Genomic DNA, 54,724 nt, shown 5'->3' with positions numbered 1-54,724 from the left:
ACGTGGAGCGGGCCCGGTATCCGAAGAAGGTTCGGGATCTGGCGAAGCTGGAGGACGAGGCGGTCGAGATGGGGGCCTACGCCAGCCATTACATCCATGGGCTGCTGCAAACTCCCCAGTACGCAAGGGCGTTGTACGTGATGCGACGACCTTCGTACACCGAGGAGGAGATCGACCAGTACGTCGCCGCCCGCATGGCGCGGAAGGCCGTCTTCGAACGCGTGCCCCTGGTGGCCCTCACTTTTGTCCTGGAAGAGGTAACGCTGCATCGGCCCCTCGGCGGGAGACTGGTCCGGCAGAGGCAGCTCGAACACCTTTTGGAGATGGGCGCGTTGCGGCACGTCGAGATCCAGGTCATGCCCACGGACCGTGAGGACCACGCGGGCATGGGCGGGCCGATCCGCCTGCTGAAGCTACGGGACGGCAAGACCGTGGCCCCCGAGGAGGGCCAGTCCTACAACCGCCTGGTCAGCGATCCCAGGGAAGTACAGCCCCTTGAGATGCGCTATGGGATCATCCGGTCCCAGGCCCTCCCGCCCCGGGAGTCGCTCGCCTTCATCGAGAAAGTGTTGGGGGAAGAGGAGACATGACCGCCCTGAAGTGGTTCAAGAGCAGCTATAGCAGCAACGAGGGCCCCGACTGCGTCGAGGTCGCGATAACCCCCGCCGCCACCACCGTCCACGTCCGCGACTCCAAGGACAAGGACAGGGCCGGGCTCACCTTCGCCGACGCCTCGTGGACCGACTTCGTGGCCTTCACAGCGGAGCGTTGAGCACGGTCCGCGGAGCGGCTGGTATGACTGGGGCATGCAGGAAGAGACCGCACAGTCCGCGATCGACACGTTCATCTCCGCGTTCAACGCCTCGGACGACGGTTACGTGACCGGGTTGCTCGCCCAGGCCCTGACCTCGGACGTGGTCTTCTGGGGGCCGCTGGGCCGCAGTGAGGGGATCGAGGCGGTCGAGCGGTTCGTGCTGGACATCCGGCGCCATCCGGCGGGGACCGGCACGATGGTGCGCTGCTCGGCGGTGGACATGCCCGACGAGTGGGCCCGGTACCAGTGGGTCTTCACCACGCCGGACGGCGGCCCACAGCTGGCCGGAACGGACGTCGTCCACCTGCGCCGGAGCCTCATCGACCAGGTCATCGTCTTCGCGGGGGAGATCGGGTCCGCCTCCTGAGTCAGCCCTCGCCGGCGCCCGCCATGCCGAGTCAGCCCTCGCCGGCGCCCGTCATGCGGTGCCGCACCGCGGTCCGCTGTTCCCGGGCCCAGGGGTAGTCCGGGGTGAGCGCGAGGGCGCGGTCCAGGTCGGCGAGGCCCTCCTCGTGGCGGCCCAGGCTGGACCGGGACACGCCTCGGCTCGCGTACGCGTACGCGTAACCGGGGTCGAGTTCGAGGGCGCGGTCGTAGTCGGCCAGGGCCTGCTCGTCGCGGCCGGTGACGCGCAGGGCTTCGCCGCGCTCGCAGCGGCCCCAGGCCCAGTCCGGCTGCAGGGCGAGGGCACGGTCCAGGTCGGCGAGGCGGCGGGCCGGGTCGCCGAGGCCGCGCCAGACACGGGAGCGGCGGGCGAGCGCCCAGGCGTAGTCCGGCTTGAGTGCCAGCGCCCGCTCGAAGTCGGCGAGGGCCGCGTCGAGGTCGCCGTGGCGTTCGTGGGCGGCGCCGCGGGAGGCCCAGGCGAACTCGCTGCCGGGGTCGCGCCGGATGCCCTCGCTCAGGTCGGCGACCGCTTCGTCGTGGTGCCGCGCCAGCCGGTGGTGCTCACCGCGCAGGATGACGTTCCACGGGTTGTCCGGCTCCAGTTCGAGCACCCGGTCGAGGTCGGCGAGCGCGCCTTCGTAGTCGCCGGTCCCGCCCCGGGTGACGGCCCGGCCGCGGTGGGCCCGGACCAGGGCGGGGTCCAGGGCGAGGGCGTGCTCGTACTCCTCGAGGGCCCGCTCGGGCGCGCCGTCCCGGGCGAGCGCGTCGGCCCGCAGCGCCCAGGCCGTGGCCCGCCACGGCTCGTCGCCCCGGGCGCGGCCGAGCAGCAGCCGGAGCAGTCCGGCGAGCCCGCCCCCGGCGAGCGCCGCGGAGAGGTCACCGCCCCAGGCCCGTACGGCCTCGGCCGCCGTGTCCTCGCCCGCCTCGGCCAGCAGCCGCACCCACAGCCGTACGGCATCGTCGCCGTGGGCACAGGCGGTGACGACATCGGCCAGGGCTCCGGCGAGCGCGGCGCGGGGCCGCGCGCACAGCAGGTGGTAGGACTCGCCGAGCCGGAGGTCCCGCCACCCGGCGTCCGCCCACAGTTCGTCGGGGCGCAGGCCGGCCTCGGCCTCGGCGCGCCGCCTGCCGTACGCCTGGGCGAGCCGGGTGTGCCGCTCGGTCCAGCCCTGGGGCGAGCGCAGTCGCTGGAGCCGGAGCATCGGCGCCCGTACGACGTCGTGGTACTGCAGCAGCCCGCCGCGCTCGCTGACGAACGGCATGCCTCCCAGCCAGCCGAAGAGCGCGTCCGCCTGGTCCCCGGGGCAGTCCACGGCGGAGCGGAAGACGTCCTCGTCGAGCCGCCGGGGCAGCGCGCCCGCCAGCGCGGCGGCCCTGCGCACCGGGTCCCGCTCCCATTTCAGGAACCGGTCGACCGCCGTGGCACTCGGGTCGCCGACGTCCCCGGGGCCGTCGGGCCCGGACTCGGCCAGGGTGGAGACGAGCACCGGAAGGCCGCCCGTCAGCCGCAGTACCTCGGCGACCACCGGTTCGTCCCGCACCCCCTTGTCCGCGAGCAGCCCCCGGGCCTCCTCCTCCGTGAACGGGCCGAGCGGCAGGTCCGTCCTGAAGTCCGCGAAGCTGCCCCAGCGGGCCGTGTCGAACGGGTGCTGGCCGGAGGTGACCGCGACGACGTTGGCGGGCAGGGCGCCATGGCGGTCGGTGGTCATGACGTCGTGCAGCCAGGGGTCGAGGAACGGGCCGGTGCGCTCGTAAGTGTCGAGGAGCAGGACGATCCAGGGCGCGGCGTCGGCCGCGGCGGCCAGCTCCGTCAGCAGTACGGGGGTGAGGACCCGCTCGGGGGACAGCACCAGCTGGGCGTCCTCCTGACTGCGGAAGCGGGCCCGGAGCCGGTCGGCGCCCTGGGCGAGCCGGTCGGTGTCCAGGGCGGCGGCGAAGGCGCCGGCCACCGGGACCATCCCGAGTCCCACCTGGGCCGCCCGCGCCACCGCCAGGCTCCCCGCCGACGGTCCTTCCCGTTCCTCCGGCCCGCCCATCGCCAGGGCGGCCTCCGCCTCGTGCCGCCGCTCCCGGTGGGCGGCCAGCATCCGTTCCAGTTCCCTGAACCGCCGCCCCTGGGCCGCGAACTGACGTGCCATCACCGTCAGCGCGTCGGGCACGCCGGCCACGCCCTCGTCGACGTACGCGGTCAGCGCCCCGGCCTCCCGCGCGATCTGCTCCAACTCCCGTACCAGGCGGGTCTTCCCGACGCCCGCGTCGCCGTGCACATGGAACAGGAACCGGTGCCGCTCGTCCTCGGGCGGCAGGTCGAGGTTCCGCCGGAACGCGGCCCGTTCCTCGGCCCGCCCGACGAACCCTGCCCTCCGGCGCCGCCCGATCAGCTCCTGCATCGACGGCCGTGTCGACCCCATCCACGCCTCCCCCGCAGTCGGCCCACCGTGAGTCTGGCAGAGACCACCGTGCCCGGAAGGTGCCGCCGGGGTCGATGACGTGACGGGATGTCGATCACTGGCTGGTTTCGGTCTCTTGCCCGGGGCTTCTGATGACTTCTACTTTTTGAGCGACCGCTCAAACGCAGGGAAGATCGCCTCTCTCCTGGACCACTGCGAACGAAGGAAAAAGGCATGACCAGCAACAGAGGTACCTGGCTGCTCTTCACGGGCTGGCTTCTGACCGGAGCCGGCTACCTGCTCGCCCTCCTCACCGTGCTGTCGATCGGGCTCTTCATCCTGCCGATCCCCGTGGCCGGCACCCTCGCGCTGGCCACCCGCCGAGACGCCTGGCGGGGTCTGCCCGGCCTGCTGTCCGGTGCGAGCCTGCCGCTGTTCCTGCTCGCCTACCTCAACCGGCACGGTCCCGGTACGTACTGCACCGCCTCGGCCGGCGGCAGCAGTTGCACCGAGGGCCTGCTCAACCCGTGGCTCCTGCTCGCGATCGGGCTGCTCGTCCTCGCCGCCGGACCCGCACTGCTCCTCAAGATCCAGCAGCGGCCCGTGAACAGCTCCGCGCCGAGCCCCTCCCGGTAGTCCGCCCGCCCGGTCCGTCGATGCCGACGACGCCGGGGGCCGCAGCCGGAAGACGGGCGCTGAAGTCGGCGCGATCCCACGGAGGTTGAGGCCCCGTCGGGGGACTCACCTGACATGCTGCCCCCATGTCCACACCGCCCCCGCGCCCTCCCGCGTCCGTCGAGGCTCCCGTCCCCTCCGTCACCGGCCTGCACCTGCGGGCGCGCCGGGTGAGCCGGAAGGTCCGTGGAGGCGGGCGGATACTGGACGACATATCCGTTGAGGTCGCTCCGGGGCAGCTCACGGTGATCGCCGGAAGCAGCGGCGCGGGCAAGACCGTGCTGCTGCAGACGCTGGCGGGGCTGAGCGCGCCGACCGGCGGCGAGGTGCTGCACGACGGGGCGCGTCCCGGGCCGCCGGGGCCGGACTTCGGGTTCGTGCCGCAGGAGGACATCATCCACCGCGAACTGCCGCTGCGCCGCACGCTGGTGTACGCGGCGGCCCTGCGCATGCCTCCGGGGACGGCGGCCGGGACGGTGCGGGACACCGTCGACCGGGTGCTGGACACGCTCGGTCTGGCGGAGCGGGCGGAGACCCCCGTGCGCGCGCTGAGCGGCGGCGAACGCAAACGGGCCAGTATCGCGGTCGAGTTGCTCACCCGCCCCCGGGTGCTCTTCCTCGACGAGCCGACGTCCGGGCTCGACCCGGTCACCGGGGCGGCCCTGCTGCGCACCCTGCGGGCGCTCGCCGAGGACGGCACCACCGTCGTCCTGACCACGCACGTCCTCGCCGATCTGCACCGCGCCGACCAGGTCGTGTTCCTCTCCGGCGGCGGCGAGGTCGCGTACGCGGGCGCCCCGGCCGCCCTGTTCGAGGCCTTCGGGGCCGGCACCGTGGAGGAGGTGTACGAGGCGGTGGCGGGCGGCGCCCGCGCCGAACGGGCCGAGCCCGAGGACGCCGGTCCTCCTGATGTCACGTCATCCGCCGTTCCTCCGGCGCGGGTCGGCGCCCTGCGTCAGTGGTCGCTGCTGACCCGGCGCGGTACCGCCCTGCTGCTGCACAACCGGCTCTCGGTCGCCGTGCTGGCGGGCTCGCCGGTGATGATCGTGGCGATGTTCGCGGTGCTGTTCCGGGCCGGCGCCTTCGATCCGGCGGCACCGGATCCGGGGTCGTCGGCGATGATCATGTTCTGGATCGCGTTCGGCGCGTTCTTCTTCGGGCTGACGTACGGCCTGCTGCAGATCTGCACCGAGTTGCCGGTGCTGCGCCGGGAGTGGCTCGCGGGGCTGCGGCTCGGCCCGTACGTCGCCTCGAAGCTGACGACCATGCTGCCGGTGCTCGCGGTCGCGGACGGGCTGCTGCTGGTGGTGCTGCGCGCCCTCGACCGGCTGCCCGCGGCGGACTGGGACACCTACGGCTCGCTGTTCGCGTCGAGCGTGCTGGCCTCGGCCGCCGCCCTCGCGCTCGGGCTGCTCGCGTCGGCGGCCGTGTCGGAGCCGGGGCAGGCCACGCTGATGCTGCCGTTGCTCTGCTTCCCCCAGGTGCTGTTCTCGGGCGCCTTCGTGCCGGTGCCGCGGATGACGGCGGCCGGTAAGGCGATCAGCTGGGCGATGACCAATCGCTGGGCGTTCGAGGCGCTGGGCAGCGGGGTGGGCCTCGAGTCGTTGTGGCGGGCGGGCCGCTCGCCGCTCGGCCCGCCGCTGCTGGCGTCGTACGGGGACTCGTTCGGGCATCCGGCGAGCCGCGGCTGGGTGGTCCTGGCGGGCTTCACGCTGGTGTTCCTGGCCTGGACGTGGGTGGTCCTGCTGCGCAAGTGCCGGGACGGCGCGGAGCGGAGCCGGGCGGGACGGTGATCCCCCCGCGGGACGGCACCGGCTCAGCAGCTCTCCCGTGCGGCCAGCCCGGCCGCCGTCGGCACCCGGTCCCGGTAGGTCTCCGTCACGAACGCCAGGAACGTCTCGACGTCCCGGGGCTGGGACGCCACGCCCAGGGAGACCCGGACGGCACCCGCCGAGGGCAGCTCCAGGAGCTCCAAGTACGCGTCCAGTGAGGCGACTTGTGTGTCGGCCGCCGAGCGCAGCCGGGTCAGCGGCAGGTCGAACGCCTCCTCTCCGGCCCCCGGATTGCAGAAGCAGCCCGTGCGCAGGGATATGCCGCGGGCGGCGCTGTCGCGTGTGACGACGCGTTCGTCGACGATCCGGCCGTCCGCGCCGAGCACGTTCAAGGCGACCGTGCCGCCGCGGTCCGTGTCGGTACCGGCCACGGCGGCACGGTCGGTGCCGTACACGCGCACCAGCGGGGAGCCGTCGCGGTGCCGCAACGCCCGCAGGCCGGTGAGCAGTTGAGCGGTGAGTGCGGTGACGTGGGCGTGTACGCGGTCCATGCCGATGCCGTCGATCCAGGCGAGACCGGCGGTCACGTCCGGCAGGGAGAGGAAGTTGACGGTGCCGTCCTCGAAGGCGGCCTCGTCGGCGGCGAGGACGTGCCACTGCGCCTGGGCGCTGACGGCGTAGATGGTGCCGCCGGAGAACCACGGGCGGCGCAGTCTCGCGAGGGCCGACCGGCGGGCGACCAGGCTGCCGACGCCGGTGGGGTGGCCGAAGACCTTGTACCAGCTGACGGCGGTGAAGTCCGGGTGGTGGCGGCTCAGGTCCAGGACGTTGGCCGGCGCGAAGGCCGCCGCGTCCAGCAGGACGTCGTAGCCGTGCGCCTGGGCGGCGGCGATCCAGTCCAGTGAGTGCTGGACGCCGGTGAAGTTGCTCTGCGCCGGATAGGCGAACAGGCCGCCGGTGCCGGCCCGCGCGCCGGGTGCGGACAGGGCGGCGAACAGCCTTCTCTCGTCGATGCGCAGGCCCGGTACGTACACGGTCGCGGCGCCCCGCGCCCGCGCGTACTCCCGCAGCCCGTTGACCGAGTTGTGGTTGTCGAGCGACATCACGAGCCTGCTGCCGCGGGTGAACGGGTACGCCTCGCCGACCAGGCGCAGGGCGCCGGTGGCGTTGGGGGTGAAGATCACGGCGTATTCGTCGGGGTCGGCGTTGAAGTGGCGGAGCACCGCCCGCCGGGCCTCGGCCAGCAGGAGCCCGGAGGCGCGGGAGGCCGGGCTCTCGGAGTGCGGGTTGCCGAACAGTCCGCCGGTGATCCGCCGGGCGCTGCCCATGACCAGGGAGCGCGGCGGAAGTCCGGCGCCGGTGTGGTCCAGGTAGGTGTGCCCGCCCTCGTCGAGATAGCCGAACTCGCGCGTCCGCAACTCCGCGAAGTCGTCGTCCACGAGGCCCCCTCCGCACTTCACACTTCGCACGAAACACCGACCAAGGTACCCGTGTACGAGTGGTCGGCCACGGCGGCAGGCCGCGCGGCGACCGGTGAACAGGGGGTGTAAACAGCCGGGTTGGGGAAGGACGGTGACATGTCCACCTCCCACGCGCCTCGTGCGCTTTCGCTTGCCGCTGCCGTTCTGACCGGAACGGTCGCGCTCTACATCGCCCTCGTCGCTTTCGGGAACATCACCGACTTCGGCACCAACCAGGCCTTCGTCCAGCATGTGCTGGCCATGGACACGACGTTCAAGGACGACGACCTGATGTGGCGGGCCGTCACCAACAAGGGACTGGAGAACACCGCCTACATCCTCATCATCGCGTGGGAGACGCTGGCCGCGCTCGTGCTGATCGCCGGGACCGTGCTGTGGTTCCGGCGCGACAACGCACGGGCGCGTCGGCTGTCCACCTACGGTCTGCTGATGCTCGTGCTGCTCTTCGGCGCCGGGTTCATCGGGATCGGCGGCGAGTGGTTCTCCATGTGGCAGTCCAAGACCTGGAACGGGCTGGACGCCGCGACCCGGGTGCTGGTGCTGACCGGGGTCGCGCTCGTCGTCGTACAGCTGCCGGACCGGTCGGCCGCCGAGTGACCGGCGCGGAGTGACCGGCGCGGGCCGGGCCCGGTGGTCAGCCGAGATTGGCGCGGAGCATGGAGGCGCCGAGCGGGGTCAGGGTGTGCAGGACGCTCGCGGCCTGCCGCTGGCTGGTGATCAGGCCCGCCTCGCGCAGCACGCTGGTGTGCTGGCTGATCGAGGACGCGGAGACCCCGGCGACGCGGGCGAGTTCGCCGGTGGTCGCGCCGGCCGCGACCGCGCGCAGCACGGTGGCCCGGGTGCGGCCCAGCAGCGAGGTCAGCGAGGCGCCGGCGCCCTGACCGCGCCCCGCTGACGGCCTCGCGGGCGGCCGGGGTTCCGGCCCCGGCCGCCCGCCCGTTCCGGCACCTCCCGTCCCCGTCGCAGACCCAGTGGCAGGAGCACCTCCACGATGCCCACGGCCTCCACGCCCGTCGCCCCCACGCCCACGCACCTGTCCCGCGCGCCCCGGATCGGCGGCCTCCTCGCCTGCGCCGCGGCGGGTGCGCTCGCCCTCACCGGATGCGCGGGCCCCGCCCCGGCCCCGCAGGCCGCCCGGACCGCCGTGCTCACCCCGGCCGGGCTCGACCTGCTGACCGACTCCGGCACCTACGCGAACGCCGAGAGCTCGCTCACCCGCGCCGAGTCCCGGCCCATCGCCTCCTGCATGACGGCCAAGGGGCTCCGCTACGTGGTCGCCGACTCCGGTTCGGCGTCCGCGAACGCCCCGAGAGCTCGCTCACCCGCGCCGAGTCCCGGCCCATCGCCTCCTGTATGACGGCCAAGGGGCTCCGCTACGTGGCCGCCGACTCCGGTTCGGCGTCCGCGACCGCCCCGAGAGCTCGCTCACCCGCGCCGAGTCCCGGCCCATCGCCTCCTGCATGACGGCCAAGGGGCTCCGCTACGTGGTCGCCGACTCCGGTGCGGCGTCCGCGACCGCCCCGAGCGCCCAGGTGGACCTCCGACGGCGGCGCAGCCAGGGCTACGGGCTGTACGCGCAGTACGCGGCCGCCGCCGGAAAACCCACGCAGCCCACCGCCTCGGACGCGGCCTCGCCGGGCAACGCCCCGTCGAACGACGCCTACGTCCGGAGCCTTAGCGCCGCCAGGGCGGCCGCCTATATGACGGCCCTGCGCGGCGGCACGTCGGACCTGCGCACCTTCCGCATGGCGGACGGCTCGCTGGAGTTCTCGGTGAAGGGCTGCGAGGCGGACAGCCGCAGGCAGCTGTACGGCAGCCTGACCACCTACGCGGAACTCGCGGCCGTCCCCCAGAACCTGAACGCCACGCTGACCGCCCCCGTCCAGCGCGACGCCGCCTACCTGGCCCTGATGCGGAGGTGGAGCACCTGCATGGCGGACCGGGGCTACGACTACGCGCTGCCCAGCGACGCCCAGGCCCGGCTCAAGGCGTCGTACGAGCGGTCCGGCGCCACCCCGGCGCTGCGCAGCCAGGAGATCGCGACCGCGGTGGCGGACGGTACCTGCGCGCTGCGGCTGCGGATCCCCTCCGAGGTCGTGGCGATCAGGAAGCGGCTGGCCGGTTCCCTGCTGACCGCGCGGCAGCAGGCCGCCATGGCCGAGCTGGCGACGGACTGGCAGCGGGCGACGGCGGCCGCGCAGCGGGTCGTCCGGTCTACCTGACCACCGTCACCCGGGTGTTCGGTTCCGTGCCGAAGGTCCACAGGGCCGCGCCGTCCGCCGTGTGCATCCGGATGCCGCTGGTCTGCTTGCCGGCGGCGGGCGGCGGCGAGGAGCCGTCGACCGCGTTGGAGAAGGCGACCGACAGCCCCGACTTGGACGCGAAGTAGAGGATGTGCTCGATCTGGACGCCGTCCGAGCCGGTCGTGGCCGCCAGGGTCCTGGTGATCGTGTAGGTGCCGGGGTCGGGACTCACCGTCCCCGGCCACACCGTGAACGTGCGGGTCGCCCTGTCGCTCGCGTCGACCGTCCACACCCGCTTGGCGCCGAGCGAGTAGACGATGCGGCGGCCGGTGCCGGAGGCCGCCGGCAGGGCGGGGGCCTTCGCCGGGGCCGGTGACGCGGAGGGGTGGGCGCCCGCCGACGCGCTCGCCGACGGGCGGACCGCCGCGGCCGTGGGGTGCGGCCCCTTGTCGGCCTGGAGGGCGAGGAAGACGACGGCAGCCGTCGCCCCCGCCGTCAGACCGGTGACCCAGACCCAGGAGGGCAGCAGTCGGGCAGCCACGGGTACGCATCTCCTCCGCTAAGAGCGCTATGAGGCCCCCTGCCTCTTCGCACAGGGGTCGGATCATCGTACTGTGCGCCGCCCGTCCGCCCGACGGCTCAGTCCAGCACCGGCAGCAGCTCCGGCAGATGCCCGTCGGAGGCCTCCGCCGCCCGCTGCCGTTCCTCGGGGACCGGCCCGTACAGCGTCGTACGCGGCCTGGCCGGGCGCCCGGCGGCCTCGGCCACGGCCACGAGGTCGCGGACCGACTTGTACGAGCCGTACGACGAGCCCGCCATCCGCGAGATCGTCTCCTCCATCAGCGTGCCGCCCAGGTCGTTCGCCCCCGAGCGGAGCATCTCCGCCGCACCCTCCGCGCCCAGTTTGACCCAGCTTGTCTGGATGTTCGGGATGTAGGGGTGCAGGAGGAGCCGGGCCATCGCCGTCACCGCCCGGTTGTCGCGCATCGTCGGGCCCGGCCGGGAGATGCCGGCCAGGTAGACGGGCGCGTTGGTGTGGATGAAGGGCAGCGTCACGAACTCCGTGAAGCCGCCGGTGCGCTGCTGGATGCCGGCCAGGGTGCGCAGGTGGCCCAGCCAGTGCCGGGGCTGGTCGACGTGGCCGTACATCATGGTGGAGGAGGAGCGGATGCCCAGCTCGTGCGCGGTGGTGATCACCTCGATCCAGGTGGCGGCGGGCAGCTTGCCCTTGGTGAGGACCCAGCGGACCTCGTCGTCGAGGATCTCGGCGGCCGTCCCCGGCATGGTGTCCAGGCCCGCCTCCTTGGCCGCCGTCAGCCACTCCCGGATCGACAGGCCGGTGCGGGTCGCGCCGTTGACGACCTCCATCGGCGAGAAGGCGTGCACGTGCATGCCGGGGACGCGTTCCTTCACCGCCTTCGCGATGTCGAAGTAGGCGGTGCCGGGCAGGTCGGGGTGGATGCCGCCCTGCATGCAGACCTCGACCGCGCCGACGTCCCAGGCCTGCTGGGCGCGGTCGGCGACCTGGTCCAGGGAGAGGGTGTAGGCGTCGGCGTCGGTGCGGCGCTGCGCGAAGGCGCAGAAGCGGCAGCCGGTGTAGCAGACGTTGGTGAAGTTGATGTTGCGGGTGACGATGTAGGTGACGTCGTCGCCGACGGCCGACCTCCGCACGTCGTCGGCGATCCCGGTCAGCGCGTCGAGGGCCGGGCCGTCCGCGTGGAACAGGGCGAGGGCCTCGGCGTCCGTCAGCTTCGTGGGGTCGTCGGCGGCGGCCGCCAGGGCCGCGCGCACGTCCGTGTCGATGCGCTCCGGCGCCATCCCGGGGGCGGCCGCCTCCCGCAGCGCGTCCCAGTCGCCGTACACCTCGTCGAAGTCGTCGCGCCGGTCGGCCGTACGGCCCTCGGAGTCGATGGCGGTGTGCAGATCGGTGCGGCCGCTCGCGACGAAGACCTCCTCCGGCTCCTGCCACGGCCGCCCCTCGACCACCGCGTCCGGCACCGCGAGCCCCGTCTCCGGGTCGGCGAGCGCGGCCACGTGCGGGCGCAGCCGCGGGTCCAGCCAGGGCTCGCCGCGGCGGACGAACTCCGGGTACACACAGAGCCGTTCGCGCAGCTCGAAGCCGGCCGCCGCGGACTTCTCGGCCAGTTCCTCGATCTGCGGCCACGGCCGCTCGGGGTTGACGTGGTCGATGGTGAGCGGCGACACCCCGCCCCAGTCGTCGATGCCGGCCGCGATCAGCCGCTCGTACTCGCTGTCGACCAGGTTCGGCGGGGCCTGGATGTTGCCGGCCGGCCCCATCACCAGCCGCGCCACCGCCACGGCGGCCACCAGTTCGTCCAGTTCGGCGTCGGGCATGCCGCGCATCGCCGTGTCCGGCTTGGCCCGGAAGTTCTGGATGATCAGTTCCTGGACGCCGTGGTACGACCGGGCCACCCGCCGCAGCGCGAAGAGCGACTCGGCGCGCTCCTCGTACGTCTCGCCGATGCCGATCAGGATCCCCGAGGTGAACGGCACGGAGGAGCGCCCGGCGTCCTCAAGGACCCGCAGCCGGACGGCGGGTTCCTTGTCCGGGGAGCCGTGGTGGGGACCGCCGGGCTCGGACCACAGCCGGGTGGCGGTCGTCTCCAGCATCATCCCCATGCTCGGCGCGACCGGCTTGAGCCGCTGGAAGTCGGTCCAGGACATCACGCCGGGGTTGAGGTGCGGCAGCAGGCCGGTCTCCTCCAGGATGCGGATGGAGATGGCCCGGACGTAGGCGATCGTGTCGTCGTAACCGTGCGCGTCGAGCCACTCGCGCGCCTCCGGCCAGCGGTCCTCCGGCTTGTCGCCGAGGGTGATCAGGGCTTCCTTGCAGCCGAGGGCCGCGCCCTTGCGGGCGACGTCGAGGACCTCGTCCGGCGACATGAACATCCCGTGCCCGGCCCGGCGGAGCTTGCCGGGCACGGTGACGAACGTGCAGTAGTGGCACTTGTCGCGGCACAGGCGGGTGAGGGGGATGAAGACGCTCTTCGAATACGTGATGACACCGGGCCGGCCGGCCTCCGCGAGGCCCGCGTCCCGGACCCGGGCGGCGGACGCGGCGAGATCGGTCAGTGCCTCGCCACGCGCCTGAAGCAGGACGGCGGCCTCGGAGACGTCGAGGGCGACGCCGTCCCGGGCGCGTTTGAGGGCGCGACGCATGGAGTTCTCGGTGGGGCCGGTTCCGGGGGTCGCGGAAGTCGTCATTCTTTGAGCATACGTTCGGGTTCGGTGGGGTCGGTGGGGCGGCGGCACGTGGTCGACTGCGGCGCCGCGGGGGCTGGTCGCACCGTCCCCCGCGCCCCTTCTTTCAGGGGCGCGGGGAACTGCGCGAACAACCCCCACGCACCGGCACCGGCACCGGCACCCGGAAAACGAGAGCGGTCCCGTCAGCGCACCGTGACCGGTGCGGTGGTGGCCGAACCGTTGGTCCAGCCGTGCCGGTGAGCGGTCACCGTGACGGTGATCTTCTGGCCCTTGTCGGCCTTCACCAGGACGTAGGTGGACTTGGTGGCCCCGCTGATCGCCTTGCCGCCGCGCTTCCAGGAGTAGGAGTACGAGGTGGCCGCCGGCGACCAGGTCCCGTGCGCGGCCGTCAGCTTGTGCCCGACCGTGGCGGTGCCGCTGCGGGACGGCGCCTGAGTGGCCTTCAGCGCAGGACCGACGGCTGCCGTGACCGCCGGGGACGTGGAGTCGACCGAACCGGCGCCGTTCCTGACCGTCACCTTGCAGGAGATCTTGTGGGTGTAGTCGTCCGAGGTCAGGGTGCGGGTCGCGGCGGTGGCGCCGGAGATGGCCCTGCCGTCACGCAGCCACGACCACGTGGCGGTGGCGTTGTACCCGGACCAGGTCGCGGAGCACGTCAGCTTGGAACCGCTGCGGGCGGTCCCGGTGATGGCGGCCTTCTTGGTGACGGCCGGCTTGGCCAGCAGGGTCTGCGAGCGGCTCCACACCTGGGAGGTGTAACGGCCGGCGGTTCCGGGGGCGTAGACCGCCGTCCGGGCCAGCACCGTGGCCCGGCCGTCCGGTCCGGCCGCCACCTCGCCCGTCAGGGCGTCCATGTCGGGGACGTCGGCGACGGGGGTGGCGTCGAGTGCGGTGGCCTTGCTCCAGGTGCCGCCGGTCCGGACGGCCCACTCCAGGTAGTGGTCGTCGCCGTTGTCGATGCCGGGCGTCTGCGGCCACACGACCTGTACGGTCCCGTCCGCGCCGATGGACGCGTCCACCTGCCAGTCGACGTAACCGGTGGACAGCGTCTTCGGCGCGGACCAGGCGCCCGTGCTCGCGCTCCGGGTGACGGTCTGGACGATCGGCACGCCCGCGCTGCCACTCCAGCCCGCCCACACGTAGGTGACGTCACCGTTCGGGGCGGTGAGGGGCCCGCTGTCGTCGTTGGCCTGAAGGACCGGCACGGCGGTCTGGACGGCTCCCCAGCTGCCGGTCGGGGTGGGCCTGGTGCGGGACTTCAGCGTCTCGACCCCGTTGGTGGCACCCTGCCACAGCACGGTGGTGGCGCCGCCGGCCGCCATCGACACCTGCACGTCGGTGGACTGGCCGTCCGCGCCCGGCAGCGCGGCCGGGCTGCTCCAGTCCCCGCCGGCGGTGGTCCGGGTCACGATGGAGTCGACGTTGGAGTCGGTGGTGCGGTCCCAGGCGTCCCAGACCGTCGTGGCCGCCCCGTCGGGAGCCACCGCGAGCGATATCTGGCCGATGTAGCCGCTGGAGAAGGAGCCGAGACGCTCGGGCGCCGACCAGGCCGCCGCACCGGGGGTGAGCGTGGCGGTCATCGCCTCGTACTCCGAGTAGCCGTCGCCCTCGGTCCACACGGCGGTGACGGTGCCGTCGGCCGCCGCGGCCAGCTGGGGCATCGCCAGGTCCAGCCCGGCGTAGGACGTGAGCGTGACCGGATCCGACCACAGGCCGGTGGCCGGGTTCCAGCCGGCCGAGACGAGGGCCAGCGAACCGTCGGTGTAGGTGCCGGTGCGCCACGCCGTCTCGGCGTGCCCGTCGGCGGTCACCGTCAGCTCGGCGGCGGCGCTCGCGTCGGTGCTCGTGAACAGGGTGTGGGGGGCCGACCAGGTGTCGCTGCCCGCCGGCCTGACCGCGGCCTGGACGTCCCAGGTGGAGGCGCCGGCCGCCTGGTTGCGCCACAGGGCGAACGCCGTGCCGTTCCCGGCCACCTTGACGTCGATCAGGCTCTGCCGGCCGTCGGTGCCGGTCAGACCGACCGCGGCCCCGAACGGGCCCGCGGACGCGGGGTATCCGGCTGCGGTGGCGGGCAGTGCGGTGCCCACCGCGAGTGCGGCCGCCGTCGCCACCGCGCAGGCGGCGACAACGACTCGCGGTCTCGGAATGCTCAGTGCCACTACGGCTCCTGTCTAGGACGGGCGTGCCTGTCACGCCCGGCAATGCGTTCGAACACCGGCGGGGTACCTGTGATCGACCGGAACCGTGTCCGGTTCGATGTCCGGCGTCGGAGAACCGCATGGCCGTCTCCGCCACGTCGCGCCGCCACAGAGCCCCCCGCCGTCGGACGCGTCGAGGACAGTATCCGGTTCCGGTGCGCTGCCGGGTGCGGGTGGGTGGGGGGTTGTTCACGAAGTTCCCCGCGCCCCTTCTTTCAGGGGCGCGGGGAACTGCGCCACCAGCCGCAACGTACCGGCGGCCGCTCACGCACCCCAGCCCGCCCAGACAGGTCGGCGCCCCCGCTCACACGTACTCCGCGTAAGCGTCCAGCACCCCCAGCACCTCGGCCTCCCCCGCCGGAGGCAACTGCACCACGACCTCCTCGACGCCCAGCTCGGCGTAGTGCGCGAGCTTGCCGGGGCTCGGGAAGACGGCGTACGGCACCACCTGGAGCGCCGCCGGGTCGCGCCCGGCGTCCGCCCACACGTCCCGCAGGACCGGCAGCGACTCGGTGAGGCCGCGTCCCCCGATCGGCATCCACCCGTCCGCGTACTCGGCGATGTGCGCGAACAGCTTCGGCCCCGCCGCCCCGCCGACCAGCGTGCGCGGCCCGGCCACCGGCCCGCGCGGCTTCTGGACGGGCTTGGGGTACGCGGACGACGCCCGCACGCTCCCGAACTCCCCCTCGTAGGCCGTCGGTTCGTCCGCCCACAGGGCCCGCATCAGGGCCATCCGGTCCCGGGTCAGCTCCCGCCGCGACCGCCACCGCACCCCGTGGTCCGCGGCCTCCTCCACGTTCCACCCGAAGCCGACGCCGAGCGTGAGGCGGCCGCCGGACAGGTGGTCGAGGGTGGCGATCTGCTTGGCGAGGTCGATCGGGTCGTGCTGGGCGACCAGGGTGATGCCGGTGCCGAGGCCGAGCCCCTCGGTGACGGCGGCGGCCTGGCCGAGGGCGACGAAGGGGTCGAGGGTACGGCCGTACTCGCGGGGCAGGTCGCCGCCCGCCGGGTACGGGGTGGCCCGCTCGACCGGGATGTGCGTGTGCTCGGGCAGGTACAGCCCGGCGAACCCGCGTGCCTCCAGCTCACGGGCGAGCCGGACGGGGGCGATGGTCTCGTCGGTGAGGAAGATCGTGACGGCTATGCGCATGCCCCATCTGTACCGGGGGTGGCTCGATATGTCCATACCGACTGGTCGGCATCACACGCCCCGCCTTTCACAGGGCTATGCACATGACAGACGGACGCCTGTGGATTCCCTCTCCTTCCGTGGGAGTTCACGTCCACAGGGGAGAGTGGGCGGCATGTGTGAGGACACGCACGGCATCGGCAGACGCGCGCTGATCGTGACGGGCGCGGCCACAGCCCTTACGTTGGGAAGCGTGAGCTTCGCAGCGGCGGACGGTCAGGACCAGGGGAGCCAGAAGACGGCGACCGTGAGCGGCACCCTGCCGCCCGGTTGCCCGGACTTCGTGTACGTACCGGTCGAAGTGCCCACCGGCGTACGGGAGCTCAAGGTCTCCTACACCTACGACAGGCCGAGCGTCCCGGCCGGCACCACGGGCAACGCGCTCGACATCGGCCTCTTCGACCAGCACGGCACCGAGCTGGGCGGCAAGGGCTTCCGGGGCTGGTCGGGCGGCGCCCGCACGGAGTTCTTCGTCCGCGCCGACGACGCGACCCCCGGCTACATCCCGGGCCCGGTCCACGCGGGCACCTGGTACGTCGCCCTCGGCCCGTACACGGTGGCCCCGCAGGGCCTGTCGTACGAGCTGACCATCACCCTGACGTACGGCGAACCCGGCACCCCCGTCCGCCCGGTCTACCCGCCCGCCCGTGCCAAGGGTCGCGGCCGGGACTGGTACCGCGGCGACTGCCACCTGCACTCCTGGTACTCCGACGGCCGCCGCACCCCGGCCGAGATCGCGGCCCTCGCCCGCGCCGCCGGCCTCGACTTCATCAACTCCTCGGACCACAACACGCACTCCTCGCACCCGCACTGGGCGGACCAGGCAGGCGACGACCTGCTGATCATGCTCGGCGAGGAGGTCACCACGAGGAACGGCCACGTCGTCGCCCTCGGCACCGACCCCGGCACCTTCGTCGACTGGCGCTACCGGGCCCGCGACAACCGGTTCGGGCACTTCGCCCAGCAGGTCCACAAGGCCGGCGGCCTCGTCGTACCCGCGCATCCGCACGCCACCTGCGTGGGCTGCGCCTGGAAGTTCGGCTTCGGGGACGCGGACGCCGTCGAGGTGTGGAACGGCCCCTACACCCCCGACGACGAGGTGGCCCTGAACGCCTGGGACGCCACCCTGGTCGCCTCGGTCCGCGACAACCGGGAGTGGCTCCCGGCGATGGGCAACAGCGACGCGCACCGCGACCCGGACCCGGTGGGCGTGCCGCAGACCGTCGTCCTCGCCGACGACCTGTCCCGGGAGGCGATCCAGGAGGGGCTGCGGGCGGGCCGCTCCTACATCGCCGAGTCGAAGAACGTGACGCTGAGCTTCACGGCGACGGGCGGCCGCGGCGAGCGGGCGGGCATCGGCGAGCGCCTGAAGGTCGCCGCCGACACCCCGGTGACCGTCCGCCTGGAGGCCTCCGGCGTCCCCCGCTGCACGGTCCGCTTCGTCACCGACGAGGGCGTCCTGCTGACCAGCGACCCGCTCCCGGTGACCGGCTCGGGCGTGGTGGAGTGGCAGACGACCCCGCAGTACGCCGCCTACGTCCGCGCGGAGGTCCGCCACGAGACGGCGGCGGGCCCGGTACCGGGGGCGCTGGCAGCGCTGACGAACCCGATCTTCCTGGGGCGGTGAAAGTCAAATGCGGTTCGGCAGCGCCCCGTAAGGGGCGCGGGGAACTGCGCGACCAGCCACGACGGCGCCGCAGTCGGCAGATCGCGGAACGCTCAGCCGCGGCCGTCCCGTCCACGCTCGCTGCGCCGCAACTCGCGCCGCAGTGCGCGCCGCTGTTTTCCCGGCAGGGTGGCGGCCAGCTCGCCCACCTGGGCGGCGTCATGCCACGTGCCGTCACCGCCGCCCCGGCACCACCACACCGGCGGGCCGCCCGCGTCCGTCTCACCCCCGTACCAGTCGTCGGTGGTCCCTGCGGGACGAGGGTGCATGCCGAGCTTGTGTTCCCCGCAGACCGGCCAGACCTGCCAGAGCAGCTCCACGACGGTCTCCTGCGCCGCGTCCGCGACCACGGTCAGCACGGTCATCTCGTCGTCCGGCTCCAGCGGGTCGCCCTCCTCGGGGTCGTAGGCGTTCACCTGGTTGCCCTGCCATCGGCCGTCGGGCATCGCCACGTGGACCTGCCCCCGGTCGGCCTCGCCCGGCGCCAGGGGCTGCCGGGGCGGATCGACCATCAGTATCAGCGGCTCCTGGCCCGGCACAGTTGCCGTCAGGTCGCGGTTGACCACGGCGAGCGCGGCCTCCAGCTTCGGCCACTCACCGGGCTCGACCGGCCTGGGCTCCGGGAGCTGCGGCCGGTCATGACCAGGACCGATGCGGGAGTACGAGAAGTGGTTCACTGGCGCATCGTCCCATCCGCGCCGTAACTCGCGTGCCCCGGCCGCCGCGGCTCCCTACGCTTCCCGTCATGGACAGCACCGGGGCCGCGGGGCTCGTCAACGTCGTGGACATCGAGGCGACCTGCTGGGCCGGTTCCCCGCCGCCCGGCGAGGTCAGCGAGATCATCGAGATCGGGCTGACCGTCGTCGACCCGGCGGCCGGCGAGCGCCTGGCCCGGCACCGGATCCTGGTGCGGCCCGCCCGGTCCGCGGTGAGCGGGTTCTGCACGGAGCTGACCGGCCTCACGCAGGCCGAGGTCGACCGGGGAGTCACCTTCGCCGAGGCGTGCCGGCTGCTGGCGGCCGAGCACCGCGCGGGCGCCCGGCCGTGGGCCAGCTGGGGCGACTACGACCGCCACCAGTTCACCCGGCAGTGCCAGGCCACCAGGACGCCCTACCCCTTCAACCGCCGCCACACCAACGCCAAGGCCGCCTTCACCGAGGCGTACGGCCTGCGCAAGCGCCCCGGCATGGCACGGGCCCTGGAGATCGCCGGGCTGCCGCTCGAAGGCCGGCACCACCGGGGCGAGGACGACGCCTGGAACATCGCGTCCCTCGTGCTCCACCTCTGCGCACGGGGCGAGTGGCCGGCCCCGATGGAACACCTCGTCCGAAAGGGCTGAAAGGGCTGCCATGGAGGAACCGGCGGAGCTCGCGGAGTGGGTCGCGCTGATCGACGCGTGCCTCGCCCCCGTCGCGACGAGGTCGGTGGATCTCACCGACCCCGACTGGGTGCGGAAGATGCAGGAGGCCCCGCATCCGCTGGACGAGGCGGGCATCCGCCCGGAGGCCGAGGCGGCCCTGCGGGAGGTACTCACCCGCTACGAGGAGGGCGACGACGGCGTCCGGGCCGCCCTGCGCGCCCTCCTGGAGCGGTGCCCCCATTTCACCTGGGCGACCACGCTGCCCTCCGAGCCAACGCCCCAGGGCTTCCGGCTGCGACTGCTGCACATGTCGGTCGAGGACCAGGGCCCCGACACCCGGGACATGATGCTCACCCTGCATGACCTGTGCGGGCAGGCCCGGGACGCCGGGGTCGACGTCCGGCCGCTCCTCCTGGAGGTGGCCGAACTCTCCAGCGACGTCGACAGATACGGCATGGGTTCCACCCGCCACATCCTGCTCCGGGCGGCCGGACGGGAACCCTGCGGACTCTGGTGAGGAGGACTGCTCAGTCCACAACCTGTGGATCACGGAAGTAGTAGACGACGGTCACGCCCATACCCGGTGTGTGCGTGTACACGACCGTGATCGCCTCTGCCGAGTCACGGGCAAGTGGTGTGGTGTACGTGTACTCCAGGGACGGAGGCCGCCACCCGGGGATCTCGCGTCCGGCCGCCGGGTCCCGGGCGATGGCGGCGAGCGCCTCCCGGACCACTTCCCGCTCCCCCTCCGTCAGGTCACCGAACGCCTTCCTCGCGGGCTCGGCCTCCTCCAACGGAATTTCGTTCACGTGCCGCCGCCTCCGGCTCGCGCGTCCTCCAGCGCCGTCATGATCTCGGGTGAGTTCCTGATCAGGACGCGGTGCCGGTAGGCGCGGACGACGGCTGCCGCGCCGGCGAAGTCGTCGGTCGGGGAGGCTCCTATGGCGGCCGCCAGCTCCTCCTCGAAGCGCTCGCGGTCGCCCGGGAAGCCGTAGCGGCTGAGCGCGCTGCGTAGGTCGTCCACGGTCCGGATCTCCGGGAGGGGCATCGTTCCCCAGCCGTGCTCGGGCTGTGCGCTCATGATCGGCTCCTGATGAAGGGGCATCGCTCCGTTTCCCAGTATGGCCCTGGTCACCACGCCGCCGCCCTGCCTCCGCACTCGGCCCACAGCAGCTTGCCGGCCCTGGAGCCACCGAGTTCGCGCAGCGCGGAGGCGCCCCAGGAGTCCGCGCAGGCCCGCACCAGGGGCAGTCCGCGGCCATGCTCGGCGTCGGGCGGAGGCGGCGGGGCGGGGGCGGTCGAGAAGCCGGGCGGGACGTGCGGGTCGGTGTCCCATACCGCCACGCGGAGGCGACCGGGCTCGGCCGAGCGGAGGCGGAGGGCGTAGGGCCCCTTCGTGTGACAGTGCGAGTTGGCCAGCAGCTCCGCTGCCAAGAGTTCCGCAGTGGGGGTCAGTTCGGGCATCCCGTGTGCGGTCAGAATCAGTCTGAGAGTGCCCCGCGCGATACCCGGTGCGCGTGGATCGTGCGGAAGGTGCAGGGTGTAGTTCCACGACGGGGATACGGTGGCCATCGGAAGTCTCCGGTCACTGAGGGGAGTTCGACAGGTGCCTGGTGTCTGTGCCGTGGCGTCCCACGGTGCGCTTCCAGGTGGGGCGCCTGGGAACGACGATAGGGGCTCCGCAAAGCAGCTTTGCGAGCTTTCGAAGGATCTCAGGCTCATCTCCCTCGTGTGAGTGACAAGCTCGCTGTGTGTCCGCTAGGAGGAAGCACTCATGACGCCAAGGCCCGTGCCGACGGCCCGACGCGTCCGGCTCGCCACCGAGCTGCGCAAACTCCGCGAGCGGGCAGGCCTGACCTCCACCGAGGCGGCGCAGATGCTCGGCACCAGTTCGGGTCAACTCAGCAATGTGGAGTCGGCCAGGTTCGGGGTGAGCCCCGACCGTGTCCGCGCGATGGCCAACCTCTACTCGTGCACGAACCAGCCCTACGTAGACGCCCTCGCCGACATGGCCGCGGAGAAGACACGTGGCTGGTGGTGGGAGGTGTACCGCGAGGTGCTTCCCTCCGGACTGCTCACCCTCGCCGAACTGGAGCACCACGCGACAGCTGTCCGTACCGCCTTCACCGCTCACATCCCGGGCATGCTCCAGACCGCCGAGCACGCCCGGGAGATCTTCAGCAAGGCGATCCCCGCTCCGACCCCGCCGGAAGTGGAGCACCGCGTCTCGCACCGCATCAAACGCCAGGACGTGGTGTTCCGGGAGGACCCGAATCCGTACAGCACCGTCATCCACGAAGCAGCCCTGCACATGCGGGTAGGGGGCCGGAGGGTGGCCCGCGACCAGCTCAGGCACCTGATCAGCATGAGCCTGCGGGATCACATCACCCTTCGGGTGCTTCCCTTCGACGTCGGGGCCTTCCCGGGATCAGGCCAGTCCATCAACTACCTGTGCGGCCCCGTGGCGGAGCTGGACACCGTACAACTCGACCAGTTCCACGGTCCCGTGCTCCTCGACGCCGAGGCCCACTTGGAGAAGTACCGACGCCTCCTGGACGTTGTCGAAGCCACCGCCCTCAGCCCTGAGAAGTCCCGCGACCTGATCCACGCCATCATCCAGAACCTGTGAAGGAGCCGGTATGCCCACGCACCGCTGGCGGAAGTCGTCCTACTGCCAGGAAGGCGAGGCCTGCGTCCACATATCCACCGAGCCCGCCCTCGTCCACATAGCCGACGCCGACCCGCCCCGGAACGTCCTCACCGTCGGTTTCAGGGCCTTCGGTGGTCTTCTCGACCTGCTGAAGTCATCCGGCGGGCGGTGACCGCGCCGGCCGCCGGACGACGGCGGCCGGCCGGGCGCCCCCTGCCTGGTCAGCGCACCGGCAACGACCGGGTGTGCTCGATGCGGACCGCGTCCAGGTCTCGCGGGTTCAGGCCGAGCAGCCGCAGCATCGTCGGCGCGATCTGCGTGGTCCGCACCGGGGCGTCGACGCGCACGGCGTGCGGGGCGCCGGCACCGTAGACGACGAGCGGCACGGCGAGGTCGTCGGCGGCTGCCCCGCCGTGCTCCGCGATCTTGCCCTTGCCGCCGGTGTAGACCACGCCGTACTGGGTGATGCCGAACACGTCGGGCACGCGCGCGTCACCGGGCCGGGCGTGGAAGTACCGGGCGGCCGCCGCACCGGCGTACACGGTCTTCAGGCCGCTCGCCGTGTACGGCTTGGCGGCTCCGTCGATGCCGTTGCCGTTGCCGGATCGGGCGAGCAGGTAGGCCTTGGCGAACTCGGCGGCGGCCTGCGAACGGTCCTTGAGCCACAGCAGCATGGCGTCGTCGTCCACGGCGTGGGCGACCAGGTCGCCGGCGCCGGGGTGGGCGGCCTTCCAGGCGGCGTTGAGCCCGTCGAGCAGCGGCCCGTCGTCGATGCGGGTCAGTGCCTTCGGGTCGGTGGGCGACTGGCCGTGCTTGGAGGACAGGATGACGGTCGTGCTGCCGTCGAGGCCACGCTTGTGGATCTCGCCGAGGAACGCCCCGACCTCCTGGTCGACGAAGTCGAGGTTCTTCGCGAGCAGTGGACCGGGGGTACCGGGCGTGGTGTAACCGCCCGTCAAGCCGTCGGAGACCGGCAGCTTCTGGGCGGTGGACACGGACTGGAAGTTCATCCCGAAGACTGCCGGGACGCCGGTCCTGTGGGCGCCGCTGTGGTCGTGGCCGTCGATCTCGTTGAGGACCGCCTTCACCTTGTACGCGTCGTACTGCTCGGTGGCCGCGTTGTCCTTCGTCCAGTCCTGGCCGGCCGGGTAGCCGATGGCCTGGCTGTTGATCTCGGGGGCGAACAGGTCCTGGATGCCGTCGCCGGACGGCCCGTCGAGGATTTCGTAGGCGACGTGCTTGTCCGACCACGCGGTGCGTAGCCCCGCCTTGCGGGCGATGTCGAAGACCGTGTTCACCCTGAGGTAGGAGTGCGGGTAGACCGGCTTGCAGGTCTTCGGGTCGACGGGCAGCTTCGCCGGGTCGATGAGGCGGGCGGCGTCACCGGTCATGTTCAGGATGCTGCCGGGCAGGCCGGACAGGCCCTGGCCCGCGTCGATGGAGTTCTGGTCCTTGTCGAGGTCCTCGGTGAGGTCGACCTCGGCGCCGGGCCTGACGCCCGCGCAGTCGGTGGTACCGGCCGGGAGCAGGGCGTTGCTGTAGGTGTCGTCGTAGTAGACGCCCGTGACACCCGGGTCCCCGCCGGTCAGCTGTCCCACCATGCCGGGGAAGGAGTCGGAGGGGACGGTGGTTCTGGCGTGGGTGTACTCCACACCGCCGCCGGCCAGCCGGGCCAGCGCGGAACGCGGGTGCCGGGCCACGTACCAGGCCAGGTCGGACTGGTGCAGGCCGTCGACCGAGAGCAGCAGGACGTGCCGGGAGCGGGACGCGGGGGAGGCGGGACCGGCCGTCGCGGCGGTCAGACCGCCGACGGCGGCGAGCGCGGCGGCGGCAGCCGCGACAGGACGGAGGGGGTGTCGGAACACGGTGGTTCTCCTCGAAGCTGTGCGGAGCTTGTGACCCTGCGGGTGACGCACCGACATTCGAGAAGGAGAACGTGTACGGAACCGGACCTGCGTGCCCGATTCTGTCAAAGAACGTCATGTCGGCACGCAAAGCCCGCCCATCTCGGAAACAGAGGAACGATGTCCGACCGCAGATTCCGGATCACCACCGCCTTCCAGCGGCACGTCGCCAACCCGCTGACCCGTCTCATGCCCTTCCAGACGCTGCTGGAGACCACCGGCCGGGTCTCCGGGCAGCCCCGCAGGACCCCGCTGGGCGGGAAGCGGGTGGGGGACTCCTTCTGGCTGGTGTCGGAGTTCGGGACGAAGTCGCAGTACGTACGGAACATCCAGGCCGATCCGCGGGTCCGGGTACGGATCGGCGGACGGTGGCACTCCGGCACCGCCCACCTGCTGCCCGACGACGACCCGGTCGCCCGCCTGCGCACCCTGCCCAAGGGCAACAGTGCCGCGGTGAAGGCACTGGGCACGCAACTGCTGACGGTCCGGGTCGATCTCACCGACTAGGACAGCCCCTGATGCAGCGTTCGACCGTGTCGCGTTGCTTGTAGGTCTCGCGGTCGAAGGCGCATGGTCTGCCACCCCGGCTGCCGCGCGGCAGACGGTGGCCGCGCGGTCAACGCCCTCGGCGGCGCCCCGGCCGATCAGCTCTTCGTGCTGCTCAGCACCGTCGTCGACCGGGCGTACGGGCGTGATCGCGCACTACGCGGTCGCAACGCCCAGGAAGCGCAGCACCGCCAGGACGCGGCGGTGGTCGGTGTCGGCCTTGGGCAGGTCGAGCTTGGTGAAGATGCTGTTGATGTGCTTGGCGACCGCGCTCTCGCTCACGACCAGCTCGGCGGCGATGCCGGAGTTGGACCGGCCGCCCGCCATCAGCTCCAGCACCTCCCGCTCGCGCGGTGTCAGCCGGTCGAGCGGATCGCTGTGCCGGCGCACCAGCAGCTGCGCGACGACCTGCGGGTCGAGCGCGGTGCCGCCGGCCGCCACCCGGCGTACCGCCTCGGCGAACTCCTCGACGTCGGCGACGCGTTGCTTGAGCAGATAGCCGACGCCCGAGGTGTTGGCGGCGAGCAGATCGGCGGCGTACCGCTCCTCCACGTACTGCGACAGCAGGAGCACGGCGGTACGCGGGTACTGGCGGCGGATCACCAGCGCGGCGCGTACTCCCTCGTCGGTGAAGCCGGGCGGCATGCGCACGTCGACCACGGTGATGTCGGGCCGGTGCTCCTCGACGGCCGCCAGCAGCCCTTCCGCGTCGGCGACCTGCGCGCACATCTCGAAGCCGGCCGCCTCCAGCACCTTGACCACGCCGATGCGCAGCAAGAGGGAATCCTCGGCGATCACGGCGCGCACGGCAGCTCCACGGTGATGACGGTCGGGCCCCCGGCGGGGCTGCGGCAGGAGAACGTGCCGTCGACGGACGCGACGCGCTTGGCGAGCCCGACGAGCCCGGTGCCGCCGACGGCCGCGAGATCCGCGCCGCCCGCGCCGTCGTCCGCGACGACCACCAGCAGTGTCTCCCCGATCCGCTGCACCGTCACGTCCGCCCGGGTCGCCTGGGCGTGTTTGACCACGTTCGTCAGGGCTTCGGAGACCACGAAGTACGCGACGGCCTCGATCGTGGGTGACGGGCGCCGCGGCAGGTCCACCGCCACGCGCACCGGGATCGGGAGGCGGGCGGCGGCCCCGGACAGCGCGGCGTCGAGGCCGCGGTCCTCAAGGACGGCCGGATGCAGGCCGCGCACCAGGTCGTTCAGCTCGGCGATCGCTTCCTTCGCCTCGCGGTGCGCCTCGTCGATCACCTTGCGGGCGTCCTCCGGCAGGTCGCCGAGGGTAGCCCTGGCCAGGCCCAGGTTGACGGCGAGTGAGACGAGGCGCTGCTGTGCGCCGTCGTGCAGGTCGCGCTCGATCCGCCGCCGCTCGGCGTCGGCGGCGTCGAGCACGCCGGCCCGGCTCTCGGCGAGGTCGGCGACCCGGCGGGCCAGCTTCTCCGTGCGGCTGGGGCCGAGCAGGACCTCGGCCGCCCGGGTCTCCAGCCGCACCAGAGCGCCGGTCAGCCGGGGCCCGAGGAACAGCAGGGCAAGGCCGCCGGCGGTGATGTACACGGCCTGCGTGGTGTACCCGAGGTCGGTGACCCACCACTGCGTCGGCAGCGCCCAGATCCACACGTAGAGGGAGGCGGCCACGAGAGCGGCGGCCCAGAAGGCGAGGACGGCGAGGTCCAGGACGGCGAGCAGCGGACCCGCCACGGCGTGGTAGCAGACCTGCCGCCACAAGGCCCGGCCGGTCAGCCGGCGCATCGCCGACTTCCAGGTGCGTCCCGGCCCGGGTACGGCGGGGCGCGGGAGGTCCTTGCCGACGAGCGCCCGGTAGCGTCGCCGCTGCCCGGCGGTCAGCAGGGGTGTCACCACGAGCGTGAGCAGCACGGGCAGCGGAGTCACGGCCACCGCGCCGGGCGCGTGCACCAACGCCGCCATCGTGCCGAGCAGCCAGAGCCACAGTGGCACCACGGCGAGGTGGAGCGGCAGGCCGGCGGCGACGAGCGCGGTCCGGTGTCCCGCCCTGCGGAACGGCCGGCCCAGTACCAGCTGCAGCCACGTCGTGAGTCGCATGCGTCAAACGGTAAAGCCGCAGGCCATCCCCGTGCCATGACACTCCCGCCCGGTTCGGGGGTGCACTTTTCTCCACCCTGGGTCGGAACCCTGCGTGACTGACGGCGCCCCGGTGCGCGGCGGAGGGTGGAGCACGTGAAGGGGAGAGCCGACGAGGAGCGGGGGAAGACGATGCGTCAACTGGTCGTGTGCGATGAGGCCGTGGCCGGTGCCGAGGGCTTCGACCGCGCCGAGGTCATCCCGCTCCGCGGAGAGGTGGAGGAGCCGCGCCCGGCGCGGGGCATCCGGCGGGCCGGGTGGCTGCTGGTCGCCTGCGGGCTCGCCCTGCTGCCGTGGCTGTACGTGCTGGCCACCGGCCTGCCGGCCACCGCGACCGCGGCGCACTGGCCGGTCGCCTGGGTCGGGCTCGACGCGCTGGAGGCGCTCGGCCTGATCGCCACCGGCCTCCTGGCCGCCCGCGGCGACCGGCGGCACGCCCTGGCAGCCGCCGCGACCGCGACGCTGCTTGTGGTGGACGCCTGGTTCGACACCACGACCGCGGCCCCGGGCGGCGACGTCGCCAACGCGCTCGCCATGGCACTCGGCGCCGAGCTGCCGCTCGCCGCGCTGTGCGGCCGACTGGCGCTGCGGGCGCTGAGCCGGCCCTCGTGACGCCGACCGCCCGAGTACGTACCACGGACCGAATCGATCCACCGGAGAACACCATGCACCGCATCACCACCGCCCCCGTCGCCCCGATCCCGGCCCGGACCCGCTGGGCGGTCGCCGCCGGCACCGGCGCCGCGTTGGCCGCCGCCTGGTGGCTGGGCGACACAGCGCCCTATCCGTACGCCCAACGCGGCCTGCTCGACGTGCCGTTGCCGTTTCTGACAGCCGACAGGATGGACGCCGTTCTGCAACCGCGGCCGGGGGAACGGATGCTGGAGATCGGCCCGGGGACGGGCCTGCAGTCGCTGCACGTCGCCCCGCAGCTCGGGCCGGAGGGGCGGCTCGATGTGCTCGACATCCAGCAGGAGATGCTCGACCACGTGATGTGCCGCGCCAAGCGCGACGGCCTGGCGACTGTCAGGCCCGCCCGCTCGGACGCACGTGAACTGCCCTACGACGACGAGACATTCGACGCCGTATACGCCGTGACCGCGCTCGGCGAGGTCCCCGAGCCGGATCGGGTACTGCGCGAGGCGGCACGGGTGCTGGCACCAGGCGGGCGGCTGGTGATCGGCGAGTTCTTCGACCGGCACTGGATCTCCTTCGGCCGGCTGCACCGGCTCGCCGACGCCGCCGGCCTCCACCTGACCGAGCGCCGCGGCCCAAGCCCGGCATACCTCGCCCGCTTTCGACCCTGCAGAGCCGACGCGCCAGGCCAACAGAGCGAGCGCCTCGCCCCCAGCGACCGGGACACCGACGACGGGCAAGCGTGAGCACCGCACGCAGGGACCGCGATCACTGAGCTGAACAACCTGGCGCGCGGTAGGCCGCTCCAGGAGGCGAGGGGGCTCCGCCCCGACCGCCGCCGGCCACGGACATCGCGGAGCTCCGCGTGATTCCGGTCTCCGATCGTGCTGGGTCCTCTCCGGCAGCAAGCCCAGGGCGGCGGCGGTGAGGCGTCCAGCAGCCCCGCGGGGTTTTCGGCGGTGCTGCCCAGACACAGGTGAGCGGGGCTGGTGAGTTCAGCTGGCGGCCTTGTAGAACGCGTACGTCGCCGAGTACGGCACCGACACCTGGTCCGTCCCGGTGCAGGCGGCGGCCGGGGCCACGCCGCCCTCCGTGTCCAGGCGCTGGACGTAGGTGACGCCCTCGAACGTCCCGGCGCCGCGGGTGGCCGTGGCCTTCAGGAGCAGTTCGGGGACGGCGCCGTCCTTCGCGGAGGTGGCGACCGCGGCGGCGTTGACGGCGCTGCCGTCGACCGTGGAGACCCAGACCGGGCCACGGGAGTGCAGGGCGACCGGGCGGTGGGCGCGGTCCCGCTTGTCGGAGAGGGTGGCGGCGGGCTCCAGGAGCTTCCAGGCGCCGTCGGTGCAGGTGTAGGTCTGGACGCCGTGCGCGGCGTAGACGCCGGTCAGCCTGTTGCCGTCGGGCACGGCGAGCGCGGCGGGGGCGTGGACGGCCGGGAGGTGGGCGGGCCGTGCGGAGTAGGCCTGGACGGCGGTCGTGCCCAGCAGGGTGGCGGCGGCCGCGGCGGCGACGGCCGTGGTGGTCAGGGCGATTCTCTTGACGTGCTTCATGAAGGGGGGTCTCCGAACGGGATCCGTGCGTGTTCAGGGAAGGGAGCGGCCCGCGTCGAACCGGAAACGGGCCCTCCCCCTTGTCCCCCGGACGCTACGGACGCGCGGCCCCGCCGCGTGGCGGGTTGCCCGTTCTTTGTCCCCCCGTAAGATTTCACCGCCCCAAAGGGCAAGCGGACAGCCCAAGTTGACACCTCAGCCCGGCCAGACGACCGCCTGCACCTCGCTGTAGGCGTGCAGGGCGTAGGAGCCGACGTCCCGGCCCACCCCGCTCTTCTTGAACCCGCCGAACGGCGCCTCCATGTTCCGCCCCACGGTGTTGATCCCGACGCCACCCGCCCGCAGCCGCCGCGCCACCCGGAAGGCACGGGCCACGTCGCCGGACCAGACGTAGTCGATGAGGCCGTAGTCGGAGTCGTTGGCGAGGGCGATGCCCTCCTCCTCGTCGTCGAAGGGGACGACGGAGACGACCGGCCCGAAGATCTCCTCGCGGGCCACCCGCATGTCGTTCGTGCAGTCGGCGAGGAGGGTCGGGGGCACGTAGAACCCCCGCTCCAGCGACGGGCGTTCACCGCCGGCCACCACCGTCGCGCCCTCCTTCCGGCCGAGTTCGACGTACGACTCGACGCGCGCCCGGTGCTCGGCGCTGATCAGCGGCCCGACCACCGTGTCCGGCGCGGCCGGGTCGCCCACCTTCAACCGCCCCGCATACGCGGCCAGTTGGTCCACCAGCCGCTCGTACAGCCCGCGCTGCACCAGCACCCGGGTGGGCGCCGTACAGATCTGCCCGCTGTAGAAGGAGAAGGTGGTGCCGATCCCGGCCACCGCCGAGCCGACGTCCGCGTCGTCGAAGACGACCGCCGCGCCCTTGCCGCCCAGTTCCATCAACTGGCGTTTCATGTCCCGCCCGCACACCTCGGCGATGCGCTGCCCGACGGCGGTGGAGCCGGTGAAGCTCACCATGTCGACGTCGGCCGAAGCCACCGCCGCCTCGCCGACACCGGTCGACCGGCCGGAGACGACGTTCACCACGCCCGGCGGGACGCCCGCCGCCGCCAGCGCCTCCGCCATCCGGTAGACGGAGAGCGGGTCCTGCGGGGCCGGCTTCACGACCACCGTGTTGCCCATCGCGAGCGCCGGCGCGACCTTGCCCGCCGGGTTGGCCCACGGGTTGTTGTACGAGGTGATGCAGCTGACCACCCCGACCGGCTGGCGCACGGCGAGCGCGCCCATCACGCCCGCCCTCCCCATCGGCCCGGCCTCGTTGATCTGCGGCGGGATCGCCCACTCGGCCGGTTCGACGGTCGCGTACCGGCGGAACCGGGCCACCGCGACCCCCACCTGCATCGCGCGGGCGGTGCCGGTGGTCGCGCCCGTCTCGGCACGGGCGAGGTCCGCGTACGCGCCCGACTGCCCGCGGATGAGGTCGGCGGCCCGGCCCAGCACCGCCGCACGCTCCCCCGCCGGCGTCCGCGACCAGCCGTCGAAGGCCTCCCGGGCGGCCGCACAGGCCGCCACGACCTGCTCCCGGGACGCCTCCGGCGCCCAGCCCACGGTCTCCTCGGTCGCCGGGTCGACGACCTCGTAGTACCCGTCGTCGGGCGCCACCCACCGGCCGCCGACGAACAGCCGCTGCCCGTCCGCCGCCCCGCCCGCCCCGCTCACCGGGTGCTCACCGTCCTGGTGTCCCGCCCGGACCGCAGCACCCTCCCCGGTACGGCCCCGCTCACCACGTCGTCCCGGATGGCCTCGACGCCGTTGACCCAGACCGCCCGTACCCCGATCGCCTTCGAGTCCAGGCGCGGGCTGTCTCCCGGCAGGTCGTGCACCAGGGTGGCCTGGCCGGCCGCGATCCGCTCCGGGTCGAAGAGCACGAGGTCCGCATGCCAGCCCTCCGCGATCCGCCCGCGCTCCCGCAGCCCGAAGAGCCGGGCGGGATCGTCGGTCAGCATCTTCACGGCCTGTTCCAGGCCGAGCAGCCTGCGGCCGCGCAGGCAGTCGCCGATGAAGCGGGTGGTGTACGGGGCTCCGCACATGCGGTCCAGGTGCGCCCCGGCGTCGGACCCGCCGAGCATGACGTCCTCGTGCTGCCAGGTCTCGGCGCGCAGCGCCCAGGAGGCCGGGTCGTTGTCGGTGGGCATGGGCCACAGGACGGTACGGAGGCCGTCGGCGGCGCAGATCTCGACCAGGGTGTGGAAGGGGTCCTGGCCGCGCTCCTGTGCTATGTCACGCACCACCCGTCCCGGCAGCCCGGCGTTCGCCTCGCTGTACGTGTCCCCGATGACGTACCGCCCGAAGTCGGCGAGCCGCCGGAAGACTCCCGCCTCCTTGCTGTTCGCGCGCTCCATCATCTCGGCCCGTACCGCCGGGTCGCGCAGCTTCTCGATCCGCTCCGGAACCGGCAGCCCGAGGATCGGCCCCCACCCGGGGATGAGGTTCAGGGCGCAGAAGGTGCCGAGCGACATGTTCATGGGCGTGAGGATCGGCATGGTCAGCGCGACCACCCTGCCGCCCGCCTTCCGGGCCCGTTCACTGGCCTGGAGCTGCCGCGGCACCCGCTCCGGCACGGCGGCGTCGACCGTCAGCACGTTCCAGTTCAGGGGCCGCCCGGCCGCCGCGCTCATCTCGGCGAACAGTTCGATCTCGGCGTCGCTGAACTGGTCGAGGCAGCCGGCGACGATCGCCTCGATCTGCGTCCCCTCGTGCTCCCCGACGGCCCTGGACATGGCCAGCAGCTCCGCCGGCCGCGCGTGCCGGGAGGCGACCGGCTGCCCGTCCCCGTCGGAGTGGGTGCTGGACTGGGTGGTGGAGAAGCCCCACGCCCCGGCATCCATGGCCTCGTGCAACAGCCGTACGATCTCCGCCAGTTGCTGCTCGCTCGGCTGGCCGCCGACCGCGTCCGGCCCCATCACGTACCGGCGCAGCGCACAGTGCCCCACCATGAACCCGGCGTTGACGGCGATCCGCCCTTCGAGGGCGTCCAGGTACTCCCCGAAGGAGTTCCAGCTCCAGGGCGCCCCCTCCTCCAGGGCGACCAGGGACATGCCCTCGACCTTGGACATCATGCGGCGGGTGTAGTCGGCGTCGGCGGGGCGTCCCGGGTTCAGGGGCGCGAGGGTGAACCCGCAGTTCCCGGCGGCGACCGTGGTCACCCCGTGGTTCAGCGAGGGCGTCGCGTACGGGTCCCAGAAGAGCTGGGCGTCGTAGTGCGTGTGCGGATCGACGAACCCGGGCGCGAGGACGAGCCCCGTGGCGTCCTCGCTGGTCCGCGATTCCTCGGTGACGGTCCCGACGACGGCAATCCGCCCGTCCCGGATACCGACGTCGGCGACGATGCCGGGGGCTCCGGTCCCATCGACGACGGTCGCCCCTTTTATGACGTGATCGAGCATGAACCTGGTCTCCTCAAACTGCGATGCGGTGACCGACCTGCTTTTGAGGGGCGCGGGGCTGCACTTGATTTGCGGCTCCGCCGCGCGGGCGCGACCAGCCCCCGCCCACCCGCACCCGCCGACGAGACCTCAGGCCCCCTGACGGAACCGCGTGGTCCGATGAACCGGATCCGTGTCGATCTTCGGAATCACGTGCTCCCCGATCAACCGGATCGTCTGCAGCGTCTCCTCCTTCGGCACCCCCACCGGCAGCCCGAAGCTCAGCTGGTCGGCACCGGCCTGCTCCCACCGCTTGCACTGCCGCAGCACCTCGTCGGGGTCGCCGCAGATCAGCAGCTCCTCCTCGACGAGCAGCTCCACGAACTCCGGGGTGTACTCCGGCAGCGTCTCCGGCCACACCGGGAACCCCTCGGGCCGCGGGAAGGTGTCGTGGTACCGGAAGACCAGCGAGGGCAGGTAGTGCAGCCCGCCGCTCGCCGCGATCCGGATCGCCTCGTCGTGCGTCGGCGCGCAGATCGCCGTCGTCGTCACCATCACGTTGTCGTTGACGAAGTCCCCGACCGGCTCGGCGTTCACGATCGCCGTCTTGTACTGCTCCAGCACCCACTCCATGTCGGAGACCTTCTGGATGCTGAACCCGAGCACCCCCAGCCCCTTCCGCGCCGCCATGGCGTACGACGGCGGCGACCCGGCCGCGTACCACATCGCGGGGTGCGACTTGCCGTACGGCTTCGGCAGCACCTTGCGCGGCGGCAGCTGCCAGTGCTTGCCCTGGAAGCCGACGTACTCGTCCTGGAGCCACATCTTGGGGAACTCGGCGATGGTCTCCTCCCAGATCTCCTTGGTGTAGTTCATGTCGGTCACACCAGGGATGAACCCGAGGATCTCGTGCGAGCCGGCGCCGCGCCCGCTGCCGAACTCGAAGCGGTTGCCGGTGAGATGGTCGAGCATGGCGACCTTCTCGGCGACCTTCACGGGGTGGTTGACCTGGGCGAGCGGGTTGAAGATCCCGGAGCCGAGGTGGATCCGCTCGGTGGCGTGCGCGAGGTAGCCCAGGTACACGTCGTTGGCGGACAGGTGGGAGTACTCGTCGAGGAAGTGGTGCTCGGAGGCCCAGGCGTACTTGAAGCCGGACTGGTCCGCCTGGATGACGTACTCGGTCTCCTCCATCAGTGCCTTGTGCTCGGCCAGCGGGTCGGTCTCGGCTCGCTTGCCCACGTATCCCTGTACAAAGAGCCCGAATTCCAAGGCGGTTCACCGTCCCATATTTCCTGACGCTCCGTCAGATACCGTTCGTTGGCCGACTGTCGCACCGGCCGCTTCCACCGTCAATAGCTGACAAGCCGTCAGATGACACTGACCCCCGCCAGCCAGCCCCCGTCGATCACGAACGGCTGCCCGGTGATGTACGACGAGTCGTCCGAGGTCAGGAAGAGCGCCAGCCTGGCCACCTCCTCCGCCCGCCCGATCCGGCCCAGCGGCACGAGCTTGCGGTACAGCTCGTCCAGCGCCCGGCTCATCTCGGCGGGGTCGGCGGCCGGGTCCAGCCGCGCCGGGTTGGACATCGCGGTGTCGATGGCGCCGGGGCAGATCGCGTTGACGCGGATCCGCCGGTCGGCCAGTTCCAGCGCGGCGACCCGGGTGAGCCCGAGCACCGCGTGCTTGGTCGCGGCGTACGTCCCCACCGCCGCCATCCCGGTCAGCGCCGTGTAGGAGGCCGTGTTGACGATGGTCCCCCCGTCGTCCAGCTCGGGCGCGACCGTCTTCATGCCCAGGAAGCAGCCGACCTGGTTGACCTGCACGACCTGCATGAACTCTTCGAGGGGCGTGTCCACGAGCGCGTTGAAGCGCAGGATGCCGGCGTTGTTCACCAGCCCGTCGAGCCGGCCGTACGCCTGCTTCGCGGCGGCGACGGCGGCCTGCCACTCCTCCTCCACTCCCACGTCCAGGTGGACGTAGGCGGCCCCGATCTCCTTGGCGAGCGCCTCGCCGGGATCGTCCAGCACATCCGCCACGACGACCCGCGCACCCTCCGCCCGGAACAGCCGCGCCTCCTGCTCCCCCTGCCCGCGCGCCGCCCCGGTGACGATGACGACCCGTCCGTTCAGCTTGCCCATGCCGGTGCCTCCCTCAGCTGAGAAGGGGCGCGACATCCGCCCCGAACGCCGCTATCTGGTCGATGAGTTCGGCCCGGCTCCGGCTGCGGAACCGCACCTGGATCTGGTGCACGCCCATCGCGCCGTACGCCCGCAGCGACTCGGCGAGGAAGTCCGGGGCTCCGCCGAGGGTGCGGCGGCCGACCTCCCACTCCGGCGTGCCGACGTACAGCGGTTCGGTGATGGCGCCGACCGTGATCGGCTCCTCGATGCCCGCCCCGGCGCGCAGCCGCCGCAGCCGCTCGATCTGTGCCGGGAGCCGGTCCCTGGGGTCGCCCTGGGGCAGCCAGCCGTCGCCCTTGAGCGCGGCCCGCCGCACGGCGGCCGGCGACGATCCGCCGATCCACACCGGCACCCGCTCCTGCGCGGGCCGGGGCCGCTGCCCGAGCCCTTCGAAGTCGTAGAACTTCCCGTGGTGGGAGGGGAACTCGTCCGCCCCCAGCGCCGCCCGCAGCGCGTCGATCGCCTCGTCCAGCACCGCCCCGCGCTGCCCGAAGTCCACCCCCAGCACCTCGAACTCCTCCCGCACGTGCCCGGCGCCGACGCCGAGGATCAGGCGGCCGCCGGAGAGGTGGTCGAGGGTCGCGTACTGCTTGGCGGACAGGAGCGGGTGCCGCAGGCCGACGACGGCGACATGGCTGAGCAGCCGCACCCGTTCGGTCACGGCGGCCAGGTGGGCGAGGGTGGCCACCGGGTCGTACCAGACCGTGCTCATCGCCCCGGCCAGCCGGTGCGGGATCGCCACGTGGTCGCAGACGGCGAGGTAGGCGAACCCGGCCCGGTCGACGGCCCGCGCGATCTCGACCAAGTCCGCGGCGCCGGCCCCGGCCTCCCAGCCCTCGGCGTAGATGGTGGACTGGGACTGGACGGGGAGCTGGATCCCGTAGTCGGGGCTCACCGCGGACCGCCGCCCCACAGACCGCCGGCCGTCAGCCCCAGCAGGTCGATCGCGTTCCCGCGGACGATCCGCTCGACCGCGTCCGGGGCCAGGTGGCCCATCTGGGCCTCGCCGACCTCCCTCGACTTCGGCCAGGTGGAGTCGGAGTGCGGGTAGTCGGTCTCGTAGAGGACGTTGCCGACGCCGATCGAGTCGAGGTTGCGGAGCCCGAAGGCGTCGTCGAAGAAGCAGCCGTAGACGTGTTCGGCGAAGAGTTCGGAGGGCGGGCGGGTGACCTTGTCGGCGACGCCGCCCCAGGCGCGGTTCTCCTCCCAGACGACGTCGGCGCGCTCCAGGATGTAGGGGATCCAGCCGATCTGGCCCTCCGCGTACATCACCTTCAGGTTCGGGAAGCGCTCGAACTTGCCGCTCATCAGCCAGTCGACCATCGAGAAGCAGCAGTTGGCGAAGGTGATGGTGGAGCCGACGGCGGGCGGGGCGTCGGCGGAGGTGGAGGGCATCCTGCTGCTGGAGCCGATGTGCATGGCGACGACCGTGCCGGTCTCGTCGCAGGCGGCGAGGAAGGGGTCCCAGGAGTCCGTGTGGACGGAGGGCAGGCCCAGGTGCGGGGGTATCTCGGAGAAGGCGACGGCGCGGACGCCCCGGGCCGCGTTGCGGCGGACCTCGGCGGCGGCCAGTTCGGCGTCCCACAGCGGGATGAGGGCGAGGGGTATCTGACGGCCCTGCGCGAGCGGCCCGCACCACTCCTCCACCATCCAGTCGTTGTAGGCCCGGACGCAGAGCAGGGCCAGTTCGCGGTCCTTGGCCTCGGTGAAGGTCTGCCCGCAGAAGCGCGGGAAGGTCGGGAAGCAGAGCGCGGACTGGACGTGGTTGACGTCCATGTCGGCGAGCCGCTGCGGCACGTCGTACGACCCCGCCCGCATCTGCTCGTACGTGATCACTTCGAGCTTGATCTCGTCGCGGGAGTAGCCGACGGCGGTGTCGAGGCGGGTGAGGGGGCGGTGCAGGTCCTCGTAGATCCACCAGTCGCCGACCGGGCCGTCCTCGCCCGGCCTGCCCATGACGGGCTTGAACCGGCCGCCGAGGAAGCTCATCTCCTTCAACGGGGCCCGGACGATGCGCGGTCCGGTGTCCAGGTACTTCTTCGGGAGGCGGGACTGCCAGACGTCCGGCGGCTCCACGGTGTGGTCGTCGACGGAGATGATCAGCGGGAAGGTGCCGTCCTGGGTGTCCATGGCGCTCACGGTAGCGCTGATCTGACGAACCGTCAGCTATGGGATGACGGATCGTCAGGCAGGAGCGGGACGGGGCGGGCGCACTCCGGGTACGCGTTCACCGAACCCGGCAGGGCGCCCGCCGGCCCGCCCGCGGAATCGTTCCACCTGACGTCCGCCCTGCTGACGGGGGTGCCGCCGTGTGAAGACTGTGTGGACCACCGCGCGTCGCCCTGTGATCGGTGTCTCCCCAGGCTGACGCGGCCCGCCCGGACAAGGCAGACTGACGGGGTGAAGCGGGATGTCTAGGGGGACGGGCATGGACGGTGGACCGCGGGTGCCGGAGCAGCGGCGCGCCCCCTCCTCGGCGGAGGCGGCGGTGCTGCGCTTCAGTGTGCTCGGTCCGGTGCGCGCCTGGCGTGCCGAGGAGCCCCTCAACACCGGCTCCCCGCAGCAACGCGCGCTGCTCGCCGCCCTGTTGCTGCGCGAGGGCCGGACGGCGACCGCGGCCGAGCTGATCGACGCCCTGTGGGGTCCCGAGCCGCCGTCGCAGGCGCTGGCGGCGGTACGCACGTACGCGTCCCGGCTGCGCAAGGTCCTGGACCCGGGGGTCCTGGTCAGCGAGTCCGGCGGATACGCGGTGCGGGGCCTGGGCGAGGGGGCGCTGGACCTGGCGGTCGCGCAGGATCTGGCGGCGTCGGCGGAGAAGGCGAAGAGCGCCGGGGACCTGCACCAGGCGCGGGAGGTGCTCGGGCGGGCGCTCGCCCTGTGGGACGGCGAACCGCTGGCCGGGGTGCCGGGGCCGTACGCGGAGACACAGCGGGTGCGCCTGGAGGAGCTGCGGCTGCAACTCCTGGAGAACCGGCTGGACATGGACCTGGAACAGGGCTGCCACGCGGAGGCCGTCTCCGAGCTGACGGCGCTCACCGCGGCCCACCCCCTGCGCGAGCGCTTCCGCGAACTCCTCATGCTCGCCCTGTACCGCAGCGGCCGCCAGGCGGAGGCCCTCGCGGTGTACGCGGACACCCGCCGCCTGCTCGCGGAGGAGCTGGGCGTCGACCCGCGCCCCGGCCTGCGCGAACTGCAGCAGCGCATCCTCCAGGCCGACCCGGCCCTGGCGGAGCCCTCGACGCCCGCGGCGGAACCCCCCGCGGTCCAGGTCCGTCCCGCCCAACTCCCCGCCACAGTCCGCGACTTCACCGGCCGCGCCGCCTTCGTCACCGAGCTGAGCGAGGTGCTGGCGTCGGCCGAGGGCCGGGTGATGGCCGTATCGGCGCTGGCGGGCATCGGGGGCGTCGGCAAGACGACCCTCGCCGTGCACGTCGCCCACCAGGCCCGGTCCGCGTTCCCGGACGGCCAGCTCTACGTCGACCTGCAGGGGGCCGGCCCCCGTGCCGCGGAGCCGGAGACGGTCCTCGGTTCCTTCCTGCGCGCCCTGGGCACCCCGGACTCCGCCATCCCCGACTCCCTGGAGGAGCGTTCGGCGCTGTACCGCTCGGTCCTGGACGGCCGCCGGGTCCTCGTCCTCCTCGACAACGCGAAGGACGCGGCCCAGGTACGCCCCCTGCTGCCCGGCACGGAGGGCTGCGCGGCCCTGGTCACCGCCCGGGTACGGATGGTGGACCTGGCCGGCGCGCACCTGGTGGACCTGGACGTGATGTCCCCCGACGAGGCGCTGCAGCTCTTCACGAAGATCGTCGGTGCCGAGCGGGTCGCCGCCGAGCGCGAGGCGGCCCTCGACGTGGTGGCGGCCTGCGGTTTCCTCCCCCTCGCCATCCGCATCGCCGCGTCCCGCCTCGCGGCCCGCCGCACCTGGACGGTGTCGGTACTGGCGGCGAAGCTCGCCGACGAACGCCGCCGCCTGGACGAGCTGCAGGCCGGCGACCTCGCGGTGAAGGCGACGTTCGAACTGGGCTACGGCCAGCTGGAACCGGCTCAGGCGCGGGCGTTCCGCCTGCTGGGCCTGGCGGACGGCCCGGACATGTCGCTGGCGGCGGCCGCGGCCGTACTCGGTCTGCCGGTGGAGGCGACCGAGGACCTGCTGGAGACCCTGGTCGACACCTCACTGCTGGAATCGGCGGCTCCGGGCCGCTACCGCTTCCACGACCTCGTACGGCTCTACGCGCGCGCGTGCGCGGAACGGGACGAGCAGCCGCCCAGTGAACGGGAGGCGGCGATGTCACGGTTGCTGGACTTCTACCTGGCCACCGCGGCGGCGTTCTACGCGATCGACCGGCCCGGGGACCGGCTGGTGGATCACCTCGAGGCCACCGAGTACCCGGGGCTGGCGTTCCAGGACCGGCACGAGGCCCAGGACTGGTTCTACGCGGAGGCCATGCCCGTGCTGGCCTGCGTCCGGCAGACGACGGCGCCCGGACTGCTCAGGCGCGCCGTGGACCTGCTGTGGGCGGCCGTCGACCTGACGGAGTCGGGGGCCAACTCCAGGGAGTACGAGACCACGGCGGCCTTCGTGCGGGACGCGGCGCGCGCCTCGGCGGATGTGCGGGCACAGGCCCGCGCACACGTGGTGCTGGCCAACGCCTACCACCTGATCGGCCGTTTCGGACCGGCGAACGAACAGGCGACCGAGGCGGTCCGGCTCTCGGACCTCGCGAGCGACCCGCTGCCCGGGTGCTGGGCCTCCAACATGCTCGGCATCATCGCGCTCTACCAGAACAGGCTGGAGGACGGAGAAGCGCACCTCACCCGCGCGATCGACAGCTTCCGCGCCTGCGGCGACGAGCCCGGCGAGGCCAGCGCGCTGTGCAACCTCTCCCGGATCCACCTGGCGATGGGACGGACCGCCAGCGCGGTCTCCCTGGCACAGCAGGGGACCGGCATGTACGACGCCATGGGGCACGCCCTGAAGGGCGCCAACGGCCGTTACGCGCTGGGCCTCGCGCTCACCCAGGGGGGCCAGTACGACCAGGCCGCCGAGCGGCTTCAGGAGGCCCTGGAGGTGTTCCGGGACAGCCGGATGCGGCTGTGGGAGGGGATGTCCCTGTTCCGGCTCGCCGAACTCGACCTCGCGGCCGAGCGGCCCGCGCAGGCCGCGACCAACGCCGAGTCGGCCCTCACCCTGCTGCGCGGGATCGGCGGCGACTGGCGGCGCGGGAACGTCCTCACGGTGCTCGGCCAGGCCCTGACCCTGATCGGGCATCCGGGCCGCGCGCAGGTCTGCTGGCAGGAAGCGCTCGCCATCTTCGAGGGGCTCGGGGCAACCGAGGCCGAAGAGGTGAAGGCCCTCCTCAGGCCGAGTGTCATCGCCTGAGGCAAGGCGCCCGCGAGGAACGGGCAGCGGCGGCGCCCGGCGGACGTTCATCATTCGTTTATCGCGCCACGGCACTCTCGTCCTGTCGATCCGTCGCGTCGGGGGGCAGACGGTTTGGCCTGGGCCCGCGCCTTAAGGTGTAGCGGCCCGGAAGCGTCCGCCCGGCGGCCCTACGGGGGAGCCGCCGGGTGGGCCTTCCTACCCACAGCGTCAAGGACATACAGGGGAGCGAACCATGAGCGACGAGACGAAGACGACCGAGGCCGAGGTGGCTGCCGAGGGCGCCGAGATCACCACGCTGAACAGCCACGCCACCAGCGAGCCGCTCAGCGCCACGATCCTCCAGGCGGACGACGAGGACACCACCGTCACGCCGGACAACTCGCACGCCACGGACGAGAAGGCCTGACCGAGCCACACCAGGACGGGGATCGGCCGCGGCGGCGCGGAGGGGGAGCCGTCGCGGCCGAGGTGTGTCAAGAGTGAGGTTCCCGCCAATTCCCGGCGCGAGCCGTTCGATCCCCTCGAACGATCGCCCCCCCTGGAGCTAGCGTCACTCCTGTCCAGATCTCCCCTACCTGGTAGGAGCCAAAGCGAGCCGTACCAAGAGGATTGTCGCCACCGTTGCCATCATCCTCGGCGCGACCGCCGCTGCGACGAGCCCGGCGCCGGCGGAGAACCACGCTGGCATCGTGACTACGCAGGAGAACCATGCGGGCACGGTGACCACATCCGAGAATCACGCCGGCTGACTCCACCACCGCAGGCCGATGGGCCGGTCCTTATCCGGCCCATCGGCGTAGGGTCCGAGGCTTGCAAGTTGGCAACAGCGCAGGCTTCCTGCACCGGAATGTGCCTCAGAACCGCAAATGAGATCTCCTTGCGGCTTCCGCCCAGCTCGCACCACACCGTCTTGCCTGCAGACCCCAGCTCCACACCCCACCACTGCACCAGCGCGCCCAGCAGAGCCAAGCCCCTTCCGGTCTCCTCGGGCTCTGTGGCGAAGAGCAGCATGGGAAGCGCCTGCGGTTCGGGGTCGCTGACCTCGGCCCGGAGGCGGCCTTTGGCCCGACGGTTGACCGTGAACCCCGGCCGGCCACCCGCCTTTCCCGGCCGCTCGCTCGCTTCTCCCCCCCCGTGCTGGACGGATCGTGTCAAGGGTGGCCCGCAGGGCCATCGGCGCAGCCAACGCGCAACGCAGTGGAGCGCCCTTTACCCGAGCCGTGGAAGCACGACACTGGCCAAGAAGCGAGTGGCCCAACGGCAACTCGAAAACGCCGGGCACCACGGCCACGTCGCGCCTAGTCCCCCCAGGACTTGAGGATCTCGGCCACGCTCCTTGCCGTGCTGCCCTCCCGTTTCAGTTCGGTTGCCAATGCCGAGACCCTCTGCTGATCAAGCTTGGCCGGAATCCCGGACGCGATGAGATACGCGTGGGCGACGGCGACCGAGACCCGGAGGTTGGAGCGCTCCAGCCAGCACATCCGCCCGAGAGCGTGCGCGAGGGCGGCCGCCTTGGCATACGTGCCCTGGTAGACGTCCTGTCCTACCAGCACCGCTCGGTGACGCTCGACTGCGGCGATCGGCACGCCGTAGTCGTCGATGGCCGGGTCGTCGAGCCCCGCCCGCTGTGCGACCTCCAGGATCCAGGCCAGGTCGATGTCGAGGCTCATGTACCGGACTCCCCCTGCCCCTCGATCTCGTCGATGAGATCTCCGTACTCGTCGAGCACTTCCTGCGCAGCCGCCATGAACACGGCACGCAACTGCTCGTTGTCGGCCCGGATGAGCTGTTCGACGTACTCATTGACCGGTATCCGCCGGGTGGCCGCCGCATGTCGGGCCATCTCCGCCGCCTCGTCGTCCATCCGGATATTGATCTGCGTCTTGGCCATACCGGGAAGGTACCATCTGATACCAGCGCACGCTATCTCCTGATACCACCCACGAGAAGATCCAGCGACGGCACCAGAACCGGGGCGAGCGCCTCGAAGTAAGGCCACGCGCTCGCACACCGACCGCTCATCGGGGCCGAGCTCTCGCTCGGCCCCGCCGTGCCGGCTGCCCCACCCGCACTGCTGGATCCCACAGCGTCCGCAAAGGCTCTCCGCCCCGTTCGTCCCCGCGCCATCCGGGCGTCGTGGTCGGCGGCCAGGCTCGGGTGTCATGGCTTCCGACCGGAATGCACCCGCCGTGGTCGTCAAGGTCGTTCGGTTCGTGCCGCTCGGCGCGCTGGCCGTGCTGCTGCTCGACTCGGCCACCGACTTCTTCCCCGACGACCCGATCGCCGGCATCCTCACGCCGACCCGCCTGACCCTGGCCCTCGGGCTGCTGGCGCTGCTCGCCGGAGGCGCCCGGCTGCGGGACTTCCGGACCCGCCTCGACCTGCCCGTCGTGCTGCTGCTCGCCGCGTCCGTGGTGGCGACGTACGGCGGCGGGCATCCGACCGCCCCGCTGCGCGGGCTGCTGACCGTCGTCGTGACGTACTACCTCGTCGTCGGCCTGCGCCGCACCCAGCCCGAGTCCTGGCGCGCGCTCGGGCTGCTCGCCCTCGCCGGGGCGACCGCCGCGAGCACCAGCGCCTTCTCCCAGGTCACCAACGCCACCCCGACCGGCTTCTGCCGCACCGGCCTGCTCACCGACGTCGCCTGCGACGCGGGCGGCGGGGACGTGCTCATCCGGGCCACCGGCACCTTCGCCAACCCCAACCTGCTCGGCGCCTGCCTGGTGCTGCTGCTGCCGTTCGCGCTGCTGGCCGCCGTGTCGGTGGACGAGCGCACGGCCCGGACGGCGATCGTCCTCATGGTCGTCGTCGGGTACGGGGCGCTGGTCACCACCTTCTCCCGCGCCGAGTACGTCGCGGCCGCCGCCGGTCTCCTCGTCCTCGGCGTCGCCTACTGGCTGGCGCCCCGGCTCGCCGACCGGGCGCAGCGGCGGCTGTACGCGGTGGCGGGCGGTCTTGGCCTGGTCGGCGCGGCCGGGGTCATCGGGGCCGTGTCCCGGGCCGGGGACTCGCTGGGCGTGCGCGGGCAGGCCTGGCGGGCCGCGCTCCGGGTGGCCCGGCGCAATCCGCTGGGGGTGGGGCTCGGGCGGTCCGGCGAGGCGATATCCGCCGCGGCTCCCGGGGACCGGGTGTTCGTGCACGCCCACAACCTGTGGCTCAACTGGCTCGTGGAGACCGGGCCGCTGGGGCTGGTCGCCGTCGTCGCGGTGACCGTCGTGGCCTGGGCGAGCGCGGGGCGGGCCGCCCGCGCCAAGTCCGTGCTCGGTACGTTCGGACTCGCCTCGCTGACCGGCTTCTTCCTCGCCGGCATGCTGGACGACCCGGCCAACCTGGACCGGATCAGCATGCTGTTCTGGCTGGTGCTGGGGGTGGTGATGGCCGAGGCGCCGGGCGGGTGGCGACGGCGCCGCCCCGTGGTTCCGGACGACGACACCATCGTCCTCACCCCGGTCCGGCAGCCCCGGCACAGCCCCCGGTCGGTCGCCGCCCGCACCCGCACCCGCCCCGCCTAGCCGGCCCGCAACTCCCCCTTCACCACCTTCCCGCTCGCGTTCCGCGGCAGCTCCGCCACGAACTCCACCGTCCGCGGCACCTTGTAGTTCGCCATCTCGCGGCGGGCCCAGGCGATCAGGTCGTCGGCGGTCAGCACCGCTCCCGGCCGCCGCACCACGAACGCCCTGCCGACCTCGCCCAGGCGGGCGTCCGGGACGCCGACGACGGCCACGTCGGCCACCTCCGGGTGCAGGCCCAGCAGTTGCTCTATCTCGGCCGGGTAGGCGTTGAAGCCGCCGACGATGAACATGTCCTTGAGGCGGTCGGTGATGCGGAGGTTGCCGGCCGGGTCCAGGACGCCGACGTCGCCGGTGCGCAGCCAGCCGTCCGCCGTCACGGCCTCGGCGGTCGCGGCCGGGTCCTCGAAGTAGCCGCGCATGACGTTGAAGCCGCGGACCAGCACCTCCCCGGGTTCGCCGGGCGGCGCGTCCACGCGCACCTCGGTGCCGGGTATCGCGCGCCCCGACGTCGACGCGATCACCGTCGGGTCGTCGCCCCGGCGGCACATGGTGACGATCCCGCTCGCCTCGGAGAGGCCGTAGGCGGTCAGGACCGTCTCGACGCCGAGTTCGCCGCGCAGGCGCTCGACGAGGAGCAGGGGTACGACGGCCGCGCCCGTCACCACCAGGCGCAGCGCGGAGAGGTCGTGGGTGTCGCGGGCCGGGTGGTCGAGGAGGGACTGGTGGAGCGTCGGGGGGCCGGGGAGGACCGACACCCGCTCCGCCGCCACGTTCGCCAGGACCGTCGCCACGTTGAACACCGGCTGCGGGATCATCGTCGCCCCGCGCATCAGGCAGGCGATCACCCCGGCCTTGTAGCCGAAGGTGTGGAAGAAGGGGTTGACGATCAGGTAGCGGTCGCCGGTGCGCAGGCCCGCCAGGTCGGCCCAGATCTCGTACGCCCGCAGGGTCTGCGCATGGGTGATCACCGCGCCCTTGGGGCGGCCCGTCGTGCCGGAGGTGAAGATGATGTCGGAGAGGTCGGCGCCTTCCAACTCGGCCGAACGGGACGAGACTTCGGCGGCGGCGATCCCCTCGCCGGCCGCCAGGAAGTCCTTCCAGGTGCGGAAGCCGACGGGCGCGTCCTCGGACAGCACCACCACGTCCCGCAGGGACGGCAGTCCCGGGAGGGGGCCGCTCCCGTCCCCCTCCCCCGCCGCCCTCCGCAGCGACGCCACGTACGACGTCCCCAGGAAGGTCCCGGTCACGAACAGCAGCCGGGCCCCGCTCCTGCGCAGCACGTCCGCCGCCTCCGCGCCCTTGAAGCGGGTGTTCAGCGGGACCAGCACCCCGCCCGCCGACACCGCGCCCAGCGCCGCGACGATCCAGTCCAGGGAGTTCGGCGCCCAGATCCCGACCCGGTCGCCCGCCTCGACGCCGGCGGCCAGGCAGGCGGCGGCCGCCCGCTCCACCCGGGCGCCCAGTTCGGCGTACGTGATCCGGGTCCGGCCGTCCACCACCGCCTCGACGTCCGCGTACCGCTTCGCCGCCGACCGCACCAGTCCCGGAACGGTCCCCCACTCCATGTCACCGCGCACAACCGGCCTCCCCGGACGCATAGCTGACTGACCGTCAGATTAGCTGTAGCCTGACGACCTGTCAGCAAACCGTGACAGCCGTGGAGGTGCGGGCACATGGCCGGTCTCAGAGGCGTCAAGGACGCCACCGCCGTCGTCGGGATCGGGCAGACCCCCTTCGCCAAACGGCTCGACGAGGACGAGAAGACCCTCGCCTGCCGGGCCGTCCTCGCCGCCCTCGACGACGCCGGCATCGCCCCCGGCGAGGTCGACGCGCTCGCCTCCTTCACCATGGAGGAGACCGACGAGGTGGAGCTGGCCAAGGCGGTCGGCCTCGGCGACCTGACCTTCTTCAGCAAGGTGGGGTACGGCGGGGGCGGCTCCTGCGCCACGGTCGCCCACCTCGCCGCCGCGATCGCGAGCGGCCAGGCCACGGTGGGGGTCGCGTGGCGGTCGCGGAAGCGGGGCAGCGGACCCCGCCCCTGGACCAACACCGCCGTCCAGCTCCCCACCCCCGCCCAGTGGACCCGCCCCTTCGGCCTGCTCCGGCCCGCGGATGAAATAGCCATGCTCACCCGTCGCTACATGCACGAGTACGGTGCCACCCGCGACCACCTCTTCAACGTCGCCCTCGCCTGCCGCAACCGGGCGAACCAGAACCCCGCCGCCGTGATGTACGACCGGCCCCTCACCCGCGAGATGTACATGACCTCCCGGTGGATCAGCGAGCCCCTCTGCCTCTACGACAACTGCCTGGAGACGGACGGGGCGCTGGCCTGCGTGGTGGTCGGCAGGGAGCGGGCCCGGGACTGCCGGCACCGGCCCGTCTACGTCCACTCGGCCGCCCAGGGCCTGCCCGCCCAGCACCACGGCATGGTCAACTACTGGAACGACGACCCCCTCACCGGCCCCGCCTGGACCGCCGCCCGCCACCTGTGGAAGCACGCCGACCTCACCCCCGACGACGTCGACGTCGCCCAGATCTACGACGCGTTCACCGCCCTGATCCCGCTCTCCCTGGAGGGCTACGGCTTCTGCGGGCGCGGGGAGGGCGGGGCGTTCACCGAGGGCGGCGCCCTGGAGACCGGCGGGCGGCTGCCCGTGAACACCGGTGGCGGCGGGCTCAGCGAGGCCTACGTGCACGGGTTCAACCTCATCACCGAAGGCGTCAAGCAACTGCGCGGGACCAGCACCGCCCAGGTGCCGGGCGCCGCCACCTGCCTGGTCACCGCAGGCGAGGGCGTCCCGACCTCCGCCCTCCTCCTCACCAACCGGAGCTGACATGCTGCGACCGGTCACCGACACCGACGGCGCCCCCTTCTGGGAGTACGCGGCCCGCGGCGAACTCCGCGTGCAGGCCTGCGCCGACTGCGGCGAGCCCCGCTTCCCGCCCCGCCCCTGCTGCCCGCACTGCCAGTCCTTCGCGAGCGCGTGGCGGCCGACGAGCGGGCGGGGCCGGATCTGGTCGTACGTCGTCCCGCACCCGCCGCTGCTGCCCGAGTACGCGGCGCAGGCGCCCTACAACGTGGTCGTCGTGGAACTCGACGACGCGCCCCGGGTACGGCTGGTCGGGAACGTGGTGAGCGGGGCCGGAGCGCCGCTCGACTCCCTCCCCCCGGACCGGATCCGGATCGGCGCCCGGGTGCAGGCGGTCTTCGCGGACGGTCTGCCGCAGTGGGTCCTGGAGCGGCCGTGAGCCTGCGGCTGGAGGTGGACAAGGAGAGCGGGGTCGCCGTCGTCACCCTCGACCGCCCCGAGCGGCTCAACGCCGTCGACCTCCCGACGGCCGGCGAACTCTGCGACACCTGGCGGGCGTTGCGCTTCGACGACGCGGTACGGGCCGTCGTGCTCACCGGAGCCGGCGGGCGCGCCTTCAGCACCGGGCTCGACCGGGACGCCGTCGTGCCGCAGCCGTCCTCGCCGTACAGCCAGGACGACCCGCTGATCGCCGTCGGGCCGAAGGCGAACGACCTGTGGAAGCCGGTGATCGCCGCGGTGGCCGGGATGGCCTGCGGCGGTGCCTTCTACCTCCTCGGCGAGTGCGACTTCGTCGTCGCCGACGAGACCGCGGCCTTCTTCGACCCGCACACCTCCTACGGCATGGTCAGCGCCTACGAGTCGGTTCTGATGGCGCAGCGGATGCCGTACGGGGAGGTGGCCCGGATGGTGCTCATGGGCATCGCCGAACGGGTCTCCGCGCGGCGGGCGTACGAGGTGGGGCTGGTGTCCGAAGTGACGCCCGCCGGGGAGGCGTTGGCGGCGGCCGTACGGTGCGCGACGGTCATCGCCGGGTACCCGACGGAGGGGGTCCAGGGGAGCGTGCGGGCGCTGTGGGCGGCGCGGGGGGCGGACCGGGAACGGGGCTGGGCCGAGGCCCCGCACCTGATCACCCTGGGCAACCTGCCCGGCGAACGGCAGGCGGAGCTCTTCGCCGACCGGCAGCGCGGCGTCGTCCCTCGTACCCGCTGAGACACCGCCCAGAGGGGTGCCACTGACTGCCGCCACGCGACTGCGGGTCCGTCGTGGCCGTTCGCGCAGTTCCCCGCGCCCCTGAAGGGGCGCACCGCTCCAGCCCCCTCGAAAAGGCGCGGCACCGTCACAACCGACGGGACGACAGCCGACCTGAAGGGGCGCGGGGAACTGCGCGACAAGCCCCCACGGCGCCGCAGTGGCCCTGCGAGCCGCACCCCGCGGCGCTCAGGCGGTCCGGGCCGTGCCGGTGCCCTTCTCGGCGTCCAGGGCGTACACGCACCGGTCCTTGCTGCACGCGTACACCACCCCGTCCCGCACCACCGGCGACCCGGTGATCTCCCCGCCGGTGGCCAGCTTCCACCGCAGCCGGCCGTCGTCGGCCTTGAGGGTGTACAGCAGGTGGTCCGTCGACCCGAAGTGGATGCGGCCCTCGGCCACCGTCGGGGCGCCCACCACGTCGCCGCCCGCCTGGAAGCGCCACTTGGGGGTGCCGGTGACAGCGTCCAGGGTGTACAGCCCCTTGCCGCTCCCCACGTGGACGTGGCCCGCGGCGACCAGCACCGGCTCGATCGAGGCGCGGGCCTCCGTCGCGATGCGCCAGCGGTCGCGGCCGTCGGTGGCGTCGAGGGCGTAGACGGTGCCGAGGTAGTCGGCGAGGTAGATGCCGCCGCCGGTGACGGCGGGGCCGGAGACGTGGGCGGGCGGGGAGAGGAAGACGGCCGGCGCCTCGAAGTGCCAGCGGACGCGCCCCGTCGCGGTGTCGAGGGCGATGACGCGGGTGCCCGCGGAGGCGTACACGAAGCCGTCGTCGGCGTGGGTGAGGCGGACCGGGACGCCGCCGCAGGAGGCCGCGTCGCCGATGGGGTAGGACCAGCGTTCGTCGCCGGTACGGGCGTCGAGGGCCCGCAGGCGCGCGTCCTGCCAGACGTAGACCGTGCCGTCGTGCAGGGAGGGCCCGGACTCGGGGGCCTCGAAGTCGGTCTGGGCCCCGGCCAGCTCCCAGAGCTTCTGCCCGGTGGACGCCTCCCAGCCCTGGACGCCGCCGCCCCGGGTGCCGGTGACGAGGGTGCCGCGGTCGGCCTTGAGGGAGTACACCCAGGCGTCGGTGGACAGCCGCCACAGGTCGCCGCCCTCGCGGGCCTCCAGGGCGAACAGGGTGGGGCCGTCGGAGGCGTGGATACGGCCGTCGGCGACCGCCATGGACCAGGCGACGTCGCGGGTCTTGAAGCGGCGGCGGCCGGTGGCCACGTCGAGGGCGTGCACCTCGAAGGAGGTGACGTAGACGAGGTCGCCGTCGACGGCCGGGGTGCCCCAGACGTCGTTGGACATCCGGAACCGCCAGGGCCGCCAGCCGGAGGCCGTCTCCGGGGGCAGGACGGGGGCCGCCGGTACGGCGGGGTCGGCGCCGTTGACGCCGGGGTGCGGGCGGGACCAGCTGGCCACCAGGCCGGCCTCGGGCGGAGGTGCCTTCACGGCGGCGGCGCGGGCGTCGGCGACCCGCGGTCCCGGGCCGATCGGCACCGGGGCGCCCGCGAGGCGGACCGGACCGGTGTCGGGGGCGCCCGCCGGGACGGGGGCGGGGACCACGGGATCGTAGGAGGGCGGCGGGGGCATCGCGAGGCGGCCCGCGCTGCGGCCGCCGGAGGGGCTCGCGGAGGGTTTGACGGCGGGGCGGCCGCCGCGGCGGGACTCGATCAGCCCGACCGCCTTCTCGGGCAGCCAGGCGGACGCCGTACCGCTGTCGTCGGAGCCGGAGCCGAACAGGTGGGGGGCGAGCTGGGCCTGGAGGTCGGCCGGGTTGGGGCGGGCGGTGGCCTCCATCTGCATGCAGGACTCGATGAGGGGCCGGAGTTCGTCCGGGAGGCCTTCGAGGTCCGGGCCCTCGCGGAGCAGCATGAAGACGGTCTCGACCGGGTTGGCGCCGTGGAAGGGCGGGTGGCCGGTGGCGGCGAAGACGAGCATGGAGCCGAGGGAGAAGACGTCGCTCGCACCGGTGACGCTGCGGGAGTCCTTGGCCTGCTCCGGGGACATGTAGGCGGGGGTGCCGACCGCGACGTTGGTCATGGTCAGCCGGGTGTTGGAGACACCGGAGGCGATGCCGAAGTCGATGACCCGGGGGCCGTCCTCGACGACGAGGACGTTGGACGGCTTGAGGTCGCGGTGGACCAGTCCGGCGCCGTGGATCGACTGGAGCGCCTCTGCGACGCCCGCCGCGAGCCAGCGGACCGCCTGGGCCGGCATCGGCCCGCAGTCGTTCACTATCTCTTCGAGCGACGGCGCGGGGACGTACGCGGTCGCCAGCCACGGCACCGCGGCGCGCGGGTCGGCGTCGACGACGGCGGCCGTGTAGAAACCGGAGACCGCGCGGGCCGCCTCCACCTCGCGGGTGAAGCGGACCCGGAACAGCTGGTCCTCGGCGAGCTCGGTCCGTACCGTCTTGATCGCCACGCGCCGCCCGGACGCCGAGCGCGCCAGATAGACCAGCCCCATGCCGCCGGCCCCCAGCCGTCCCAGCACCTCGAACGGCCCGATCCGCCGCGGATCGTGCTGCGTCAGCTGATCCACCACTTGCCTGCCACCTCCCCGTACGGGCCCCGTCCACCCACATATGTACGCGACCCCGTGCAGCGTCTCACCACCGCACCGCCATGGCGGTACGCACCCCGATTCTTCCTGGCCCGGGCGCAGGTTGCGAACCCGGCGACGAAACGGGGTGTCTCATGACAAAGTGAGACATTTATCCGCCGAGACCCGCCTGTTTCCGGCCTCAGCGTTCCAGCAGCGCGAAGAACGCCCCTTGATTGTCGGTCACGACGGCCACTTTTCCGTACGACGTCTCGAAGGGCGGCGTCTGGACCCGGCCGCCCAGCTGCTGCACGGCCAGGGCCGCGGCCGCCACGTCCCCGGTGCGGAAGTGGACGACGAACTGGGAGGGCATCCCGGCCGCGAACACGTCGGTGACCGGGGCGCGGCCGAAGTCCGGTCTGGCGCCCGCGCCGAAGAGGGCGGCGGTGAAGAGCCGGCCGTAGAAGACGTTGGCCGCTTCGAGGTCGCTGGTGTAGAGCTGCGCCCAGACGAAGGTGCCGGGGGCGTGCCGGACGCCGAAGCCGGGGTGGCCCGCGGCCTGCCAGAGGCCGAAGACGGCGCCCGTGGGGTCGGCGGCCAGGGCGGCGGTGCCGAGGTCGCGGACGGGCACGGGGTCGTTGACGATCTGTCCGCCGGCCGCGACGACCCGGCGGGCGAGGTCCCGGGCGTCCGGGGTCGCGAAGTACACCGTCCAGACGGTGGGCATCCGGCCGTCCCGCTTCCGGGCCAGCCGGGCGACGGCGGCGCCGTCGAGGCGGGCCCACACGGCCTCCGGGCCGGCGTCCTCGAAGGTCCACCCGAAGAGCGCGCCGTAGAACCGCTTGCCCGCCTCGACGTCGGAGAGCTGCACGTCCACCCAGCAGGGGACGCCTTCCGCGTATCCCGCCGGGTATCCGGATGCCCTGTTTTCGGCCATGTCGTCAAAGTAACCGCCCCGCCCGCACCGCGCAGACCAGCCGCACCGGCCCCTATACACCCGCGCACCCCATTTGCAGTCGGCCGAATCGCGCTCCGATCACCCCTCGGTAAGCTGACGGCATGACAGGACAAGTGCGTACCGTCGACGGCCGCGTGGCCGGTCGGCGTGGGCAGGCGACCCGGCAGAAGCTGCTCGACTGCCTCAGCGAGATGCTCAGCTCCTCCCCTTACCGGGACGTCAAGGTCATCGATGTCGCCCGGAAGGCGGGCACTTCGCCCGCGACCTTCTACCAGTACTTCCCGGACGTCGAGGGCGCCGTCCTGGAGATCGCCGAGCAAATGGCCACCGAGGGCGGCCAGTTGACCGAGCTGCTGGCCGGTCGCTCCTGGGTCGGCAAGGCCGGCTGGGCGACCGCGCAGGAACTCGTCGACGGTTTCCTGGAGTTCTGGCGCAGGAACGACGCGATCCTGCGCGTGGTCGACCTCGGGGCCGCCGAGGGGGACAAACGGTTCTACAAGATCCGTATGAAGATCCTGAACTCGGTGAACAACTCCCTGACCGACTCCATCACGGAGTTGCAGTCCAAGGGCCGGGTCGACAAGGACGTGAACCCGGCCGCGGTGGCCGGTTCGCTGGTCGCCATGCTCGCGGCCGTCGCCGCGCACCAGAAGGGTTTCCAGACCTGGGGCGTGAAGCAGGCCGAACTCAAGCCGAACCTGGCACTGTTGGTGCATCTGGGCGTGACCGGGAAGAAGCCCACGAAGTAGTCGCGCCCTGGGTCCTGTCTGGCAGGCGGTGGTTCCCGCGCAGCGGTGAACCACCGCCTGCCGCCCTAAGCCGGCAGCGGCCGGTCCCGCACCACGTGCTTCATCACCAGCGTCGAGGTGAGGCGCTGCACGCCCGGCAGGGTCGCGAGCCGCTCGTCGTAGAGCCGCTGGAAGGCGGCGAGGTCGGCGGTGGCCACCCGCAGCAGGTAGTCGGGTTCGCCGAACAGCCGCTGCGCGTCCAGCACATGGGGGATCTCCGCGAGCGCCCGCTCGAAGTCGGCGACCGTGTCCCGGTCCTCCTGCCGCATGGAGACGAAGACCAGCGCCTCGAAGGTCAGCCCCACGGCAACCGGGTCCACCACCGCCCGGTACCCGCTGATCGCCCCCGCCCGCTCCAGCTCGCGCAGCCGCCGGTGACACGGCGAGACGCTCAGCCGCACCCGCCCGGCCAGCTCGGTCACGGTCAGCCGCCCGTCCTGCTGAAGCTCGGCAAGGATTTTCCGGTCCACGTCGTCCATGAGCAAGATTCTCCCCCGGAACCGGCCCTCCCGAGCAAATTCTGGGAACACTTTCGGGCCTCTCGCGTCTAATGTCCCTTTCCATGGACACCGGACTGCTGCTCTCCTTCCTCGCCGTCGACCTGCTGCTGGTGTGCGTGCCGGGCGCCGACTGGGCGTACGTGATCGCCGCCGGGGTGCGCGGCCGTTCGGTGCCGCGTGCCGTGGCGGGCCTGATCGCCGGGTACGCCCTGCACACCGCGCTGGCGGTCGCGGGGCTCGCGGTGCTGGTCGCCCGGTCGCCGGAGCTGCTCACGGCCCTGACCGTGGCCGGCGCCGGCTACCTGCTGTGGCTGGGCTGGGGCGTGCTGCGCCGCCCGGCGGTCCCGCGGGAGGCGGCGGAGGCGGGGACCGGGCAGCAGGGCCTGCGGCGGGGCGCCGCGATCAGCGGCCTGAACCCGAAGGCGCTGCTGCTCTACCTCTCGGTGCTCCCCCAGTTCCTGGTCACGACGGGCGCCCACCTCCCGGTGGCCGCCCAGACCGCCGTCCTCGGCGCCCTGCACATGGCAGTCTGCGCCGCCGTCTACCTGGCCGTCGGCGCCCTCTCCCGCGCCCTGCTCGCCGCCCGCCCCCGGGCCGCCCGCGCGGTGACCCGCACCTCGGGGGCGGCGATGCTGGGCATCGGGGCGCTGCTGCTGGGGGAGCGGCTGTTCTAGCCGCTCCCCGCCTTCTCAGCGGCGGTCCAGGACGGTGGTCGACCCGGCGGCCAGGTCGCCCGGCACGCTCGTCCTGGTCGTGCAGGAGGCGCCCGCGCCGGGGGCGGTGGCGGTGTCCGGGTAGGCGCAGACCGTGCGCCCGGTGCCCGGAGCGGGGCCGCTCTGGCCGAAGGACTCGGGGGCCCTGCCGTGCTCCGTCCACGCCTCCAGGACGTCCAGGAGCCGCGTCCGCGCGTCGGTGGTGCCGGTGAGGTCCGGCTCGGTGTGGCCGACGCCGGGGAAGTAGAAGGTGCGGACGAAGGAGCGGGTGCCCTGGACGCCGTAGCGGCCGAACAGGCGCTGCTGGTAGTTGTAGGAGTTGAACGGCAGGATCAGGGGGTCGTCGGTCCCCGCGTAGGAGAGGATCCTGCCGTTGTTCTTCCGGACCTTGGACAGGTCGGTGCTGTCGGTGGCGGCGGTCTTCTCGAACTTGCGGTACGACGCCTCGAAGAACCGCGGGAAGTTCTCCATGGTCAGGTTCTTGCGCCAGTCGTAGGCCGGGTCCTGCTCCAGCCAGTTGCGGACGTAGGTCTCGATCAGCGGGCTCATGGTGTTCCCGCCGGGCAGCAGGACCGAGAAGGTGGTGCCGCGGGTGATGCCGCCCCACAGCCGGTTGCCGTCGGCGTCGCGCGGGCCGTCCCAGACGAGGTCGATCGCCTCGGCCTCGGCGGCGGTGAGACCCTCGACCTCGCGCGCGTCGAAGGTGCAGCGGCGCGGGTCGGCGACGACCCCGTCGGTGACACCGTCCTCGGGGTCGCAGGCGGCGACGGCGGCGGCGTTCGCGGCGTCGCTCCTGGCGGGTGACAGACCGGCGGGGCCGAGCAGTTCGTTGACGACGACCGCGGGCCAGGCCTCGCCGATGATGAACCGGTTCCAGTTGACCGCCGGGTAGCCGAGCAGGAAGCCGTCGTACTCGTCGCCGTACTTCTGGGCCATCTGCCAGCCCTGCCGGCCGCCGGTGGAGCCGCCGACCCAGTAGTTCCACCGGGCGGCCCGGCCGTAGTAGGTCTTCGCCAGGGAGAGCGCCCAGACCGTCTGCTCGTGCAGGCTGCGGTCGATGAAGTCGTCGATCTGCCGGGTGTTCAGCCTGCCGGAGGGGGACAGCACGAAGCCGCCGCCGGCCTCGCCGCAGCCGGGCTGGGCGTTGGACCGGCCGGTCCTCGGATCGGTCGCGTCGCACCAGGCCGAGCTGTGGCCGGTGTCGGTGACCGAACCGACCTCGCCGCGCCGGACCGCCACGCCGAGGTCGCCGAGGTCGCCGCCGTACCCGCCGCCGCCCGTGTTGAGGACGCGGCCGTTCCAGGCGCCCGTGTAGGTGCCGCCGGTACCGGCGTCGGCGGTGCTGAGCGGGAGGGTGACGCGGACGCTGACGGCCCGGGTGGGCACGAGGTCGACCTGGCAGTACGCCGGGAGCGTGCCGGAGGCGGGTACGACCCCGGAGCTGATGCTCTTGACGTGGGAGTCGGCGAGCACGGTCCGCGCGAGGTCGGCGCAGCCGGGGCCGGCCGCCCGGCCGCCGTTCCCGGCGCCGGCCGGCTGCGCGGCGAGCGCGGACACCGTCACGGCGCTCACGAGACAGGCCGCGAGCCGTGGCCGGCGGGCGGAGGAGCCGGCGGGCCGCTGGGACGCGAGCGGTTCACGTGTGGTCATTCGTCGGCCTTTCGGAGGCGGGAATGCGAATGCTCAACGCGTCGCTCCAGCCTCAGGTCGCGCCCCGGGGCAGCGCGCGTGCCGCTCCGCGGACCAGCCGACGTGAACACCGACGGCCGTACGGCTTCCCCGCGGCCCTGAAAGAAGGGGCGCTGCGGCGCGGCCCGTCAGGGGCACAGGGAACAGCGCGACCCGTCAGGGGCACAGGGAACAGCGCGACCCGTCAGGGGCACAGGGAACAGCGCGACCCGTCAGGGGCACAGGGAACAGCGCGACCCGTCAGGGGCA

General features: G+C 72.8%; 52 protein-coding genes and 1 pseudogene (1 of these 53 running past the window's edge). 24 read left to right on the top strand and 29 right to left on the bottom strand.

All coding sequences use genetic code 11. The features are described 5' to 3' along the window. The 3 genes in view from ACIQVL_RS27080 to ACIQVL_RS27070 are tightly spaced (at most 34 nt apart) and all read left to right on the top strand, a layout consistent with a single transcriptional unit that may run on beyond the window. Positions 1-590 carry the 3' portion of a helix-turn-helix domain-containing protein gene (locus tag ACIQVL_RS27080; RefSeq protein ID WP_403476575.1) on the top strand. The gene continues 226 nt to the left of window position 1, outside the view, so the window shows 590 of its 816 coding nt (coding positions 227-816); its start codon lies beyond the left edge, outside the window; the stop codon is at positions 588-590. Beyond that, a complete protein-coding gene (locus tag ACIQVL_RS27075; RefSeq protein WP_403426968.1) occupies positions 587-772 on the top strand; it encodes a DUF397 domain-containing protein in 186 nt (61 codons plus the stop codon). Before ACIQVL_RS27080 ends, ACIQVL_RS27075 begins: the two co-directional genes overlap by 4 nt. A gap of 34 nt (positions 773-806) precedes the next feature. Beyond that, on the top strand, positions 807-1,181 hold the full coding sequence (locus tag ACIQVL_RS27070) for a nuclear transport factor 2 family protein (protein WP_403426966.1): 375 nt from the start codon (positions 807-809) through the stop codon (positions 1,179-1,181). Positions 1,182-1,212: 31 nt separating this feature from the next. Here the strand turns inward: ACIQVL_RS27070 and ACIQVL_RS27065 are convergent, their stop codons facing one another. After that, entirely contained in the window at positions 1,213-3,609 is a 2,397-nt protein-coding gene (locus ACIQVL_RS27065) for a tetratricopeptide repeat protein (RefSeq protein WP_403476574.1), read from the bottom strand. A 213-nt stretch (positions 3,610-3,822) separates the two neighbouring features. Here ACIQVL_RS27065 and ACIQVL_RS27060 point away from each other — a divergent pair, with 213 nt between their 5' ends. Beyond that, positions 3,823-4,224 (top strand): hypothetical protein, encoded by a 402-nt coding sequence (locus tag ACIQVL_RS27060; RefSeq protein WP_403426962.1) that lies wholly within the window; start codon positions 3,823-3,825, stop codon positions 4,222-4,224. A 125-nt stretch (positions 4,225-4,349) separates the two neighbouring features. After that, entirely contained in the window at positions 4,350-6,056 is a 1,707-nt protein-coding gene (locus ACIQVL_RS27055; protein ID WP_403476573.1) for an ATP-binding cassette domain-containing protein, read from the top strand. A gap of 23 nt (positions 6,057-6,079) precedes the next feature. Here the strand turns inward: ACIQVL_RS27055 and ACIQVL_RS27050 are convergent, their stop codons facing one another. Further along, positions 6,080-7,474 carry an aminotransferase class V-fold PLP-dependent enzyme gene (locus ACIQVL_RS27050; protein ID WP_403476572.1) on the bottom strand — a complete coding sequence of 465 codons (1,395 nt, stop codon included), beginning with the start codon at positions 7,472-7,474 and terminating at the stop codon, positions 6,080-6,082. 138 nt (positions 7,475-7,612) lie between these two features. Between ACIQVL_RS27050 and ACIQVL_RS27045 the strand changes: the two genes are divergently transcribed. After that, on the top strand, positions 7,613-8,113 hold the full coding sequence (locus tag ACIQVL_RS27045) for a DUF2165 domain-containing protein (RefSeq protein WP_403426956.1): 501 nt from the start codon (positions 7,613-7,615) through the stop codon (positions 8,111-8,113). Positions 8,114-8,150: 37 nt separating this feature from the next. On the opposite strand, the gene ACIQVL_RS27040 is transcribed toward ACIQVL_RS27045, so the two are convergent. Beyond that, a complete protein-coding gene (locus tag ACIQVL_RS27040) occupies positions 8,151-8,549 on the bottom strand; it encodes an ArsR/SmtB family transcription factor (RefSeq protein WP_403476571.1) in 399 nt (132 codons plus the stop codon). Between ACIQVL_RS27040 and ACIQVL_RS27035 the strand changes: the two genes are divergently transcribed. Then, the gene (locus ACIQVL_RS27035) at positions 8,508-8,873 is read left to right on the top strand and encodes a hypothetical protein (protein ID WP_403476570.1); all 366 of its coding nucleotides are present in this window, start codon (positions 8,508-8,510) and stop codon (positions 8,871-8,873) included. The genes ACIQVL_RS27040 and ACIQVL_RS27035 overlap by 42 nt on opposite strands. A gap of 103 nt (positions 8,874-8,976) precedes the next feature. Next, positions 8,977-9,738, top strand: coding sequence for a hypothetical protein (locus tag ACIQVL_RS27030; RefSeq protein WP_403476569.1), 762 nt, complete (start codon positions 8,977-8,979; stop codon positions 9,736-9,738). Here ACIQVL_RS27030 and ACIQVL_RS27025 read toward each other — a convergent pair. The 4 genes from ACIQVL_RS27025 to ACIQVL_RS27010 form a co-directional block, all read right to left on the bottom strand. After that, positions 9,731-10,300 (bottom strand): hypothetical protein, encoded by a 570-nt coding sequence (locus tag ACIQVL_RS27025; RefSeq protein WP_403476568.1) that lies wholly within the window; start codon positions 10,298-10,300, stop codon positions 9,731-9,733. The two genes, ACIQVL_RS27030 and ACIQVL_RS27025, sit on opposite strands and share 8 nt — an antisense overlap. Positions 10,301-10,398: 98 nt before the next feature. Further along, complete coding sequence (locus ACIQVL_RS27020) at positions 10,399-12,984, bottom strand: bifunctional FO biosynthesis protein CofGH (RefSeq protein WP_403476567.1); 2,586 nt, start codon at positions 12,982-12,984, stop codon at positions 10,399-10,401. A gap of 182 nt (positions 12,985-13,166) precedes the next feature. Beyond that, positions 13,167-15,143 carry a hypothetical protein gene (locus ACIQVL_RS27015; protein ID WP_403476566.1) on the bottom strand — a complete coding sequence of 659 codons (1,977 nt, stop codon included), beginning with the start codon at positions 15,141-15,143 and terminating at the stop codon, positions 13,167-13,169. Positions 15,144-15,486: 343 nt separating this feature from the next. Next, a complete protein-coding gene (locus tag ACIQVL_RS27010; protein WP_403426948.1) occupies positions 15,487-16,332 on the bottom strand; it encodes an LLM class F420-dependent oxidoreductase in 846 nt (281 codons plus the stop codon). A 154-nt stretch (positions 16,333-16,486) separates the two neighbouring features. On the opposite strand from ACIQVL_RS27010, the gene ACIQVL_RS27005 reads away from it, so the two are divergent. After that, on the top strand, positions 16,487-17,998 hold the full coding sequence (locus tag ACIQVL_RS27005) for a CehA/McbA family metallohydrolase (protein WP_403426946.1): 1,512 nt from the start codon (positions 16,487-16,489) through the stop codon (positions 17,996-17,998). 92 nt (positions 17,999-18,090) lie between these two features. On the opposite strand, the gene ACIQVL_RS27000 is transcribed toward ACIQVL_RS27005, so the two are convergent. Continuing rightward, a complete protein-coding gene (locus ACIQVL_RS27000) occupies positions 18,091-18,714 on the bottom strand; it encodes a hypothetical protein (RefSeq protein WP_403476565.1) in 624 nt (207 codons plus the stop codon). A 68-nt stretch (positions 18,715-18,782) separates the two neighbouring features. Here ACIQVL_RS27000 and ACIQVL_RS26995 point away from each other — a divergent pair, with 68 nt between their 5' ends. Continuing rightward, positions 18,783-19,376 carry an exonuclease domain-containing protein gene (locus ACIQVL_RS26995; protein WP_403476564.1) on the top strand — a complete coding sequence of 198 codons (594 nt, stop codon included), beginning with the start codon at positions 18,783-18,785 and terminating at the stop codon, positions 19,374-19,376. Between the two features lie 10 nt (positions 19,377-19,386). Continuing rightward, positions 19,387-19,914, top strand: coding sequence for a hypothetical protein (locus ACIQVL_RS26990; RefSeq protein WP_403476563.1), 528 nt, complete (start codon positions 19,387-19,389; stop codon positions 19,912-19,914). A gap of 10 nt (positions 19,915-19,924) precedes the next feature. Here ACIQVL_RS26990 and ACIQVL_RS26985 read toward each other — a convergent pair whose 3' ends face one another. The 3 genes from ACIQVL_RS26985 to ACIQVL_RS26975 are packed head-to-tail and all read right to left on the bottom strand — an operon-like array spanning position 19,925 to position 20,969. After that, positions 19,925-20,206, bottom strand: coding sequence for a hypothetical protein (locus ACIQVL_RS26985; protein WP_403426941.1), 282 nt, complete (start codon positions 20,204-20,206; stop codon positions 19,925-19,927). Then, a complete protein-coding gene (locus tag ACIQVL_RS26980) occupies positions 20,203-20,478 on the bottom strand; it encodes a hypothetical protein (protein WP_403426939.1) in 276 nt (91 codons plus the stop codon). The genes ACIQVL_RS26985 and ACIQVL_RS26980 overlap by 4 nt, the downstream gene beginning before the upstream one ends. 50 nt (positions 20,479-20,528) lie before the next feature. Continuing rightward, complete coding sequence (locus ACIQVL_RS26975; RefSeq protein WP_403476562.1) at positions 20,529-20,969, bottom strand: ATP-binding protein; 441 nt, start codon at positions 20,967-20,969, stop codon at positions 20,529-20,531. A gap of 202 nt (positions 20,970-21,171) precedes the next feature. On the opposite strand from ACIQVL_RS26975, the gene ACIQVL_RS26970 reads away from it, so the two are divergent. After that, positions 21,172-22,026, top strand: coding sequence for a Scr1 family TA system antitoxin-like transcriptional regulator (locus tag ACIQVL_RS26970; protein ID WP_403476561.1), 855 nt, complete (start codon positions 21,172-21,174; stop codon positions 22,024-22,026). 10 nt (positions 22,027-22,036) lie between these two features. Next, positions 22,037-22,219, top strand: coding sequence for a DUF397 domain-containing protein (locus ACIQVL_RS26965; protein WP_403476560.1), 183 nt, complete (start codon positions 22,037-22,039; stop codon positions 22,217-22,219). Positions 22,220-22,268: 49 nt separating this feature from the next. Here the strand turns inward: ACIQVL_RS26965 and ACIQVL_RS26960 are convergent, their stop codons facing one another. Then, entirely contained in the window at positions 22,269-23,912 is a 1,644-nt protein-coding gene (locus ACIQVL_RS26960) for an alkaline phosphatase family protein (protein WP_403476559.1), read from the bottom strand. A gap of 159 nt (positions 23,913-24,071) precedes the next feature. Between ACIQVL_RS26960 and ACIQVL_RS26955 the strand changes: the two genes are divergently transcribed. After that, positions 24,072-24,458, top strand: coding sequence for a nitroreductase family deazaflavin-dependent oxidoreductase (locus tag ACIQVL_RS26955; RefSeq protein WP_403476558.1), 387 nt, complete (start codon positions 24,072-24,074; stop codon positions 24,456-24,458). A 10-nt stretch (positions 24,459-24,468) separates the two neighbouring features. Here the strand turns inward: ACIQVL_RS26955 and ACIQVL_RS26950 are convergent. The 3 genes and pseudogenes from ACIQVL_RS26950 to ACIQVL_RS26940 all read right to left on the bottom strand — a co-directional run. Beyond that, a pseudogene (locus tag ACIQVL_RS26950) lies at positions 24,469-24,561 on the bottom strand (IS5/IS1182 family transposase); the annotation flags it as partial. A gap of 92 nt (positions 24,562-24,653) precedes the next feature. Further along, complete coding sequence (locus ACIQVL_RS26945) at positions 24,654-25,304, bottom strand: response regulator (RefSeq protein WP_403476557.1); 651 nt, start codon at positions 25,302-25,304, stop codon at positions 24,654-24,656. After that, complete coding sequence (locus ACIQVL_RS26940) at positions 25,292-26,563, bottom strand: sensor histidine kinase (protein WP_403476556.1); 1,272 nt, start codon at positions 26,561-26,563, stop codon at positions 25,292-25,294. The genes ACIQVL_RS26945 and ACIQVL_RS26940 overlap by 13 nt, the downstream gene beginning before the upstream one ends. Before the next feature lie 135 nt (positions 26,564-26,698). On the opposite strand from ACIQVL_RS26940, the gene ACIQVL_RS26935 reads away from it, so the two are divergent. Continuing rightward, the gene (locus ACIQVL_RS26935; protein ID WP_403476555.1) at positions 26,699-27,214 is read left to right on the top strand and encodes a hypothetical protein; all 516 of its coding nucleotides are present in this window, start codon (positions 26,699-26,701) and stop codon (positions 27,212-27,214) included. Positions 27,215-27,267: 53 nt separating this feature from the next. Then, positions 27,268-27,984: a class I SAM-dependent methyltransferase gene (locus tag ACIQVL_RS26930; protein ID WP_403476554.1), complete on the top strand. Its 717-nt coding sequence runs from the start codon at positions 27,268-27,270 to the stop codon at positions 27,982-27,984. Between the two features lie 249 nt (positions 27,985-28,233). Here ACIQVL_RS26930 and ACIQVL_RS26925 read toward each other — a convergent pair whose 3' ends face one another. The 7 genes from ACIQVL_RS26925 to ACIQVL_RS26895 all read right to left on the bottom strand — a co-directional run bounded on the left by ACIQVL_RS26925 (position 28,234) and on the right by ACIQVL_RS26895 (position 36,469). Then, a complete protein-coding gene (locus ACIQVL_RS26925; protein WP_403476553.1) occupies positions 28,234-28,788 on the bottom strand; it encodes a DUF3455 domain-containing protein in 555 nt (184 codons plus the stop codon). A 195-nt stretch (positions 28,789-28,983) separates the two neighbouring features. Further along, complete coding sequence (locus tag ACIQVL_RS26920) at positions 28,984-30,453, bottom strand: aldehyde dehydrogenase family protein (protein ID WP_403426926.1); 1,470 nt, start codon at positions 30,451-30,453, stop codon at positions 28,984-28,986. Then, entirely contained in the window at positions 30,450-32,180 is a 1,731-nt protein-coding gene (locus ACIQVL_RS26915) for an amidohydrolase family protein (RefSeq protein WP_403426925.1), read from the bottom strand. Before ACIQVL_RS26915 ends, ACIQVL_RS26920 begins: the two co-directional genes overlap by 4 nt. A gap of 129 nt (positions 32,181-32,309) precedes the next feature. Further along, positions 32,310-33,428, bottom strand: coding sequence for an LLM class flavin-dependent oxidoreductase (locus ACIQVL_RS26910; RefSeq protein WP_350788682.1), 1,119 nt, complete (start codon positions 33,426-33,428; stop codon positions 32,310-32,312). 98 nt (positions 33,429-33,526) lie between these two features. Next, positions 33,527-34,297, bottom strand: coding sequence for an SDR family NAD(P)-dependent oxidoreductase (locus tag ACIQVL_RS26905; RefSeq protein WP_403476552.1), 771 nt, complete (start codon positions 34,295-34,297; stop codon positions 33,527-33,529). A gap of 13 nt (positions 34,298-34,310) precedes the next feature. Next, a complete protein-coding gene (locus ACIQVL_RS26900) occupies positions 34,311-35,234 on the bottom strand; it encodes an LLM class F420-dependent oxidoreductase (protein WP_403476551.1) in 924 nt (307 codons plus the stop codon). Beyond that, positions 35,231-36,469 carry an amidohydrolase family protein gene (locus tag ACIQVL_RS26895; RefSeq protein ID WP_403476550.1) on the bottom strand — a complete coding sequence of 413 codons (1,239 nt, stop codon included), beginning with the start codon at positions 36,467-36,469 and terminating at the stop codon, positions 35,231-35,233. The genes ACIQVL_RS26900 and ACIQVL_RS26895 overlap by 4 nt, the downstream gene beginning before the upstream one ends. Before the next feature lie 298 nt (positions 36,470-36,767). Here ACIQVL_RS26895 and ACIQVL_RS26890 point away from each other — a divergent pair, with 298 nt between their 5' ends. Together ACIQVL_RS26890 and ACIQVL_RS26885 are read left to right on the top strand one after the other, a co-directional pair. Beyond that, complete coding sequence (locus ACIQVL_RS26890) at positions 36,768-39,719, top strand: BTAD domain-containing putative transcriptional regulator (RefSeq protein WP_403476549.1); 2,952 nt, start codon at positions 36,768-36,770, stop codon at positions 39,717-39,719. 235 nt (positions 39,720-39,954) lie between these two features. Continuing rightward, positions 39,955-40,128 carry a hypothetical protein gene (locus tag ACIQVL_RS26885; RefSeq protein WP_403426918.1) on the top strand — a complete coding sequence of 58 codons (174 nt, stop codon included), beginning with the start codon at positions 39,955-39,957 and terminating at the stop codon, positions 40,126-40,128. An 892-nt stretch (positions 40,129-41,020) separates the two neighbouring features. Here the strand turns inward: ACIQVL_RS26885 and ACIQVL_RS26880 are convergent. Continuing rightward, positions 41,021-41,392 carry a fic family toxin-antitoxin system, toxin component gene (locus ACIQVL_RS26880; RefSeq protein ID WP_403426915.1) on the bottom strand — a complete coding sequence of 124 codons (372 nt, stop codon included), beginning with the start codon at positions 41,390-41,392 and terminating at the stop codon, positions 41,021-41,023. Continuing rightward, entirely contained in the window at positions 41,389-41,613 is a 225-nt protein-coding gene (locus ACIQVL_RS26875; protein ID WP_403426913.1) for a hypothetical protein, read from the bottom strand. Before ACIQVL_RS26875 ends, ACIQVL_RS26880 begins: the two co-directional genes overlap by 4 nt. 271 nt (positions 41,614-41,884) lie before the next feature. Here ACIQVL_RS26875 and ACIQVL_RS26870 point away from each other — a divergent pair, with 271 nt between their 5' ends. Next, entirely contained in the window at positions 41,885-43,234 is a 1,350-nt protein-coding gene (locus tag ACIQVL_RS26870) for an O-antigen ligase family protein (RefSeq protein WP_403476548.1), read from the top strand. Here the strand turns inward: ACIQVL_RS26870 and ACIQVL_RS26865 are convergent. Then, entirely contained in the window at positions 43,231-44,799 is a 1,569-nt protein-coding gene (locus ACIQVL_RS26865) for a FadD3 family acyl-CoA ligase (RefSeq protein WP_403427252.1), read from the bottom strand. The two genes, ACIQVL_RS26870 and ACIQVL_RS26865, sit on opposite strands and share 4 nt — an antisense overlap. 108 nt (positions 44,800-44,907) lie before the next feature. On the opposite strand from ACIQVL_RS26865, the gene ACIQVL_RS26860 reads away from it, so the two are divergent. Genes ACIQVL_RS26860 through ACIQVL_RS26850 form a run of 3 tightly spaced genes read left to right on the top strand, consistent with a single transcriptional unit; the run spans position 44,908 to position 47,259 of the window. Then, positions 44,908-46,071, top strand: a complete 1,164-nt coding sequence (locus ACIQVL_RS26860) for a lipid-transfer protein (protein ID WP_403426911.1) — start codon at positions 44,908-44,910, stop codon at positions 46,069-46,071. Position 46,072: 1 nt separating this feature from the next. After that, positions 46,073-46,486: a Zn-ribbon domain-containing OB-fold protein gene (locus tag ACIQVL_RS26855; protein WP_403426908.1), complete on the top strand. Its 414-nt coding sequence runs from the start codon at positions 46,073-46,075 to the stop codon at positions 46,484-46,486. Continuing rightward, complete coding sequence (locus ACIQVL_RS26850) at positions 46,483-47,259, top strand: enoyl-CoA hydratase/isomerase family protein (protein ID WP_403476547.1); 777 nt, start codon at positions 46,483-46,485, stop codon at positions 47,257-47,259. The genes ACIQVL_RS26855 and ACIQVL_RS26850 overlap by 4 nt, the downstream gene beginning before the upstream one ends. A gap of 228 nt (positions 47,260-47,487) precedes the next feature. On the opposite strand, the gene ACIQVL_RS26845 is transcribed toward ACIQVL_RS26850, so the two are convergent. Both ACIQVL_RS26845 and ACIQVL_RS26840 read right to left on the bottom strand, forming a co-directional pair. Then, entirely contained in the window at positions 47,488-49,830 is a 2,343-nt protein-coding gene (locus tag ACIQVL_RS26845) for a PQQ-binding-like beta-propeller repeat protein (protein WP_403476546.1), read from the bottom strand. Between the two features lie 199 nt (positions 49,831-50,029). After that, positions 50,030-50,764, bottom strand: coding sequence for a VOC family protein (locus ACIQVL_RS26840; RefSeq protein ID WP_403426902.1), 735 nt, complete (start codon positions 50,762-50,764; stop codon positions 50,030-50,032). Between the two features lie 134 nt (positions 50,765-50,898). On the opposite strand from ACIQVL_RS26840, the gene ACIQVL_RS26835 reads away from it, so the two are divergent. Then, positions 50,899-51,534 carry a TetR family transcriptional regulator gene (locus ACIQVL_RS26835; protein ID WP_362601766.1) on the top strand — a complete coding sequence of 212 codons (636 nt, stop codon included), beginning with the start codon at positions 50,899-50,901 and terminating at the stop codon, positions 51,532-51,534. A gap of 65 nt (positions 51,535-51,599) precedes the next feature. Here ACIQVL_RS26835 and ACIQVL_RS26830 read toward each other — a convergent pair whose 3' ends face one another. Further along, positions 51,600-52,052 carry an Lrp/AsnC family transcriptional regulator gene (locus ACIQVL_RS26830; protein WP_403426901.1) on the bottom strand — a complete coding sequence of 151 codons (453 nt, stop codon included), beginning with the start codon at positions 52,050-52,052 and terminating at the stop codon, positions 51,600-51,602. 83 nt (positions 52,053-52,135) lie between these two features. On the opposite strand from ACIQVL_RS26830, the gene ACIQVL_RS26825 reads away from it, so the two are divergent. Next, positions 52,136-52,747 (top strand): LysE family translocator, encoded by a 612-nt coding sequence (locus ACIQVL_RS26825; RefSeq protein WP_403426899.1) that lies wholly within the window; start codon positions 52,136-52,138, stop codon positions 52,745-52,747. Positions 52,748-52,762: 15 nt separating this feature from the next. Here the strand turns inward: ACIQVL_RS26825 and ACIQVL_RS26820 are convergent, their stop codons facing one another. Then, positions 52,763-54,436, bottom strand: a complete 1,674-nt coding sequence (locus ACIQVL_RS26820; RefSeq protein WP_403476545.1) for a tannase/feruloyl esterase family alpha/beta hydrolase — start codon at positions 54,434-54,436, stop codon at positions 52,763-52,765. Between the last annotated feature and the right edge of the window lie 288 nt (positions 54,437-54,724).

Origin of the sequence: Streptomyces sp. NPDC090499 (assembly GCF_044769305.1) — a bacterium.
In the GTDB taxonomy this organism is placed as follows: domain Bacteria; phylum Actinomycetota; class Actinomycetes; order Streptomycetales; family Streptomycetaceae; genus Streptomyces.
This window is presented reverse-complemented; position numbering and strand designations above follow the sequence as displayed.

Bases quoted from the DNA above. Each gene is read 5' to 3' on its own strand.
- ACIQVL_RS27075 (WP_403426968.1), top strand. From the start codon at position 587: ATGACCGCCCTGAAGTGGTTCAAGAGCAGCTATAGCAGCAACGAGGGC.
- ACIQVL_RS27070 (WP_403426966.1), top strand. From the start codon at position 807: ATGCAGGAAGAGACCGCACAGTCCGCGATCGACACGTTCATCTCCGCG.
- ACIQVL_RS27065 (WP_403476574.1), bottom strand. From the start codon at position 3,609: ATGGGGTCGACACGGCCGTCGATGCAGGAGCTGATCGGGCGGCGCCGG.
- ACIQVL_RS27060 (WP_403426962.1), top strand. From the start codon at position 3,823: ATGACCAGCAACAGAGGTACCTGGCTGCTCTTCACGGGCTGGCTTCTG.
- ACIQVL_RS27055 (WP_403476573.1), top strand. From the start codon at position 4,350: ATGTCCACACCGCCCCCGCGCCCTCCCGCGTCCGTCGAGGCTCCCGTC.
- ACIQVL_RS27045 (WP_403426956.1), top strand. From the start codon at position 7,613: ATGTCCACCTCCCACGCGCCTCGTGCGCTTTCGCTTGCCGCTGCCGTT.
- ACIQVL_RS27035 (WP_403476570.1), top strand. From the start codon at position 8,508: ATGCCCACGGCCTCCACGCCCGTCGCCCCCACGCCCACGCACCTGTCC.
- ACIQVL_RS27030 (WP_403476569.1), top strand. From the start codon at position 8,977: ATGACGGCCAAGGGGCTCCGCTACGTGGTCGCCGACTCCGGTGCGGCG.
- ACIQVL_RS27020 (WP_403476567.1), bottom strand. From the start codon at position 12,984: ATGACGACTTCCGCGACCCCCGGAACCGGCCCCACCGAGAACTCCATG.
- ACIQVL_RS27010 (WP_403426948.1), bottom strand. From the start codon at position 16,332: ATGCGCATAGCCGTCACGATCTTCCTCACCGACGAGACCATCGCCCCC.
- ACIQVL_RS27005 (WP_403426946.1), top strand. From the start codon at position 16,487: ATGTGTGAGGACACGCACGGCATCGGCAGACGCGCGCTGATCGTGACG.
- ACIQVL_RS26995 (WP_403476564.1), top strand. From the start codon at position 18,783: ATGGACAGCACCGGGGCCGCGGGGCTCGTCAACGTCGTGGACATCGAG.
- ACIQVL_RS26990 (WP_403476563.1), top strand. From the start codon at position 19,387: ATGGAGGAACCGGCGGAGCTCGCGGAGTGGGTCGCGCTGATCGACGCG.
- ACIQVL_RS26980 (WP_403426939.1), bottom strand. From the start codon at position 20,478: ATGAGCGCACAGCCCGAGCACGGCTGGGGAACGATGCCCCTCCCGGAG.
- ACIQVL_RS26975 (WP_403476562.1), bottom strand. From the start codon at position 20,969: ATGGCCACCGTATCCCCGTCGTGGAACTACACCCTGCACCTTCCGCAC.
- ACIQVL_RS26970 (WP_403476561.1), top strand. From the start codon at position 21,172: ATGACGCCAAGGCCCGTGCCGACGGCCCGACGCGTCCGGCTCGCCACC.
- ACIQVL_RS26965 (WP_403476560.1), top strand. From the start codon at position 22,037: ATGCCCACGCACCGCTGGCGGAAGTCGTCCTACTGCCAGGAAGGCGAG.
- ACIQVL_RS26955 (WP_403476558.1), top strand. From the start codon at position 24,072: ATGTCCGACCGCAGATTCCGGATCACCACCGCCTTCCAGCGGCACGTC.
- ACIQVL_RS26940 (WP_403476556.1), bottom strand. From the start codon at position 26,563: ATGCGACTCACGACGTGGCTGCAGCTGGTACTGGGCCGGCCGTTCCGC.
- ACIQVL_RS26930 (WP_403476554.1), top strand. From the start codon at position 27,268: ATGCACCGCATCACCACCGCCCCCGTCGCCCCGATCCCGGCCCGGACC.
- ACIQVL_RS26925 (WP_403476553.1), bottom strand. From the start codon at position 28,788: ATGAAGCACGTCAAGAGAATCGCCCTGACCACCACGGCCGTCGCCGCC.
- ACIQVL_RS26915 (WP_403426925.1), bottom strand. From the start codon at position 32,180: ATGCTCGATCACGTCATAAAAGGGGCGACCGTCGTCGATGGGACCGGA.
- ACIQVL_RS26905 (WP_403476552.1), bottom strand. From the start codon at position 34,297: ATGGGCAAGCTGAACGGACGGGTCGTCATCGTCACCGGGGCGGCGCGC.
- ACIQVL_RS26895 (WP_403476550.1), bottom strand. From the start codon at position 36,469: ATGGACACCCAGGACGGCACCTTCCCGCTGATCATCTCCGTCGACGAC.
- ACIQVL_RS26890 (WP_403476549.1), top strand. From the start codon at position 36,768: ATGGACGGTGGACCGCGGGTGCCGGAGCAGCGGCGCGCCCCCTCCTCG.
- ACIQVL_RS26885 (WP_403426918.1), top strand. From the start codon at position 39,955: ATGAGCGACGAGACGAAGACGACCGAGGCCGAGGTGGCTGCCGAGGGC.
- ACIQVL_RS26880 (WP_403426915.1), bottom strand. From the start codon at position 41,392: ATGAGCCTCGACATCGACCTGGCCTGGATCCTGGAGGTCGCACAGCGG.
- ACIQVL_RS26875 (WP_403426913.1), bottom strand. From the start codon at position 41,613: ATGGCCAAGACGCAGATCAATATCCGGATGGACGACGAGGCGGCGGAG.
- ACIQVL_RS26870 (WP_403476548.1), top strand. From the start codon at position 41,885: ATGGCTTCCGACCGGAATGCACCCGCCGTGGTCGTCAAGGTCGTTCGG.
- ACIQVL_RS26865 (WP_403427252.1), bottom strand. From the start codon at position 44,799: ATGGAGTGGGGGACCGTTCCGGGACTGGTGCGGTCGGCGGCGAAGCGG.
- ACIQVL_RS26860 (WP_403426911.1), top strand. From the start codon at position 44,908: ATGGCCGGTCTCAGAGGCGTCAAGGACGCCACCGCCGTCGTCGGGATC.
- ACIQVL_RS26855 (WP_403426908.1), top strand. From the start codon at position 46,073: ATGCTGCGACCGGTCACCGACACCGACGGCGCCCCCTTCTGGGAGTAC.
- ACIQVL_RS26840 (WP_403426902.1), bottom strand. From the start codon at position 50,764: ATGGCCGAAAACAGGGCATCCGGATACCCGGCGGGATACGCGGAAGGC.
- ACIQVL_RS26830 (WP_403426901.1), bottom strand. From the start codon at position 52,052: ATGGACGACGTGGACCGGAAAATCCTTGCCGAGCTTCAGCAGGACGGG.
- ACIQVL_RS26825 (WP_403426899.1), top strand. From the start codon at position 52,136: ATGGACACCGGACTGCTGCTCTCCTTCCTCGCCGTCGACCTGCTGCTG.
- ACIQVL_RS26820 (WP_403476545.1), bottom strand. From the start codon at position 54,436: ATGACCACACGTGAACCGCTCGCGTCCCAGCGGCCCGCCGGCTCCTCC.